The sequence below is a fragment of the Pseudophaeobacter sp. C1-32P7 genome (assembly GCF_041008775.1).
GTDB classification, from domain to species: domain Bacteria; phylum Pseudomonadota; class Alphaproteobacteria; order Rhodobacterales; family Rhodobacteraceae; genus Phycobacter; species Phycobacter gallaeciensis_A.
Map to the genome: position 1 here is coordinate 169,733 of NZ_JAXGFR010000007.1, position 56,598 is coordinate 226,330.

The 56,598-nt window shown below is 63.7% G+C and carries 55 protein-coding genes (2 of these 55 only partly in view); 20 read left to right on the top strand and 35 right to left on the bottom strand.

Features of this window, described 5'->3' with window-relative positions; translation table 11 throughout:
• The 5 genes from SM763_RS12225 to SM763_RS12245 form a co-directional block, all read right to left on the bottom strand.
• A protein-coding gene (locus tag SM763_RS12225) for a formate dehydrogenase subunit alpha (protein WP_065272592.1) crosses the window boundary here: on the bottom strand, window positions 1-393 show its start. The gene continues 2,502 nt to the left of window position 1, outside the view; the window shows 393 of its 2,895 coding nt (coding positions 1-393); it begins with the start codon at window positions 391-393; the stop codon falls past the left edge of the window.
• A 115-nt stretch (window positions 394-508) separates the two neighbouring features.
• Window positions 509-700 (bottom strand): twin-arginine translocation pathway signal protein, encoded by a 192-nt coding sequence (locus SM763_RS12230; RefSeq protein WP_065273715.1) that lies wholly within the window; start codon window positions 698-700, stop codon window positions 509-511.
• Window positions 701-759: 59 nt separating this feature from the next.
• Window positions 760-1,401, bottom strand: a complete 642-nt coding sequence (locus SM763_RS12235; RefSeq protein WP_065272591.1) for a TorD/DmsD family molecular chaperone — start codon at window positions 1,399-1,401, stop codon at window positions 760-762.
• Complete coding sequence (locus SM763_RS12240; RefSeq protein WP_274827657.1) at window positions 1,398-2,087, bottom strand: DUF3306 domain-containing protein; 690 nt, start codon at window positions 2,085-2,087, stop codon at window positions 1,398-1,400. The genes SM763_RS12235 and SM763_RS12240 overlap by 4 nt, the downstream gene beginning before the upstream one ends.
• The gene (locus SM763_RS12245; RefSeq protein WP_065273714.1) at window positions 2,084-2,623 is read right to left on the bottom strand and encodes a DUF3305 domain-containing protein; all 540 of its coding nucleotides are present in this window, start codon (window positions 2,621-2,623) and stop codon (window positions 2,084-2,086) included. Before SM763_RS12245 ends, SM763_RS12240 begins: the two co-directional genes overlap by 4 nt.
• A 374-nt stretch (window positions 2,624-2,997) precedes the next feature.
• Here SM763_RS12245 and SM763_RS12250 point away from each other — a divergent pair, with 374 nt between their 5' ends.
• The gene (locus tag SM763_RS12250; RefSeq protein WP_274837586.1) at window positions 2,998-4,944 is read left to right on the top strand and encodes a 4Fe-4S binding protein; all 1,947 of its coding nucleotides are present in this window, start codon (window positions 2,998-3,000) and stop codon (window positions 4,942-4,944) included.
• Here SM763_RS12250 and SM763_RS12255 read toward each other — a convergent pair.
• Window positions 4,938-5,822: a hypothetical protein gene (locus SM763_RS12255; protein ID WP_274834572.1), complete on the bottom strand. Its 885-nt coding sequence runs from the start codon at window positions 5,820-5,822 to the stop codon at window positions 4,938-4,940. The two genes, SM763_RS12250 and SM763_RS12255, sit on opposite strands and share 7 nt — an antisense overlap.
• Window positions 5,823-5,905: 83 nt before the next feature.
• Here SM763_RS12255 and apbC point away from each other — a divergent pair, with 83 nt between their 5' ends.
• Genes apbC through SM763_RS12270 form a run of 3 tightly spaced genes read left to right on the top strand, consistent with a single transcriptional unit; the run spans window position 5,906 to window position 8,165 of the window.
• Window positions 5,906-6,973: an iron-sulfur cluster carrier protein ApbC gene (apbC, locus tag SM763_RS12260; RefSeq protein WP_065272588.1), complete on the top strand. Its 1,068-nt coding sequence runs from the start codon at window positions 5,906-5,908 to the stop codon at window positions 6,971-6,973.
• On the top strand, window positions 6,970-7,686 hold the full coding sequence (locus tag SM763_RS12265) for a biotin/lipoate--protein ligase family protein (protein WP_368998703.1): 717 nt from the start codon (window positions 6,970-6,972) through the stop codon (window positions 7,684-7,686). The genes apbC and SM763_RS12265 overlap by 4 nt, the downstream gene beginning before the upstream one ends.
• Window positions 7,686-8,165, top strand: coding sequence for a DUF6505 family protein (locus SM763_RS12270; protein ID WP_065272586.1), 480 nt, complete (start codon window positions 7,686-7,688; stop codon window positions 8,163-8,165). The genes SM763_RS12265 and SM763_RS12270 overlap by 1 nt, the downstream gene beginning before the upstream one ends.
• A 92-nt stretch (window positions 8,166-8,257) precedes the next feature.
• Here the strand turns inward: SM763_RS12270 and SM763_RS12275 are convergent, their stop codons facing one another.
• Entirely contained in the window at window positions 8,258-8,722 is a 465-nt protein-coding gene (locus SM763_RS12275; protein ID WP_274827652.1) for an MAPEG family protein, read from the bottom strand.
• Between the two features lie 106 nt (window positions 8,723-8,828).
• Between SM763_RS12275 and SM763_RS12280 the strand changes: the two genes are divergently transcribed.
• Window positions 8,829-9,413, top strand: coding sequence for a TetR/AcrR family transcriptional regulator (locus SM763_RS12280; RefSeq protein ID WP_368998704.1), 585 nt, complete (start codon window positions 8,829-8,831; stop codon window positions 9,411-9,413).
• Window positions 9,414-9,591: 178 nt separating this feature from the next.
• Here SM763_RS12280 and SM763_RS12285 read toward each other — a convergent pair whose 3' ends face one another.
• From SM763_RS12285 to phnC, 5 genes are all read right to left on the bottom strand, one after another.
• Window positions 9,592-10,206 carry an LbetaH domain-containing protein gene (locus tag SM763_RS12285; RefSeq protein WP_368998705.1) on the bottom strand — a complete coding sequence of 205 codons (615 nt, stop codon included), beginning with the start codon at window positions 10,204-10,206 and terminating at the stop codon, window positions 9,592-9,594.
• 32 nt (window positions 10,207-10,238) lie between these two features.
• Entirely contained in the window at window positions 10,239-11,636 is a 1,398-nt protein-coding gene (gene phnE, locus SM763_RS12290) for a phosphonate ABC transporter, permease protein PhnE (RefSeq protein ID WP_368998706.1), read from the bottom strand.
• Entirely contained in the window at window positions 11,633-12,514 is an 882-nt protein-coding gene (gene phnE / locus SM763_RS12295; protein WP_368998707.1) for a phosphonate ABC transporter, permease protein PhnE, read from the bottom strand. Before phnE (SM763_RS12295) ends, phnE (SM763_RS12290) begins: the two co-directional genes overlap by 4 nt.
• Window positions 12,515-12,641: 127 nt before the next feature.
• On the bottom strand, window positions 12,642-13,544 hold the full coding sequence (phnD, locus tag SM763_RS12300) for a phosphonate ABC transporter substrate-binding protein (protein WP_368998708.1): 903 nt from the start codon (window positions 13,542-13,544) through the stop codon (window positions 12,642-12,644).
• 68 nt (window positions 13,545-13,612) lie between these two features.
• Window positions 13,613-14,437, bottom strand: coding sequence for a phosphonate ABC transporter ATP-binding protein (phnC, locus tag SM763_RS12305; protein ID WP_368998709.1), 825 nt, complete (start codon window positions 14,435-14,437; stop codon window positions 13,613-13,615).
• A 265-nt stretch (window positions 14,438-14,702) separates the two neighbouring features.
• Between phnC and rpe the strand changes: the two genes are divergently transcribed.
• Window positions 14,703-15,392 carry a ribulose-phosphate 3-epimerase gene (gene rpe, locus SM763_RS12310; protein ID WP_368998710.1) on the top strand — a complete coding sequence of 230 codons (690 nt, stop codon included), beginning with the start codon at window positions 14,703-14,705 and terminating at the stop codon, window positions 15,390-15,392.
• 271 nt (window positions 15,393-15,663) lie between these two features.
• Here rpe and SM763_RS12315 read toward each other — a convergent pair whose 3' ends face one another.
• The 12 genes from SM763_RS12315 to SM763_RS12370 form a co-directional block, all read right to left on the bottom strand.
• Window positions 15,664-17,163 carry a class I adenylate-forming enzyme family protein gene (locus tag SM763_RS12315; protein ID WP_368998711.1) on the bottom strand — a complete coding sequence of 500 codons (1,500 nt, stop codon included), beginning with the start codon at window positions 17,161-17,163 and terminating at the stop codon, window positions 15,664-15,666.
• Between the two features lie 64 nt (window positions 17,164-17,227).
• Window positions 17,228-18,007: an oxepin-CoA hydrolase, alternative type gene (locus SM763_RS12320; RefSeq protein WP_368998712.1), complete on the bottom strand. Its 780-nt coding sequence runs from the start codon at window positions 18,005-18,007 to the stop codon at window positions 17,228-17,230.
• Window positions 18,004-18,426, bottom strand: coding sequence for a PaaI family thioesterase (locus tag SM763_RS12325; protein ID WP_368998713.1), 423 nt, complete (start codon window positions 18,424-18,426; stop codon window positions 18,004-18,006). The genes SM763_RS12320 and SM763_RS12325 overlap by 4 nt, the downstream gene beginning before the upstream one ends.
• A complete protein-coding gene (locus SM763_RS12330; RefSeq protein WP_274831384.1) occupies window positions 18,407-19,540 on the bottom strand; it encodes an acyl-CoA dehydrogenase family protein in 1,134 nt (377 codons plus the stop codon). The genes SM763_RS12325 and SM763_RS12330 overlap by 20 nt, the downstream gene beginning before the upstream one ends.
• Window positions 19,537-20,736 (bottom strand): acyl-CoA dehydrogenase family protein, encoded by a 1,200-nt coding sequence (locus SM763_RS12335; protein ID WP_065272576.1) that lies wholly within the window; start codon window positions 20,734-20,736, stop codon window positions 19,537-19,539. Before SM763_RS12335 ends, SM763_RS12330 begins: the two co-directional genes overlap by 4 nt.
• Window positions 20,737-20,836: 100 nt before the next feature.
• Window positions 20,837-22,012: an acetyl-CoA C-acyltransferase gene (locus SM763_RS12340; protein WP_065272575.1), complete on the bottom strand. Its 1,176-nt coding sequence runs from the start codon at window positions 22,010-22,012 to the stop codon at window positions 20,837-20,839.
• A gap of 1 nt (window position 22,013) precedes the next feature.
• Window positions 22,014-24,107: a 3-hydroxyacyl-CoA dehydrogenase NAD-binding domain-containing protein gene (locus SM763_RS12345; protein WP_368998714.1), complete on the bottom strand. Its 2,094-nt coding sequence runs from the start codon at window positions 24,105-24,107 to the stop codon at window positions 22,014-22,016.
• Between the two features lie 397 nt (window positions 24,108-24,504).
• Window positions 24,505-25,737, bottom strand: a complete 1,233-nt coding sequence (locus tag SM763_RS12350; RefSeq protein WP_368998715.1) for a Tm-1-like ATP-binding domain-containing protein — start codon at window positions 25,735-25,737, stop codon at window positions 24,505-24,507.
• 17 nt (window positions 25,738-25,754) lie between these two features.
• Complete coding sequence (locus tag SM763_RS12355; RefSeq protein WP_368998748.1) at window positions 25,755-27,197, bottom strand: aldehyde dehydrogenase family protein; 1,443 nt, start codon at window positions 27,195-27,197, stop codon at window positions 25,755-25,757.
• Window positions 27,104-28,723 (bottom strand): tripartite tricarboxylate transporter permease, encoded by a 1,620-nt coding sequence (locus SM763_RS12360; RefSeq protein WP_368998716.1) that lies wholly within the window; start codon window positions 28,721-28,723, stop codon window positions 27,104-27,106. Before SM763_RS12360 ends, SM763_RS12355 begins: the two co-directional genes overlap by 94 nt.
• Before the next feature lie 24 nt (window positions 28,724-28,747).
• Window positions 28,748-29,278 carry a tripartite tricarboxylate transporter TctB family protein gene (locus SM763_RS12365; protein ID WP_368998717.1) on the bottom strand — a complete coding sequence of 177 codons (531 nt, stop codon included), beginning with the start codon at window positions 29,276-29,278 and terminating at the stop codon, window positions 28,748-28,750.
• Window positions 29,279-29,351: 73 nt separating this feature from the next.
• Window positions 29,352-30,296: a tripartite tricarboxylate transporter substrate binding protein gene (locus SM763_RS12370; protein WP_347508647.1), complete on the bottom strand. Its 945-nt coding sequence runs from the start codon at window positions 30,294-30,296 to the stop codon at window positions 29,352-29,354.
• A gap of 181 nt (window positions 30,297-30,477) precedes the next feature.
• Between SM763_RS12370 and SM763_RS12375 the strand changes: the two genes are divergently transcribed.
• A complete protein-coding gene (locus tag SM763_RS12375) occupies window positions 30,478-31,257 on the top strand; it encodes an IclR family transcriptional regulator (RefSeq protein WP_274827636.1) in 780 nt (259 codons plus the stop codon).
• 76 nt (window positions 31,258-31,333) lie between these two features.
• Window positions 31,334-32,689: an aspartate aminotransferase family protein gene (locus SM763_RS12380; protein WP_368998718.1), complete on the top strand. Its 1,356-nt coding sequence runs from the start codon at window positions 31,334-31,336 to the stop codon at window positions 32,687-32,689.
• A 173-nt stretch (window positions 32,690-32,862) separates the two neighbouring features.
• On the opposite strand, the gene SM763_RS12385 is transcribed toward SM763_RS12380, so the two are convergent.
• The 4 genes from SM763_RS12385 to SM763_RS12400 form a co-directional block, all read right to left on the bottom strand.
• The gene (locus SM763_RS12385; RefSeq protein ID WP_368998719.1) at window positions 32,863-33,597 is read right to left on the bottom strand and encodes an FkbM family methyltransferase; all 735 of its coding nucleotides are present in this window, start codon (window positions 33,595-33,597) and stop codon (window positions 32,863-32,865) included.
• A gap of 130 nt (window positions 33,598-33,727) precedes the next feature.
• Window positions 33,728-34,045: a 2Fe-2S iron-sulfur cluster-binding protein gene (locus tag SM763_RS12390; protein ID WP_347508644.1), complete on the bottom strand. Its 318-nt coding sequence runs from the start codon at window positions 34,043-34,045 to the stop codon at window positions 33,728-33,730.
• A gap of 30 nt (window positions 34,046-34,075) precedes the next feature.
• Complete coding sequence (locus tag SM763_RS12395) at window positions 34,076-35,365, bottom strand: type I glutamate--ammonia ligase (protein WP_347508643.1); 1,290 nt, start codon at window positions 35,363-35,365, stop codon at window positions 34,076-34,078.
• A 179-nt stretch (window positions 35,366-35,544) separates the two neighbouring features.
• Entirely contained in the window at window positions 35,545-36,804 is a 1,260-nt protein-coding gene (locus SM763_RS12400) for a cytochrome P450 (protein WP_368947259.1), read from the bottom strand.
• Between the two features lie 97 nt (window positions 36,805-36,901).
• Between SM763_RS12400 and SM763_RS12405 the strand changes: the two genes are divergently transcribed.
• A complete protein-coding gene (locus tag SM763_RS12405) occupies window positions 36,902-37,591 on the top strand; it encodes a type 1 glutamine amidotransferase (RefSeq protein ID WP_368998720.1) in 690 nt (229 codons plus the stop codon).
• A gap of 6 nt (window positions 37,592-37,597) precedes the next feature.
• On the opposite strand, the gene SM763_RS12410 is transcribed toward SM763_RS12405, so the two are convergent.
• The 3 genes from SM763_RS12410 to SM763_RS12420 form a co-directional block, all read right to left on the bottom strand.
• Entirely contained in the window at window positions 37,598-38,248 is a 651-nt protein-coding gene (locus tag SM763_RS12410) for a GntR family transcriptional regulator (RefSeq protein WP_368998721.1), read from the bottom strand.
• 95 nt (window positions 38,249-38,343) lie between these two features.
• The gene (locus SM763_RS12415) at window positions 38,344-38,658 is read right to left on the bottom strand and encodes a DUF2834 domain-containing protein (RefSeq protein ID WP_368998722.1); all 315 of its coding nucleotides are present in this window, start codon (window positions 38,656-38,658) and stop codon (window positions 38,344-38,346) included.
• A 200-nt stretch (window positions 38,659-38,858) separates the two neighbouring features.
• Window positions 38,859-40,499 carry a sulfatase-like hydrolase/transferase gene (locus tag SM763_RS12420; RefSeq protein WP_065272560.1) on the bottom strand — a complete coding sequence of 547 codons (1,641 nt, stop codon included), beginning with the start codon at window positions 40,497-40,499 and terminating at the stop codon, window positions 38,859-38,861.
• Between the two features lie 215 nt (window positions 40,500-40,714).
• Between SM763_RS12420 and SM763_RS12425 the strand changes: the two genes are divergently transcribed.
• Entirely contained in the window at window positions 40,715-41,251 is a 537-nt protein-coding gene (locus tag SM763_RS12425) for a GNAT family N-acetyltransferase (protein WP_368998723.1), read from the top strand.
• A gap of 18 nt (window positions 41,252-41,269) precedes the next feature.
• Here SM763_RS12425 and SM763_RS12430 read toward each other — a convergent pair whose 3' ends face one another.
• From SM763_RS12430 to SM763_RS12445, 4 genes are all read right to left on the bottom strand, one after another.
• Window positions 41,270-42,412, bottom strand: coding sequence for a nitronate monooxygenase (locus SM763_RS12430; RefSeq protein ID WP_368998724.1), 1,143 nt, complete (start codon window positions 42,410-42,412; stop codon window positions 41,270-41,272).
• Window positions 42,409-44,379 carry an acetyl/propionyl/methylcrotonyl-CoA carboxylase subunit alpha gene (locus tag SM763_RS12435; protein ID WP_368998725.1) on the bottom strand — a complete coding sequence of 657 codons (1,971 nt, stop codon included), beginning with the start codon at window positions 44,377-44,379 and terminating at the stop codon, window positions 42,409-42,411. Before SM763_RS12435 ends, SM763_RS12430 begins: the two co-directional genes overlap by 4 nt.
• 14 nt (window positions 44,380-44,393) lie before the next feature.
• Window positions 44,394-46,010: an acyl-CoA carboxylase subunit beta gene (locus SM763_RS12440; RefSeq protein WP_368998726.1), complete on the bottom strand. Its 1,617-nt coding sequence runs from the start codon at window positions 46,008-46,010 to the stop codon at window positions 44,394-44,396.
• Between the two features lie 129 nt (window positions 46,011-46,139).
• Window positions 46,140-47,930: an acyclic terpene utilization AtuA family protein gene (locus SM763_RS12445; RefSeq protein ID WP_368998727.1), complete on the bottom strand. Its 1,791-nt coding sequence runs from the start codon at window positions 47,928-47,930 to the stop codon at window positions 46,140-46,142.
• Between the two features lie 298 nt (window positions 47,931-48,228).
• Here SM763_RS12445 and pcaF point away from each other — a divergent pair, with 298 nt between their 5' ends.
• The 10 genes from pcaF to SM763_RS12495 form a co-directional block, all read left to right on the top strand.
• Complete coding sequence (pcaF, locus tag SM763_RS12450; RefSeq protein WP_065272555.1) at window positions 48,229-49,431, top strand: 3-oxoadipyl-CoA thiolase; 1,203 nt, start codon at window positions 48,229-48,231, stop codon at window positions 49,429-49,431.
• A 22-nt stretch (window positions 49,432-49,453) separates the two neighbouring features.
• Window positions 49,454-50,431, top strand: a complete 978-nt coding sequence (gene paaA, locus SM763_RS12455; protein WP_065272554.1) for a 1,2-phenylacetyl-CoA epoxidase subunit PaaA — start codon at window positions 49,454-49,456, stop codon at window positions 50,429-50,431.
• An 81-nt stretch (window positions 50,432-50,512) separates the two neighbouring features.
• Entirely contained in the window at window positions 50,513-50,797 is a 285-nt protein-coding gene (paaB, locus tag SM763_RS12460) for a 1,2-phenylacetyl-CoA epoxidase subunit PaaB (RefSeq protein WP_065272553.1), read from the top strand.
• Entirely contained in the window at window positions 50,797-51,558 is a 762-nt protein-coding gene (paaC, locus tag SM763_RS12465) for a 1,2-phenylacetyl-CoA epoxidase subunit PaaC (RefSeq protein ID WP_065272552.1), read from the top strand. The genes paaB and paaC overlap by 1 nt, the downstream gene beginning before the upstream one ends.
• Before the next feature lie 125 nt (window positions 51,559-51,683).
• Window positions 51,684-52,157 (top strand): 1,2-phenylacetyl-CoA epoxidase subunit PaaD, encoded by a 474-nt coding sequence (paaD, locus tag SM763_RS12470; RefSeq protein WP_065273708.1) that lies wholly within the window; start codon window positions 51,684-51,686, stop codon window positions 52,155-52,157.
• Between the two features lie 10 nt (window positions 52,158-52,167).
• The gene (gene paaE / locus SM763_RS12475; RefSeq protein ID WP_065272551.1) at window positions 52,168-53,241 is read left to right on the top strand and encodes a 1,2-phenylacetyl-CoA epoxidase subunit PaaE; all 1,074 of its coding nucleotides are present in this window, start codon (window positions 52,168-52,170) and stop codon (window positions 53,239-53,241) included.
• A gap of 80 nt (window positions 53,242-53,321) precedes the next feature.
• Window positions 53,322-54,083 carry a Phenylacetic acid catabolic protein gene (locus SM763_RS12480; protein ID WP_368998728.1) on the top strand — a complete coding sequence of 254 codons (762 nt, stop codon included), beginning with the start codon at window positions 53,322-53,324 and terminating at the stop codon, window positions 54,081-54,083.
• Between the two features lie 376 nt (window positions 54,084-54,459).
• Window positions 54,460-55,323, top strand: coding sequence for a branched-chain amino acid aminotransferase (locus SM763_RS12485; RefSeq protein WP_368998729.1), 864 nt, complete (start codon window positions 54,460-54,462; stop codon window positions 55,321-55,323).
• The gene (locus SM763_RS12490) at window positions 55,316-56,386 is read left to right on the top strand and encodes an AbrB family transcriptional regulator (RefSeq protein WP_368998730.1); all 1,071 of its coding nucleotides are present in this window, start codon (window positions 55,316-55,318) and stop codon (window positions 56,384-56,386) included. The genes SM763_RS12485 and SM763_RS12490 overlap by 8 nt, the downstream gene beginning before the upstream one ends.
• A 21-nt stretch (window positions 56,387-56,407) precedes the next feature.
• Window positions 56,408-56,598, top strand: partial view of a universal stress protein gene (locus SM763_RS12495; protein WP_065272547.1) — the 5' portion only. Its footprint extends 265 nt past the window's final position; only the first 191 of its 456 coding nucleotides appear in the window; the start codon lies at window positions 56,408-56,410; its stop codon lies off the right edge, out of view.

Consider the following 56,598-nt stretch of genomic DNA (forward strand, 5'->3'; position numbering starts at 1 on the left):
CTCTTTCTTCATCGGGTACTTGAGACGACGCTCGCCATGGGCGTGCTCGCGCACCGATGCACCCTTGGCGCAATGGGCGCCGAGGTTGAACGGGCTGTCCCAGCCGGGTTCCTGCCCGACCCAGACACCGTTCTGAACCTCTGCCACGACGGTACAGCCGACCGAGCAGTGGGTGCAGACGGATTTTACGGTTTCAACAGCGCCCGCCGCAGCGGTGGCCGCATTGGCCTGGGTCACCGACCCGCCGGTGGCGCTGATGGCAGCCAGGCCGCCGATGGCCAAGCCGGAGCCGCGCAAAAAGGCGCGGCGGTCGACGGATGTTTCCGCGACGTTGGACAGGATACTGGTCCGCTGGGGGCGTCTCGCAACCCCGTTGGTCTTTTTCCTAAGCATTTAGAACCTCCCTTGCTTGCTTCCTCCTCAGAAAGCGCGCTGGGTTAACGAAAAACCTCTGGCGGTCGGGCGTCACGCAACCAGTTGCCGTCGGTCATGGGATGCATGCGGCGCGTTAGAACCGGACGCTTTCGTAATAGGCGCGGGTATGCGCGGTATCCTGCATCGTCTCCTTTGCAAGATCAGGTGCGGCGGCCTCGGCCTCGCCCCCGGTCGTCGCAACCGCCACCGCTGCCAGCGGCGCCGTGGTTGCGGCGATCTTCAGAAAGTCGCGGCGGCTCGATGCTGCCTCTGCTTTCTTGGTCATGTGAGTCTCTCCTCCTTGGTGATCGCTCACGGTTGTGGGGCGGACCTTGCCGCCCCGGCTCATGCGGATTTCTCCGCGCTCATCCGGAACCCTTCGGCCTCGATCTCCATGAACACCCGGCCGACAGCGCCGACCGAGGCATAGAGAACCGAGTTCTTTGCCTTCTCGAGATCCGAAAAGAAGTGACCGGCCCAGGGGCCGATATGGGTGTTGAAGAAGGTCTTCTGATCGGCCAGCGAGGCAGGTTCGCCAAAGCGGCCCGCGATCAACGCCCCCATCATTTCCATCAGCGAGGCGATATTGTCTTCGGGCTCATAGACGTTCTGCGCCCGGGTCATGCCCCGCGCCGCCATGTCCCGGCGCAGCTGCGCCAGCGGTTTTTCATTCAGGAACCCGGTCAGGTAGTAGCTGGCATAGGGCAGCAACTCACCCCGGCCGAGGCCGATGAACAGCTTGTTGAACTCTCGCTCCACCGCGGGCGGCTTCGACAGTTTGGCGATCTTGGCCAGCGCGTTGATCGCCACGCCCAGATCGGTGTCATCCCCCTGCAGACCAGCGGTCTGCCCCAGCAGGAACTCATCCGGCGGCGACGCCAGGATGAGACCCAGGAAATTATACAGATCCGCGCGCAGGCGGTCCTCTTCGCTTACCAACGGCGCTGCGGCATCAGCGGTGGCTGTCATGTCTTGCTCCTTGTTCATGCCGTGCCCCGGATTTGGCTCTGGCTTCCATCAAAGGAAAAGCGCATCCGGCGCGGCATCATGTTCCCGGGGGCAGTATCACCGGAATCCCCGCTCGGGTCAGCCTCGGTCTGCTGCTCTTGCCGGGTGGCGTTCCAGTCGTCGGCGGTCTGTGCAGGCCCGGCAGCGACGACCTCAGAGGTCTCTGCGGCGATGTCTGTGCCCTGCTCTTCGCTTTCTGCGCCCTCTTCGGGTGCGCCTTCGGCGGGTGCAGCGGCGACTGCCGCTTCGGCCTCGGCCTTTTCTGCTGCCTGACGGGCCAGTTCCTCGACGTGTTTGGTCATGCCCTTGCCCACCTGATAGGCGGTCTGCATGCCCTCCACGACCATGGCGCTGTCGGTGAAATCCTCACCGTAATCGACCAGCCCGTCGATATTGGCCAGCACCGGGTTCAGACGCCACAGGCGGCGCAGGGCGCGGGTGCGAATGCGGGCCGGAACCACGTCACGCAGGAAGACCTTGAAATCGTCGCCTTCCTCCAGCGTGTCGGGATCGGGCAATTCCAGCTCAGCCAGTATCTCGGCGTCGCTCTTTTCCTCCAGCGCCGCGTCGCGTTCTGCTGCCTCAACAGCAGCCTCTGCGCGGGCTTCGGCTGCGGCTTCGGCCTCTACGGCGGCCTTGCGGCGGGACCAGAAATCGCGGCTCATTGCAGGCGCCCCTTCTTGACCAGGGCGGGCGAGCGGTACACGTCGGTCAGCTGCGCGATGCGCGGATCGCCAATGCCATCCTCGGCCTCCCCCACGGTGCGCTTGTCACGGCGGCGTTTCTTGAATTCCTCTTCCTTGAAATGCGCCAGCGCGAATTCCCGCACCCAGGCCACAAGACCAGAGGGCATCGGCACCTTCTCCACAAGTTCCTCGCCGCTGTCGGCATAGTCCTGCGCCTCGTAAGGAGAGGCGGTGACCAGCGTCATTTCCAGCGGGCGGTCGGCATCATCGCTTTCACGCATCACAACGTAGACACAGGGCGGTTCGGCGGTCAGCCCGTGCATATAGGCTTCGGCATCGGCGCGGTGCAGTTCCAGCGGCAGTGTCGCGGCGTGGAATTCGCTGGCGCCGTCTTCCTCGCGCAGCAATTGCCAGTCTGCGGACCGGGCTGCGGGCAAGACGCCTGCCACCTTCCAAGACCATCGTGCCCAGCGGGTCACCCCCGGGGTCCGGCGAAGTACGATGCCAAGCGGCATCACGTCGGTCTTGTCCAAACTACGGCTCACTGGTTGCGCACCCTACATCTCCCTGCGTCGGACAAGTGTGCCGCAAGGTCACGCCTTCGTGAAAGCCTGCTCTGCGCCCCATCTGCAAATTTCCCGCAACCCGGACAAATTGGGGCAGACGCAGGGGGGCAGAGTTCCGCCTTGGTCGAATTGTCTATGTCGACAAAAATAATCGGAATACCGCTGTACACAAAACCACGCGAATCACCCCGGTATTTTGCGCCCCATCCGGGGCCTGCTGCGGGGTGCAAACCGGTTTACGTGGCTTCAGAATCATGCCTAATCTGTGGCCCGGATGGCGGTTATCCGCCCGTCACGCCAGCCCTGATGCAAGCGAGGAAAGAATGGCCAAGCAGTTGATTCTATGCGATTGTTCCGGATCCCAGGAGATCGATTCGGAGCGACTTTCCGACGTCACGGGATTGTCATGTTCAAAGATGCATTCGGCCCTTTGCACCAGCCAGACCGACAGCGCTGCCGCTGCAATCGGTGCCGGAGACGCGGTCATTTGCTGCACTCAGGAACAGCGCCTTTTCGAGGAGATCGCGGGCGAAATCGGTGCCCCCTCTCCGGCCTTCCTTGACCTCAGGGACAGGGCCGGATGGACCGCTGATGAGGGCGATTTGCTACCCAAAATGTCCGCCCTCGTGGCCGAGGCGGCGCTAGATACCTCGGCGGCTAAGACCGTCGATGTGGTGTCCGAGGGCCTGTGCCTGATCGTCGGTTCGGGCGATGTGGCGCTGGCCGCCGCCAAACGGTTGCAGGACAGTCTGGCCGTGACGGTGCTGCTGACAGGTGAAGACGAACCGCCGATGAGCCGCGACTTCGACGTGGTGCGGGGACAGCTGCGGCAGGCCTCTGGCGCGCTTGGCCAGTTTCAGGTCACCATCGACGCCTTGCAGCAGCTCGACACCACCGGCCGCAGCTGGAGCTGGACAGCCCCCCGCGATGGTGGTCACTCGGAATGCGATATCATTCTGGACCTGACCGGCGGCACGCCGCTGTTCCCGGCCCATGAAAAACGCGAAGGATACCTGCGCGCCGACCCCAAGGGCGTGCAGGCGGTGGCCGATGCGGTGCTGGAGGCCAGCCAACTGGTCGGCACCTTCGAAAAACCGCTCTACGTGCGCAGCGAACCGCTGCTCTGCGCCCATTCACGTGCCAGCCAGACCGGCTGCACCAATTGTCTTGATGTCTGCCCTACCGGCGCCATCAGCCCCAATGGCGATCACGTCAGCATCGACCCGATGATCTGCGCCGGCTGCGGCGCCTGTGCCTCGCTTTGTCCCTCTGGCTCGATCACCTATGACGCGCCGCCCACCGATACGCTGATGCGCCGCATTCAGGTGCTGGCAAAGGCCTATCTCGATGCCGGGGGCAGCGCCCCGCGCCTCTTGGTGGTGAACGAACACGGCGCCGAGATGATCCGCCTTGCGGCCCGGTTCGGTCGCGGGCTGCCTGCCGATGTGCTGCCGCTGGAGTTGGAAGCGATGAATACCTTTGGTCATGCCGAAATCCTCGCGGCACTGGCCGCCGGATTTGCCCATGTGTCGCTGCTGATGTCGCCCAAGGTGGACCGCGCAGTGCAGGAGCGTGAGCTGACCCTGGCCCAGGCCATCGCGGGCGACAAGGCCACGCTGCTGGACCTGAACGACCCTGACGCGCTGAGCGATGCGCTGTTTGGCGCCGAAGTGCCCGCGCCGATAAATGAGCCGTTGCGCCCCATGGGCACCCGCCGCCAGATCACCCGTCAGGCCGCTCGCGCGCTGGCGCCTGAGGCCGACATGCTGCCCCTGCCGGATGATGCGCCCTATGGCGCGGTGCTGGTCGATACCGACAGCTGCACCCTGTGCCTGTCCTGCGTCTCCCTTTGCCCCTCCGGCGCGCTGGGGGACAATCCCGACCTGCCACAGCTGCGGTTCCAAGAGGACGCCTGCCTGCAATGCGGCCTCTGCGCCAATGTCTGCCCTGAACAGGCGATCAGCTATGAACCGCGCCTGAACCTCCAGCCCGAAGCGCTAAGCCAGGTGGTGGTGCACGAAGAGGAACCTTTTGCCTGCGTCGAGTGCGGCACGCTGTTCGGGGTGAAATCCACCATCGAACGGATCACCGAAAAACTGGCCGGAAAACACGCGATGTTCGCCACCTCGGATGCGGCACGGATGATCCAGATGTGCGACGATTGCCGGGTCAACGCGCAGTTCCATCAGGAAAACAATCCCTTCGAAGGCAAGGAACGCCCGCGCGTGCGCACCACGGCGGATTACCTCAGCAAGCGACGCGATCACTGATGTTGCAAGGGAGCTCCCAGATCTGCCGGGGTGAGGCTGGACACATAGGCCAGGATCGCCTCCAGCTCGTCCAGCGTCATTGCCACGGGCACGATAGGAGACGGGCGGTCCGCGGGGAAGGGCTCGGTCACATCGGCGACCTGGGTGAAGGAGGGGTGCGGGTTCAGCGCATAAAAGGCCTGGAACCTGTAGTCCCAATCCGGCAGCGCCCGCAGCACGAAAAAGGACGGCGTCGATCCGATATCGGTCATGCGCATGTCCTCGGCCACCGCGTGGCAACGCCCGCATTTGCTGCGCGACAGGTTCTGTCCTTTCATCGCGTCGCCTTCGAAGACGATTTCTTCCTCCACCTCGGCGGTGATCTGCGGCAGGGTGAACATCTGCACCCCATCCGGCGCATAGGCGGTGATCGTGCGCGCGCCCACGTCCGAGCCGAGCCAGTCGACAAACCGCGCCGTGCCCGGATGGGCGCCATCCAGCACCTGCATGTGCCAGAGCGCGGCCGCATCCTGAAACACCGGCGTTCCCTTGGGCACGTCGGAAAACGCGGCCTCGGCAGCTGCGCCGGGCGTGACGAGTTCGATACGCACCTGCGTTTTCAGGGAAAACCGCGGCAGCAGATGTTTCAGAAATCCGGTTTCGACCAGCGCCTGCGGCACCGCCAGCCGGACCAACCGATCCTCGGCCTGAACAGGACTGCCGACCGTCAGCAGCCAGAGCACAAGCACCGGGATCAACGCAGCCCGGCCCGCCGCCGCAGTCCTGATCCAGTGCAGCAATGCAGGCACTCCTGCAAAACTGAGCGCTGCACGCACCCCGGTAAAATTGAGCGCTGCACGCTCTGGCCGGATCGGATAGAGAAAAGACAAACGGACCATTCGAAATGCTAGGGATCAACCTACATTTCAGTCAAGTGTTCCGTACACAGACGCAAACGAACCCACCAAAGGAGTAGACCGGCGTGTCCCTCACCCGTGAAACTGTCCTCGAGGCACTGAAGACCATCACCGACCCCGTCAGCGGCAGCGATATCGTCGCCGCCGGCATCGTGCGGGCTCTGAATATCGAAGACGGCGCCGTGCGTTTCGTGCTGGAAGTCGATCCGGCCCGCGCCGAGGCCTACGCCCCCGTGCGCGACGCGGCAGAGGCCAAGGTCACCGCCCTTGCCGGGGTCGAGAAGGTCTCGGCCCTGCTGACCGCCCATTCCACAAAGGCGCCGCCGCCGGATCTGAAACCGAAGAAAGCCGCCCAGCCGCAGGGACCGCAGAAGATCCCTGGCGTGGATCGCATCATCGCGGTCGCTTCGGGCAAGGGCGGCGTTGGCAAATCCACCGTCTCGGCGAACCTCGCCTGCGCGCTAGCTGCCGAAGGCCGCCGTGTCGGTCTGCTGGATGCGGATGTCTATGGCCCCTCGCAGCCGCGCATGCTGGGCGTGTCCGGCCGTCCCGCCAGCCCCGATGGCAAGACCATCCTGCCGATGCGCAACCACGGCGTCACCATGATGTCCATCGGCCTGATGACAAACGAGGATCAGGCTGTGGTCTGGCGCGGTCCGATGCTGATGGGCGCGCTGCAGCAGATGATGATGCAGGTGCAATGGGGCGCGCTGGATGTGCTGATCGTGGACCTGCCGCCGGGCACCGGCGATGTGCAGATGACCCTTGCGCAGAAGGCCCATGTGGATGGCGCCATCGTGGTCTCCACCCCGCAGGACGTTGCGCTGATCGACGCGCGCAAGGGCATCGACATGTTCAAACAGCTGCACGTGCCGATCGTCGGGCTGATCGAAAACATGTCCACCCATATCTGCTCCAACTGCGGCCATGAGGAACATATTTTTGGCCATGGGGGCGTCGCCGCCGAAGCCAAGAAGCTGAACGTGCCGCTTTTGGCCGAAATCCCGCTGCATCTGGACGTGCGCCTTGCCGCTGATGGCGGCGCGCCGGTGGTGGTCAGCAAACCTGACAGCCCGCAGGCCAAGGCATTCCAGGAGGTGGCACTCGGTCTTATCCAACGGGGCGCCGCATGAGCGAGGCCACCCCTGCCCTGTCCTTTCCGCCGCTGATGTCCGGCGAGGCGGTGACCGGCCCTGAGGACCCGTTCGAGACCGCCTGCAAACAGGCGGTCCTGGGCTGTGATGCCGGCTTGGTGGTTTATAATCTGGCGCATGACACCCTGCGCGCGGCACTGGTCTTTGCCCCCGAAGTGCCGCTCGCGCGCGCCATGGCGATGCTGCCCACCTGCGGCGTCGGTTTTCAAAACGCGCTTGGCGCCCTGGCCCCGCCCGAGGTCGCGGTGCATCTGGAATGGGGCGGCGCGATCCGCATCAACGGCGCCCGCTGCGGCCGCCTGCGCGCCGCCGCCAGCACCAGCGATCCGGCGGCAGAGCCCGACTGGCTGGTGATCGGGCTGGAGCTGCCGCTCTGGCCCAAAGACGAGGATGGCGGTGCCGCGCCCGAGGACACCGCGCTTTATGCCGAAGGCTGCGCCGATGTGGAGGCGCCTGCGCTGGTCGAAAGCTGGGCCCGCCACTGCTTGCACTGGATCACCCGCTGGGAAGAGGACGGCTCCAAACCGCTGCACGAAGAATGGCGTGGCCTCGCCCATGGTATCGGCGAAGAGACCCGGCAGAATGACCTCAGCGGCACCTTCCTTGGCATTGACGAGGATTTCGGCATGCTGCTGCGCGACGGCGACACCACCCATCTGATCCCCCTGACAACGCTTCTGGAGACCCCGTGATGCAACTGGCCCGCGCCATCCATTTCGACGAGAGCGATCAAAACGTCTTTGCCAGCCCGGCCCGCACCGGCGAATGGTGCATCTCGGGCGGTTTTGAATTTTCCAACTGGGGCGAGGCGGATCTGACCGGCAAGCAGCGTCAGGCCTTTTCCAATGGCTGGATGGGGCTGGAAACCGGCGGGCGGGTGACCTTCGTCGCGGTGACCAAGATCGAAGAGGCCGAGTTGGAAACCCTGACCGACCTTCTGGCGCATCATTTTGTCAGCTACTACGGCGCGCCGGATGTGGCCGCCGCCCGCCCCGTGGCGGCCGAGGAGATCGCCCACATGGCCGACCTCTGCGCCGATCACGCGCCCAACACCCTGCTGACGGTGATGCGAGAGCTGACCGATGCGGGCGTGCGCGAAAGCTACCGGATGATCGAGGCGCAATCGGCAGGCCTTGAGCAATTCGCCATCCACGGTGATATCGAGGGCTGAGGCGAAGCACTCCCGCCCGTCGCCGGATCATGGGTATGATCCGCTCCCGTTGGGCCGGGCGCCGCTGACGCGGCGCGGGTGAACGCGTGTGCCTACGTGATCGCAACCCAGAGCACATGGCACGCCATGTAAATGACGATTAGGGACCCGACGGTGTAGAATGTCGCCCGGATTTCATGGGATTGCTTCGTCGTGTAGGCCCAGAAGTGCGCCAGCCGCGCCGCAACAAAACCATACATCAGGACATGCGCCAGCCAGACAGAAGGGCCGATTGCCACAAACAGAAGGCCTGCCGCCCAGAAGGCCGGTATGTTTTCCAGGTCATTCCGGTGCATCCGACGGGATCGGTCAACGTATTCATTGACGTCCAGTTGCGACGGATCGGGAGCTGTATTGAGGAGCCCTTTTTGAAGGTCTTCGGGACTCGCCCAGCCCGCCCTGACTTTCATCATTCGGTGAACTGTCATCCAACCCTGGGCCATAACCTTGAGCACCAGGAGCGCAGCGGCAATCACATAGGTGACGAAGACCGGATTTTCCAAAGTGAGTGCGGTCATCTTTCGGCTCCCCATGTGGCGCCTTTGGTTGGCAAAGGTTCTCACCCTTCCTTACCATTGGTAAACAAAGTATCTTACCATTGGTAAGCAGTCAAGGATCGTGTCGATGCCGCACAAGAATACAAGTGATCAGATTTTGGAAACCGCTCGCGACCTGTTGGCATCCGAAGGTCTGGCGGCGGTATCGTTCGATGCGATAGCCCGTCGTCTGGGGTGCACGAAACAAGCGGTGCTCTACTGGTATCCAAGCAAGCATAACCTGCTCGCCGCGATGTTTCTTCCGTGGCTTGAGGCTGAAGCGGAGACCGCAATACAGTCGGTGTCCGGGACCACGAGGCGCGATGAGGCCGTCGAGGCATTTGTCAGAGCCATCGCCGGATTTCATTTTGAGGACCTCGAGCGATTTCGGATGATGTACCTGTTGCCGCAGACCCTCAAGCAAAGCGCCAAAGCCTCTCACGGTGCTGCGCTGCTAGACAGGATTCACCCTGTGACCGATAGGATGTATGGCGCCCTTGCGGATAGGCTGGACGGCAATGCAAAAGACGTGCGTCAGGAAGCCTTGGCAATACACTCGGCGGTACTGGGATTGCTGCTCATGTTCGGGCTTGCCGACAGCGTGAGAGACCCTTTGAAACACAACGCATCCGAGATGGTCAGCGCGTTGATCGCATCTCTTCGATCCACATGAAAAACGGTGCCGTATGCATCGTGATCTCCGCCGTGCTCAAACCCGCCCAACACACTCTGCAAACGTCTACAACGCCCCCCCAATCCCCCCGCGCCGCGCCAGCGGCGCCGGGCCCAACCGGGACGGCCCTTCTCACAGAAGGGCCAGACACGGGCGGGAGCACCCCGCCCATCTAAACTCAAGCGTATTTTTCTAGGAACTCTTCCGCCTTCAGCGCGCGGAAGTCCGGCAGCGCGGCCCTCAGGGTGGCATTGTCCCAGTCCCACCATGCAAGCTCAATCATCGCCTCGGCCACCGCTTCGGGGTAGCGACGGCGGATCAGGCGGGCGGTGTTGCCGCCGACAATGGTGTAGGGCGCGACGTCCTTGGTGACGACCGAACCTGACGCCACGACCGCGCCATGGCCGATGGTCACCTCGGGCTTGATCATCGCCCCGTGGCCGATCCAGGTGTCGTGACCGATATGGACCATGCGGCTGGCGCGATGGGCGAACCAGCCGGCGTCCGCCTCCGCATCATCCCAGTAATCGGCTGAGCGGTAGAGGAAGTGATGCAATGACGCCTTCTCCATCGGGTGATCCGTCGCCCCGATGCGGGTGAAGCTGGCGATATTGGCGAACTTCCCCACCTCAGCATTGGCGATATCGCAGGTGCGGTCACAATAGCTGTAATCGCCAAAGCGGCTGTTCGCGATGCGGCTGCCTGCGCCGATCTCCACATAGGCACCGAAGTGGCTGCCGGTGATCTGGCAATCGGGATGGATGAAGGGCTGATCTGCCTGAAGGCGGGCCATGGTCTGTTTTCCTGTTCCGATCTCTTGCATACTCAGGGCAGCACGAAGGGCATGTTCTTCTTCTCGCCCTTCTTCGCCTTGTCCCGGCGCGGCTTGCCGGGATCGCCCTGGATCAGGCGGCGGCGCAACATGCCCGAGAACCAGTCCATCAGCATCACCATCACGATGATCAGCACGATGTAATAGGCCACCTCTTCCCAGTCCTTCTGGGTGATGATCGCCTGGGTCAGCAACAGACCGATACCGCCGCCGGTGATGGCGCCGATGATCGTGGCGCTGCGAGTGTTGGATTCAAGAAAGTAGAGCAGCTGCGACAGCAGAACCGGGGTCACCTGCGGGATTACCCCGAACCGATAGCGCTGCACCGGTTTGGCACCGGTCGAGGCCACGCCTTCGATCTGCTTTTCATCGACATTCTCCAGCGCCTCCGAAAAGATCTTGCCGAAGGTGCCGGTATCGGTCACCAGGATCGCCAGGGCACCGGTCAGAGGGCCAGGTCCGAATGCGCGCGCCAGAACCACGGTCCAGATCAGGCTGTCCACCCCGCGCACGAAATCGAACAGGCGGCGGGTGGCAAAGCGCAGGGTGCGGATCGGCATAAAGTTGCGGGTCGCAAGGAAGGCCAGTGGCAGCGCCACGATGCCCGCACCGATGGTGCCGAGGAAGGCCATAAGCAGCGTTTCCCCAATGGCCCAGGCCACATCCTGATGGCGCCACATCTTGTTGGTCCAGAAATCGTTGAAGATCGCACCTGCCTCACCCGAGGCCGCCCGCCCCAACAGCGCAGAGGCGCTCATCCCGTGATAGGGGCTGTCGAGGGTGAAGAAGAACAGCTCCCAGCCGGTGAAATAGCGGAACACTTCAGAGCGGTTGCGGGTCACCGTCAGACGGCCTGCGTCGGTCTTGATCGCCAGACGGTTCTTCGAGGAGCTGATCCAGTCCGGTACATCGCCCGCGGGAAACTCGGCCTGCACACCGGCGCTTCGGCTGGGGGTGGCGCGCACGGTGCCGTAGCCGGGAATGTCATATTCCACAGTTTCAGGTCCAAAGCGCACGGTATGGCCGTTTTCCAGATCGATCACCGTGATTTCGCCAAGGCTCACCCATTCCGGCGCCTCGCCTTCGGGATAGCTGCCCTTACGCTCACCTTCGATAGCGACCGAGACAGAGGCATCGCGGTTGTCGCGGGTTACATGTGTCTTGTAGCTGTAGCTGTCGCTGACCAGCGTGCGGGCGTTTTCAAGACTGGCACGCTCCCACAGGCCCGGCACGTCGAAGGCGAAAAAGACGTAGGCCATATAGACCAGCACCACCAGCGGCACGGCAAAGGCCATCAGCTCCTTGGTGCGGAACAGCCCCGCCATCTCCTGCTTCAGCGCGGCGGCGTCACGGCGCGCGCCTGCACCCGGGTTCACATCCAGAGTCGTCATTGTTTGGCTCCATTGATCAGCCGGTCACGCAGCTTGCCAGAGATCTGATCGACCACGACGATGGTGACGAACAGGAGGATAAAGATGGCTGCGGCCTCGTCGTAGCGGCCCTTGCCCCAGGACATGGCGTTCTTCAGCTCGTAGCCGATGCCGCCCGCGCCGACGAAGCCGAGGATCGCCGAGGCACGAATGTTGATTTCAAACCGCAGCAGCGCATAGCTGACATAGTTCGGCCCCACCTGCGGGATGACGCCAAGCCACATGCGCTGTGCCCAGGTGGCCCCGACCGAGGACAGGCCTTCGACCGGCTTCAGCGAGGCGTTTTCGTTCACCTCGGAAAACAGCTTGCCCAATGCCCCCGCCGTGTGGATGGCAATGGCGATCATGGCAGGCACCGGGCCACCACCCAAAAGGAAGATCAGCACCAGCGCGATGACGATTTCCGGGATCGCCCGGCAGATATCCATCACCCGGCGAAAGACCGGGATCAGCGATGGCCAGAGCGCCATGCCGCGTGTCGCCAAGAGCGACAGAAGCGTGCCGAAGATGGCACCGATCAGGGTAGAGGCCGCCGCGATATTCAGCGTCTCGAGCAGCGCCGGGAAAAAATGCACCACCTGGCCGGGCAGCTCTGTCACCTTCTCGGCAGCTTCGCTCAGCACCTCGGCCGGGTAGTCGAAAATTCGGGTAAACCCATCAGAAAAGGACCCGGCATTGCGGTCATCTGCGGTGCGGAACCCGGCCACCATCATGGCAACAAAGACGATCAGGAGGATCGTCCCGTAAAGACGCTTGCGCCGGGTGAGGTCGACATATTCGGCGCGGATGGCCTCGGTCGAGGAGGCACCGGAAGGCGGGGCCGCTGTCAGATCTGCCATGGGGTTTCCTGGGGATATATTGGTGTTCGGATGGGCCTCTGATCGCAGGGACGCCCCTGCAAGGGCGCGCGTCAGAGGAATACGGGGCCCGGCACAAAGACCGGACCTCGCCGCGTTGGTCCTAAAATCAGTTGGACTTCAATTTGCGTGCTTCGATGATCACTTCGTAGGCATCGTGGGTGATCGGCATGAAGCCTTTGGCTTCACCCGCGGCCACACCGTAGAAGCAATCTGCATCCATGGATTTGAGGCTTGCCATCAGGCCGGTCATCTTGACCTTGACGTTTTCAGGCAGGTCCTTGCGCAGAACAACGGGGCCTTCCGGGATCGGCTTGGACTGCCAGATTTTGACCAGGTCGTTCATGTCGACGAGACCGGCATCAACCGCCTTGCGCAGGGCGCCGGAGTTGTAGCCGTCTTCCCAGTTGCCCAGGCCGTCGGCCCAGGTCACACCGGCATCGATGTCGCCGTTGTTGACCGCAACGATGGTCTGCTCGTGACCGCCGGTGAACTTCACTTCACCAAAGTAGTCGCCCGAGGTCATGCTGGCGCCGGTTGCCTGCGGGATCTCGATCGAGGGGATCAGGAAGCCGGAGGTGGAGTTCGGGTCACCAAAACCGAAGATCTTGCCTTTGACGTCTTCCAGCGCGGTGATGCCGCTGTCCTTGCGGGCAAAACCAACCGAGTAGTAGCCGTAGCCACCATCGTTGTTCACTTTCACCAGGATCGGCTCAACCGCTTCGGGGTCGGACAGGAAGGTCTTGGCATAGCCAGAGGCGCCCAGCCAGGCCATGTCGATGGTGCCGCCCAACAGACCCTGGATCACGCCGTTATAATCAGCGGGGGCGAACAGCTTGGTTTCGACGCCCAGCAGATCTTCGGTCTTGGCGCGCAGGCACTCGTTGTTGTTCATGCGGTCCTGGGCGTTTTCACCGCCAAGGATGCCGATACGGAATTCCTGAATGTCCTCGGCCATGACCGGTGTGGTCAGGGCAGTTGTCATCAGGGCGGCAGCAATCAGTTTTTTCATCTCTAGGTCACTCCGGTTTGGTTTGGGCCCAAAGCCTCGTGCTTTGGGATGATGAAAGAGGGTGAAGATCAGAGCGCGGCGGCCTCGGCCTCTCGGATGGGGCTTTCGGTACGCGTCAGCGTTTCGATCTCGGTGGATGTCGCGGCTTCAGAGAAGTCGGCGCCGGCGCCGTAGATCTCGCGGGCAACGCCGGTGGTCAGTTGCTCGGGCAGCCCGTCAAAGACGATGCGCCCGTCGCGCATCCCCACCACCCGGTCGCAATAGCGGCGCGCGGTATCCAGCGTATGCAGATTGGCGATGACGGTGCGCCCGTCTTCTTCGTGGATGCGGCGCAGCGCCTCCATCACGGTCTGGGCATTCATCGGATCGAGTGAGGCAATGGGTTCATCCGCCAGGATGATCTTCGGGTCCTGCATCAGGGCGCGGGCGATGGCGACGCGCTGTTGCTGCCCGCCCGACAAGGCCTCGGCCCGCTTGGCCGCGTGTTCGGCAATGCCCAGACGGTCCAGAATGTCGATCGCCCGGTGGATGTCTTCCATCGGATATAGGTTGAACATGGTCGCCAGCGCCGAGCGGCGGTTGAGCGTGCCATGCAGCACGTTCGACACCACATCCATGCGCGGCACCAGGTTGAACTGCTGAAAGATCATCGCGCAGTCCGACTGCCAGGCGCGCTTCTCACGCCCTTTCAGCCGGGTCACATCGCGCCCTTCGAACAGGATCTGCCCTTCACTGGCATCGCCCAAACGGTTGATCATGCGCAGCAGGGTCGATTTTCCCGCGCCGGAGCGGCCGATAATGCCGATCATGCAGGGCTTGTCGATGTCGAGAGTCGCGGTATCCACCGCGGTCTTGTCGCCAAAGCGTTTGGTGAGTTTTTCTATGCGCAGCACAATCGGCCCCCGTTCGTTTCCGGGACTGCCTAACGGTGCTCCTCAAATCATTTGTGTAATCGCGGTGAATTATTTGTAACGCGGACCGCCCAGCAGCGCCAAAACCGTCATGCCTGCGTCACAGAACGCACCGGGGGTCACGGGCCACAGGGCAACGGGGGGAAATAGCGGGCAAGGACAAACTGCCCTCTGTAAACCGCGCCCACACCGGTCTATATGCGCAGAAGACCCTCCACCAGCGCCCCAGTATGCAGGAACCCCTCCCATGTCCTTTGACCGCAGTGTTAAGATCGCCCCCTCCATCCTCTCCGCCGATTTCGCCAACTTCGGGCAGGAAATTCAGGCCATCGAGGCCGAAGGCGCAGACTGGGTGCATGTGGATGTGATGGATGGCCATTTCGTCCCGAACCTCACTTTTGGCCCGGCAGCGGTCAAAGCCTTCCGCCCGCATGTGAAAACGGTGATGGATGTGCATTTGATGATCGCGCCGGTGGATCCCTATATCGACGCCTATGCCGATGCGGGCGCCGATGTTCTGACCGCCCATGTCGAGGCAGGCCCGCATATTCACCGCACTCTGCAAGCCATTCGCGCGGCAGGCATGAAGGCAGGCGTTGCACTCAATCCCGCCACCCCGGCCGAGGCTGTGGCGCATCTTCTCGACCTCACCGACCTGATCTGCGTGATGACGGTAAATCCGGGCTTTGGGGGGCAGAAATTCATCGACATGACCGGCAAGATCGCAACCCTGCGCCAGATGATCGGCGACCGGCCCGTGCATATTGAAATCGACGGCGGTGTTGATCCCAGCACCGCACCGCTGGTGACCAAGGCCGGCGCCGATGTGCTGGTGGCCGGCTCCGCGGTCTTCCGCGGCGGCTCGGTCGATAACCCGGGCGTCTATGGCGACAATATCCGCGCCATCCGCGCCGCCGCCGAAGGCACCTGGACCTGAGGGAACCTCCCCTCCCGCCGCCGTCTCCACCGGAGACGGCATCTTAGGGAGAGCGGCGGGTCAAGGGCTGCGCCTGCAGCCGCGCCACAGGCGCGGTTTACCCTTGAGGCGGCGCTGTCCCGGCCCAACACTGGACGTCGCGCTTTCAGGGCAGACCTGCCCCTGAAACGCCTCTCAGCAGATTTTTCCCTGCGCCGCGCAGCGGCGCCACGCCCAACCCCGCACAAGGCCTGCCCCGCAGGCCGCCCGTCTGGGGACGGGAGCGCCCCGTTCACGCCTCTTCCAGACGGTCCGCAAAAGTCTCCAGCAATTTGTGCTTCAGGATCTTGCCCGTCGGGGCCGCAGGCAAGGCTTCGACCGGGACGATCAGCGCCGGACATTTGTATCCGGCCAGCTGACCGCGCACGAAAGCCATCATTTCTGCCGGATCCGGCGCCTCCCCCGGCACCACCTGCACAAAGGCCAGAACCTCTTCATCGCTGCTGACCCTACGCCCGACCACAGCGGATTGCACCACCTGCGGATGGGCATTCAGCGCCGCCTCCACCTCGGGCGGGAAGACATTGAAACCACCGTGGATGATCAACTCCTTCGAGCGTCCCTCGATATGCAGGAACCCGCGGGCGTCCAGACGGCCCATGTCACCGGTGTGCATCCAGCCTTCTGCGTCCAGAACCTTGGCGGTTTCCTCGGGGTTGCGATAATAGCCCAGCATGATGTTCGGCCCACGCGCCAGAACCTCCCCCAGCCCATCACCGCCGCCCGGAACGCTCTCATCTATCCGCACCTCGACTCCGGGCATCGGCGGGCCGGTGGAAATGTCAGGATCCCCCAGCTGGCTGTTCTTGGTGGCGCAGACCCCGGCAGTGGTCTCGGTCATTCCATAGCCATTCTGCAGGGCCACCCCGTAAAACCCTTCGGCCTTGCGCTTCCATTCGGGATCCAGCGGCGCCGCCCCGGAGGAAACGTACTGCAAGACCTCGCTGCCAAGCCGTTCCAGCCCCTGTTCCTTGGCGTATTGCATCACCAGCGCGTGCATCTGCGGCACCGCCGCCAGACGCGTTACGCCCCGGCGCAGCGCCTCATAGAGTTTCGCCGCCGAGAAACGCGCCTCCAGCCAGACCTCGGCCCCGGACAGGATCGCCGCCGTCATCACCGAAGCAAGGCCAAAGACATGGGTCATCGGCAGAACACCATAGATCACATCGCCCGGCGCCATATCGCGCAGCTCGGCCGAAGATTTGCCGCCAAACAGAAGGTTCGCATGGGTCAGCATCACCCCTTTTGGCGCGCCGGTGGTGCCAGTGGTGTAAAGCAGAACCGCCACCTCCTCCGGTGCATCGGGGTTTGAGGCATAGGGGCAGGCCAGATGCAGAGCGCCAAAGGCGCCACTGATCTCGCGTGCCTCAATCCGCGCGGCATGGGCTTCGGCCTCGGGGGAAATTGCGGAGGTGCATAGCACCGCCGCCGGGCGCGCGTGGGACAGGATCCGGTCCACTTCCCCCGCGCTCATCCTTGCATTGACCGGCACGGCTATGGCCCCGATCCGCGAGGCGCCAAGCATCGCCGCCACCGCCGCGCAGCAGTTTTCCGACAAGACCATGACCCGGTCACGCGGCTGCACGCCAACCTTCCGCAGATGCTCGGCCACCGCCTCTACGGCTGTCGAAAGCTCGGCATAGCTCCAGGCCGTACCGCCACTGTCGGAAAAGGCCGCAGCCTCCGGCCGCTCGGCCACCTGCGCGGCCAGTAAATCATGCCATCGTTCCATTGCCCTCTCCTCCCAAATCCGGCGCCGGTTATGTCGTGGGTGCAGGCCCTGTGCGGGCCGGACCCTAGCCGCTGAACTGCGGCGCGCGTTTTTCCAGGAAGGCCGCGATGCCCTCGCCTGCCTCCTCGCCGCCAGCCGCACGGGCCATGGCGGCGCATTCGGCATCAAGCTGTGCAGTTTCTGCCGCCTCATAGGCGCTGGAAACCAGATGCCTGATGGTGCCCTGCGCCGCGCGCGGGCCCTGGGCCAGCGCATCGGCAAGGCTGTGCGCCGCGCCAAGAACGCGCTGCGGCGCCACCACCTGATTGACCGCGCCGAGCGCAGCCATCTGTCCGGCTGTCACCGGCCGACCCAAAAGGCACATTTCCATCGCCAGCGGACGCGGCAGCATCCGCGCCAGCGAGGCCGTCAGCCCGCCATCGGGCACCAGTCCCGCCTTGACGTAGGCGGCGGTGAATTTCGCCCCATAAGAGGCCACGATCAGATCCGCTGCCAGCGCCAGCGACAGACCGGCCCCGGCCGCGCCGCCTTCGACGGCGGCGATCACCGGCACCGAGCAGTCCCGGATCCCGCGCATCAGATCATGCAGGTTGTTGACCTTGGCGCGGCGCTCGTCCTCGCTGAGGCCGCGACGTTCGATCAGCACGTTGAGATCGCCGCCCGCGCAGAAAAACCCACCTTCCGAGGTCAGCAGCACAGCACGTATGCGCGGCTCCTGCGCCAGATCCAGCGCCGCCTGAATGGCGTCGTAAAGATCCTGCGACAGGGCGCCCCGGCGATCCGGGTTCATATTCACGACAACCGCGCGGTCGCCAAGATCGTCCATCCGTGCACGTCGGGTCATTTCCGTATCCTCTTGAAAATTCCGTTTGCCGTGGCCAGCAGGCGGCCGGTGTCATCAAACAGCTCGCCATAGACATAGGCGATGCTTTTGCCGCCCCCCGTAGGCCGGGCGCGGGCCGCAATGGCCCCGGTTCGCGTCGACCCCACATAGGAGAGGTTCAGCGAAACGGTGACCAGGTCCGCGTTTCCGTCCGGATCGAAGAACTGCATTGCAGTATTGCCGCAGACCACATCCAAAACCGTGGCCACCATGCCGCCATGGACGATGCCATGGCGGTTCATATGCCGGGGCTCCAGCTCCAGCGTCACGGTGCAGGAGCCATCCCGGGTATCGACCTCGGTCCGGTAGCCAACCATCTGCTGGCAACCGGGTTCCTCGATCAGGCGGACCTCGCCGGTATCACGCGGCGCTGAGGTCAAGAAAACGCTCCAGCTGCGTGTCCGCATCACCAAAGCGGTGCTCCGCCATGACGATCCGTTTGGCGATATGGGCCAGTTCGTATTCCTGCGTCATGGCGATACCGCCGTGCAGCTGGATCGAATCCTCGGCCACCAGACGACCTGCACGGCCAATCAGGTTGCGCGCCGCCGCCACGTTGAGATCGCGCATCCGCGCGTCGCCTTCCAGATGGCCGGCCGCGTTGATCACGGCCGAGCGCGCCTGCTCGATCTCGATCAGCAGATCCGCCACCCGGTGCTGCAGCGCCTGGAAGGAGCCGATCGGGCGACCAAATTGGCTGCGGGTCAGCAGGTACTGACGGGTAAGCTCGGTCGCGGTTTCCATCGCGCCCAGGGTTTCGGCAGCCAGCGCCACCTCGGCGCGGGCAAAGACCCCGGCCATGGCAGACCATGCGGCGCCAGCATCGCCCAGACGGGCAGAGGCAGGCAGGCGCAGGTTATCCAGCTCGACCTCGGCAGCGCGACCGCCAGCCAGCAGCGCATAGCCGCGCAGCGACAGGCCCTCGGCATCGCGGGGCACCAGGAACAACGAGATCCCATCGGTCGCATCCGCTGCGCCGCTTTCGCGCGCAGAGATCACCAGGTGATCGGCAGCCTCGGCGTTGACGACAACAGCCTTGCGCCCGTTCAGAACGATCTGATCACCCTCGGCCTGAGCCGTGGTTTCCACGCGCGACAGCTCATAGCGGCTGTTCGGCTCGCCGTGCGCAAAGGCCAGCTGTACGGCGCCGCCGATCACCTCTTCAACGAGAGCCTTCTGATCGTCATTGCCCAGTGCTGCGATCAGACCACCGCCCAGCAGTGCGGTGTCCAGCAGCGGCTCAACGACGCCGGCGCGGCCCAGTTCCTCGAAAACGGTGGAGATATCGAAACCGGCGCCGCCAAACCCGCCGTCCTCCTCGGAAAACAGCGCGCCGATGACACCCAGTTCGGCCAGCTGGCCCCAGATATCGGCGGAAAATCCGGTCTCGCTTTCCAGGATGTCGTTGCGCACGGATGTCGTATAGCGGTCCGACAGGAAGCGACGCAGGCTGTCCTGCAGCATCTGCCGCTCTTCGGTCAGGTCGAAGTTCATGCCCGGCCTCCCATTTTCACTTTTGCGATGATGTTCTTCTGGATTTCGTTGGAACCGCCAAAGATCGACAGTTTGCGGTTGTTGAAATACTGCGCGGCAACGGCAGCCGTGCCTTCGGGGCCGACCGGCGGTTCATTGCCGCCCTCCACCGCTTCGGAGGCAAAGGGCATCGCGTAAACGCCCGCGGCACGGCGCGCCATATCGTTGATTTCCTGACGGATTTCGGTGCCCTTCACCTTCAGCATCGAGCTTTCGACGCCCGGCGCCTGACCGGAGGCCGCCGCCGAGATGATGCGCAGGTTGGTGGTAGACATGGCCATCAGATCGATCTCCGCCTGCGCCATGCGGGCCGCGAAATAGGGGTTTTCGATCAGCGGGCGGCCCTTGTGCATCTGCACCCGCGCCAGACGTTTCACCGCATCCAGACCGGCCTGGCTGAAGCCGACACCGGCGATATTGGTACGTTCATGGGTCAGGAGGTACTTGGCGTAGGTCCAGCCCTTGTTTTCCTCGCCCACCAGGTTTTCCACCGGCACTTTCACATCGGTGAACCAGACTTCGTTCACCTCGTGGGTGCCGTCCAGCAGGATGATCGGGCGCACTTCGATGCCCGGCGTGTCCATATCGATCAGAAGGAAGGAAATGCCTTCCTGCTGCTTGGCATCTGGGTCGGTGCGCACCAGGCAGAAGATCCAGTTGGCGTGCTGGCCCAGCGTGGTCCAGGTCTTCTGGCCGTTGACGATATAGTGGTCGCCTTCGCGCACGGCCTTGGTTTTCAGGCTGGCAAGGTCAGACCCTGCGCCCGGTTCGGAATAGCCCTGGCACCACCAGTGTTCGCCGCTCAGGATCTTGGGCAGGTAGTAATCCTGCTGTTCCTTGGATCCGAATTTCTGCAACACCGGCGCCAGCATGGTCAGGCCAAAGGGCACGATGCGCGGCGCATGGGCACGGCAGCATTCCTCTTCGAAGATATGGCGCTGCACGGCATTCCATTCGCAGCCGCCAAATTCGCGCGGCCAATTCGGCGCCAGCCAGCCCTGTTCGTTCAGGATGGCATGCCAGCGTTCGTGGCCTTCCTTGCCGAGGCTGCGTCCCTCGCGGACCGCATCCGACATTTCCTTGGGCAGTTTCTCGTCCAGAAAACGCTGCACCTCCTCGCGGAAGGCCTGTTCTTCGGGGGTGTAACTCAGATCCATTTCATTCTCCTCATGGCCCTTTGGCACGATCCAACCGGGCCGGGCGACATCCGGCGGGCGATGACTGCCCTCCGGGTGCCGCGTGGTCTTTGATTGCGGTTCAGTAGATTTCGAACAGGCCCGCTGCGCCCATGCCGCCGCCGACACACATGGTGACGACGCCCAGCTTGGCGCCCCGGCGCTTGCCTTCGCGCAGGATGTGGCCGGTCATACGGGCGCCGGTCATGCCAAAGGGATGGCCGATGGCGATCGAGCCGCCGTTGACGTTGCATTTCTCGTCATCGATGCCCAAACGGTCCCGGCAGTAGAGCGCCTGGCTCGCGAAGGCTTCGTTCAGCTCCCAAATATCGATGTCATCCACCGTCAGCCCGTGGCGCTCCAGCAGGCGCGGCACGGCAAAGACCGGGCCGATGCCCATCTCGTCCGGCTCGCAGCCTGCAACGCAGAAGCCTTTGAAGGCGCCCATAGCCTCAAGCCCACGCTTCTCGGCCTCCTTGGCTTCCATCAGCACCACGGCAGCGGCGCCATCGGACAATTGGCTGGCGTTGCCTGCGGTGATGAAGTTGCCGTCGCCGCGCACCGGCGCCAGACCAGCGAGACCGTCGAGCGTGGTCGAGGGACGGTTGCATTCGTCGCGGTCCACCACGACGTCCTTCATCGAGATCTCGCCGGTTTCCTTGTCCTTCACCGCCATGGTGGTGGAGACGGGAATGATCTCATCCTTGAACAGGCCCGCTTCCTGCGCTGCAGCGATACGCTGCTGGCTGCGCAGACCATAGGCGTCCTGATCCTCACGGCTGATGCCGTAACGCTCCGCGACAATATCTGCGGTTTCGATCATGGTCATATAGACGGCAGGCTTGTGCTCTTTCAGCCAGGCTTCCTGCACGGGGCGCAGTTTCGGCTGCACCATCGAGATGCTTTCCACCCCGCCTGCCACCATCGGGCCTGCGCCTTCGCAGATGATCTGCTGCGCCGCCAAGGCGATGGTCTGCAGACCGGAGGAGCAGAAGCGGTTCACGGTCATGCCCGATGCGGTGACCGGCAGCCCGGCGCGCAGGGCGATCTGGCGGGCGATATTGGCGCCGGTTTCCCCTTCGGGAGCGCCGCAGCCCATGATGCAATCCTCGATCTCGGCGCCTTCGATCCCGGCGCGGGCCATCGCGGCCTCGACCGCGGCACCGCCCATGGTGGCGCCGTGGGTCATGTTGAAGGATCCCCTAAAGGATTTGGCCAGCCCGGTGCGGGCGGCAGAGACGATAACGACTTCTTTCATATCAGCTGTTTTCCTTGTTCAGATCGTCGAATGTGCACCCCTCGGCAACCAACTGCTCCAGCAGCGGCGCGGGCTGCCAGAAATAATCGTCTTCCTCGGCGTAGGATTTGATGTTCGCCAGAAGCGTATCCAGCCCCTGCATGTCGGCCCATTTCAGCGGCCCGCCACGATAGCGCGGGAAGCCGTAGCCGAAGAGCAGCGTCATATCGACGTCCAGCGGACGGCGCGCGATACCTTCGCCCACCACCTTGGCGGCCTCATTGACCATGGCCGCCATGTAGCGGGTCACGATCTCCTCATCGGTGAACTCTTTCGGGGTGATGCCCTTCTCGGCACGCTCGGCCTCGATCAACTCGGTCACCTCGGGGTTCGGGGTGCCGCCGCGCTTGCCTGCCTCGTAGACGTAATAGCCCTTGCCGGTCTTCTGGCCAAAGTTGCCCGCCTCACAGATCTTGTCCATGTAGCTGCTGTCACGCTCGCGCGGGTCCATGCCCTCGGCGCGCTTGCGCTTGCGCACGGCCCAACCGATGTCGAGCCCCGCCAGATCCGCCACCGCGAAGGGTCCCATCGCGAAACCGAAATCGGTCAGCGCCTTGTCAATCTGGTACGGAGAGGCACCGTCCAGCACCATGTGATCGGCCGCCTTGCGATAGGTCGCCAGGATCCTGTTGCCGATGAAACCATCGCAGACACCTGCGCGGACCGAGATTTTCTTGAGCCGCTTGCCCAGTTCGAAACCCGTGGCAACCACATCCAGCGCCGTCTTGTCGGCAACGACGATCTCCAAGAGCTTCATCACATGCGCCGGAGAGAAGAAGTGCAGCCCGATCACATCCTCGGGGCGCGAGGTGCTGGCGGCGATTTCGTTCACATCCAGGTAGGAGGTGTTGGAGGCCAGGATCGCGCCTTTCTTGCAAACCGCGTCCAGCTTGCCAAAGACCTCTTTCTTAACACCCATTTCTTCGAAGACGGCCTCGATCACCAGATCGACATCGCTCAGCGCGTCGTAATCGGTGGCGAGCGTCAGCGCCTCACCGGTCAGGTGGTCGAATTTCTTCTGGCTGATCTTGCCGCGCTTCAGCGCGCCCTGAAGGTTGCCCGAAATGCGGCCCTTGGCGGCTTCGGCGGCCTCGGCGGTCATCTCCAGCATCACGACAGGCAGACCGGCCAGCAGCGCTGCCGTGGCGATGCCTGCCCCCATGGTGCCGCCACCGATAACGCCGAGGCTGTTCAGCGCGCGCGGTTCAACGCCTTTCAGTTCCGGCAGCTTGCTGACTGCGCGTTCCGAGAAGAAGGCGTGGATCATGCCCTGCCGCTGATCGGTGCTCATCAGTTCCATGAAGAGTTCCCGCTCGCGCTTCATGCCCTCGTCAAAGGGCAGTTCGCAGCAGGCCTGAATGCCGCGGATCGCAACCGCAGGCGCCAGCAGGCCGCGGCCCTTTTTCAGCACAGAGTCATAAAGCGCATCGAAATCGACCGCCTCAGGCGCGGGCATTTCGCTGATGGCGCGGCGCGGGGCGCCCTGATCCAGCAGCTCCTGCGCATAGGCAAGACCGATCTCGCGTGGCTCGCCTTCTTCGACGCGGTCCAGAATACCCAGTTCCACCGCTTCCTTGGCCCCGACCTGACGGCCCGAGGTGATCACGTCAACCGAGGCGTCAATACCAATGAGGCGCGGCAGACGCTGGGTGCCACCGGCGCCCGGCATCACGCCGATCAGAACTTCCGGCAGACCGATACGCGCGGAAGGAACCGCAATGCGATAATGCGAGCCAAGCGCGATTTCCAGCCCGCCGCCCAGCGCGGTGCCATGCAGCGCCGAAATCACCAAGAGCGGCGACGATTCGATGCGGGTGCAGACATCGGGCAGAAACGGCCCCTGCGGCGGCTTGCCGAATTCGCGGATATCGGCGCCGGCGAAATAGGTGCGGCCGTCACCGTAGATCAGCACCGCCTTGGCGCCTTCCGATTCGGCCCGCTCGATCCCGTCCACCAGGCCCTGGCGCACGTCCAGGCCCAGCGCATTTACCGGCGGGTTCTGCGCCTTGAGGACCGCAATATCCCCAACGCGTTCATATCCAATGGCATCCGTCATCCGTATTTTCCTCTCCTTGGCGGGGCTGCGGGCCTCTGGCCTTTTGCACACGCCCCCTGTTCCTGTCGGGATCTAGCCACGCCCTCCTCCGCGCGCCAAGGCCGGTCTTTGCCGCCCTTGCCAGAACCCGGCGTCATCTGCGGAGCCGCAGAATTCAGGCCAGCGGTCTGACTGTCAACCCATATTCCACTATGTGGAACATTGTTCCACTAATTCGACAGCACACTAGGCCGCGTCCCTTCGCCTGGCAAGTAATATCATTGCGCGCAGGAAGTATTTTCGGCAGCAAAACACCGAACACCTATTCTATTCCCCCTAACGCGCAACAAGGGCGCCCACTGTCGCGGGCGCCCTGTATCGCTTTCAAGATTTGGTGATCCGGCAGGCGCGCAGACGTCTATCCTTGCGGAATCAGTCCCTCAGCCACCCATCCGTCGAAGATCTCAAGCGCCTTCTCAGCGAAGGCTGCGTCGTTGATATGGCAGTCCAGCGCGTGCAATGTCGCATTGCCCGGGCAGGCGGCGCGCATTTCATCGCAAAAGGCCGACAACCCCTCAGCATCGTGCAGATCGCCGCCGGGGCGGTCCCATTCGTTGCAGCCCTGCTCGGGCAGCAGCACCGCAACCGGGGCGGAGGCACCTTGCAGCTTGTCACTGATGGTACGGGCGACGAGGCGGCGCTCGTCGGCGTCCAGAACCGCCGAGGTCAGCAGCCGGTTGTGGGCATGGCTGGGCCGCCCCTGTAGCTGCGGCGGGGTCTCTTGCCAGCCGACAAAATCCACCAGATCATAACAGCCCGGCGCCACCAGCTGCGGGGTGCCCGAAGCGCCCGCATTGGTCATCCGGTCCGCGCCTGCCGACAGACCGCCGAACAGGTGGTTGGTCACCTCCTGCGGGGCGAAATCCATCACCGCGGCAAAGGCGCCTTCGCTGGCGAGGCTTTCAAACGCCCGCCCGCCCATGCCAGTGGCGTGGAAGACGGCCACCTCATAGCCGCGGTCCTCCAGCGCCGGTTTCAGCGTCACCATATAGCGCAGCACCGTCTTGCCAAAGGAAGTCATGCCGATCAGCGGGCGTTCGCGTTTCGGCGGCTCCACCGCACGGGCCGCGCCCAGAACCGCGCCCGCCGCCTGGCTCAGCGAAGCCTTGCAGACCGAGTTCAGACCATAAAGCCCCCCGGCCCAGAGGATCATCTGGACATCGGCCGGGATACGCTCCGGCGGCATCAAGGGTGAAAAGGACACGGTGGAGACGATATATTTCGGCACCCCCAGCGGCAGCGCCGCGCAAAGGTCCAGCGCCAGATCGGTGCCCATGGTGCCGCCCAGCACGATCACCCCGTCGATGGAACCGGCACGATAGAGCTCTAGCGCCTTGGCTGCCGATCCTTTCGCCATGATCTGCATGGCGGTGTTTTCATCGCCGCTGTCGATGGCGGCCTGGATTGAACTGCCGCCTGCCTCGGCCACCTGATGCTTGCTGATGTCGGTGGGCTGGCTCGGATCCCCCAAGACGCTGACATCCATGGTCAGGACGCCGCCGCCCTGCCCCCGGATCACATCCGCCAGGTAGGCCAGCTCGGCATCCTTGGTGTCATAGGTCCCGGCGATCAGAATGGTTTTATCGGGCATCTTGTCATTGCCTCCGGTTAAAGCTGGATCCAGGCGGTTTTCAGATCGACGTATTTGTCGAGCGCGTGCAGCGATTTGTCGTGGCCATTGCCGGACTGCCCGACCCCGCCCAGCGGCACCGTATTATCTGCGCCGCCATAGGTGTTCACATGGACCACCCCCGCGCGGATGCCCGCGACCATGCGATGGGCACGGGACAGGTTGGCGGTCCAGACCCCGGCGGCAAGGCCGAAATCGGTGCCATTCGCCAGCGTCAGCGCCTGTTCCTCGGTTTCGAACTTGGTCACTGACAGTACCGGTCCGAAGACCTCGCGCTGGAACAGGGCATGGTCCCGTGCAACGTGGGTCACGATGGTGGGCGCCATATAGGTGCCGCCGCTCTCCTGCAGGATCCGGTTGCCGCCGGTCACCACCTGACCACCCTCGGCGCGGGCCATATCCATGAAAGACAGATTGCGCCGCAGCTGGTCCTCGGAATTGACCGCACCGATGTGATTGCCCAGATCCAGCGGATCGCCCACCCGCAGCGCCTCGGCCTCGTTGATCAGCATGGCGACGAATTCATCATGCACCGAGGCTTCGACCAGAAGGCGTGAACCAGCCACGCAGACCTGCCCTGAATTGCGGAAGATTCCCGCCGCCGAAACCTTGGCCGCGTGACGCAGATCGGGGGCATCGGCAAAGACGATATTGGGGGATTTACCGCCCAGCTCCAGATAGCAGCGTTTGAGGTTGGAGCGCGCCGAGGCCTCCAGCAGTTTGCGCCCGGTGCCGCCCGATCCGGTAAAGGCCAGCACATCGACGCCCATGGATTCGGCCAGCGCCGCGCCGGTTTCCGCGCCCGCGCCGGTGACCACGTTCAGCACCCCATCCGGCAGGCCGCATTCGGCGCAGATCTCGGCCAGACGCAACAGCGACAGCGAGGCGGTCTCGGCGGGTTTCAAGACCACCGAATTGCCCATTGCCAGTGCAGGCGCCAGTTTCCAGGCGCCGATCATCAGCGGGAAATTCCACGGCACGATGGCGCCGACAACGCCCACTGGCGCGCGCTGCACCAGCCCCAGCACATCGGGGGCGGTGGGAGCAACCTCTCCCGCGACCTTGTCCAACGCCTCGGCGTAATAACGGAAGGTGCCCGCCGCCGATCCCGGCTCGGCCTTCAGCGCCATGCCCATTTCGGTGCCATTGTCGCGCACGCCAAGAACCGCAAGCGACAATGCCTCCGTCTCGATCCGATCAGCGATCTTGTGCAGCACCTTCTTGCGGGCAGCAGGCGCCAGACGTGACCAGCGGCCATCCTCAAACGCGGCGCGGGCAGCAGCCACCGCACGCTCCACATCCGCCGCTGACGCGCCTTCGAGTGTGGTCAGAACAGATCCGTCAATCGGCGAAGTAACTTCGCATGGCGTGCCCGAACCTGCTTGCCACGATCCTTCAAGAAAGAGTTTTTGCGGCGCCACATCAGCCCGCCGAAGTTCGTTGATGAGGTTTTGGTCTGCCATTCGGCCTCCTTCAGCTCCTTGCGGTCGCGCAGAATGCGCACAGTATGCATCACAAGGACCAATACGATGATGGAAAACAGGATGAACGCCACCGGGCGGTCGATGAAATCAAAGGGGGTTTTGACCCGCGCCATGGCCGCGCGCAACTTCACCTCCATGATGCCGCCCAGAACCATGCCAAGGATGATCGGCACCGCAGGCAGCGACAGGCGTTTCAACACATAGCCCACCAGACCAAATGCCGCCGCCATCACGCAGTCAGTGGCAGAGTTGCGCAAGGAATAGACCCCGACAAAGCTGAGCGTCAGGATACAGACCCCAAGGAAGCGATTGGGGATCTTCACCACCTGAATAAGACTGCGGGTCGCAAACAGCAGGAAGATCAGCACCAGCACGTTGAGGATCAAGAGCGCCAGATAGAGCGCCACCACAAAATCCATGTCGTTCTGGAACAGCCCCGGCCCCGGAACCACGTTATGGACGTAAAAGACGCTCAGCATCATCGCCGTCAGCGCCTCACCCGGAATACCCAGCGCCAAGAGCGGCACCATGGCGGCGGCGGGCACGGCGTTATTGGCGGTCTCGGCGGCGATCAGCCCTTCGGACGATCCGCGCCCGAAGTCCTGCGGCCGTTTGGAAGTCTTCTGCGCATAGGTGTAGGACATGAACTGCGCAGTGAATTCGCCGACGCCGGGGATCATCCCCATCAGGACGCCAAACCCGGCTGAGACTGACGCCACACGGGGATGGCGCGACAGCTCTCGCAGGCCCTGGAACATGCCGCCGCGCAGGCGTGTCAGACGGATTTTCTCGTCCTCATCCGTCAGCAGCACAAAAGCCTGAGAGATCGCAAACAGCCCAAGAACCACGACGATCAGGTTGATGCCACCGCCCAGGAAATCCTGCCCGAAGGTGTATCGCTGGGTGTATTTCACCGGCTCCATGCCGATGGTGTTGAGGAAAATGCCAAAGCAAGCGAGCGCCCCTGCGATTAGCGCCTGCCCGCGATGGGCCACCACCACCAGCAAGAGGCCCAGCAGCGCGGCGAGGAAGATCTCGCGACTGCCGAACATGGGTGCCACCTTGGCCAGCACCGGCGCAAAAAGGATCAGACAGATGACCGAGAAAACGCCGCCAAAGAAACTGGCGGAATAGGCAAGGCTGAGCGCGCGTCGCGGCTCTCCCCGCGCGGTCATCGGGTAGCCGTCATAGGTGGTCAGCGCGTTGACCGCCGTGCCGGGTGTGTTGATCAGGATCGCCGGGATCGCGCCACCGTACATGGAGGAGCCGTAGATGCCGAGCAGCACGGTCAGCCCCACGATGGGATCCATCGAGAATGTCGCGGGCAGCAGGATGGCAATCGCAACCGCCGGACCGACGCCGGGGATGGCACCGATCAGCACGCCGCCCACCGACCCGGCCAGCAGCGCCAGCGCCACGTCCCAGCGCATCAGGATCTCGATTGCAGAAAGAATAAGGTCCATCGGGGATCCCGTTAAACTGAAGGCTTAGAGGTAGAGGATGGCAAAACTGCGCAGGGACCCCGGCAGATATTCATAGAGCAGCGCGCCGGGGATCCTCACCGATAGCAGCCCCTTGAACACCAGCACCACGGCAAGGGCGAAACCAGCGCTGGTCCACAGCATCAGGCGACTGCGATAGCCCATGCGCCAGGTCAGCAGCGGAACAAAGACCAGCGTCACCGGCAGATAGCCCACAAGCGGCACCAGCAGCACGTAGCCCATGAACCAGGCGACGTACTCCACCGCCTGCCCCCAACGCCGGGCCTCGTTCAGGTCGAAACGCGTCGTGCGCCGCCAGGGCAGCCGGTAGAGATGCAAGCCCCCCATCAGAACCATGCCGCCCAGGGCCACGCCGGGCCAGAACCGGGGCTGGGCAAAGAGTTTGGTCTTTTTCACCCAAGCGGTCTGATCACCAATCAGCACCAGCAGCAGCACGGAGAGCCCAAGAAACCCAAGGGCAAAAACCAGCTGTCCGCGCCGGGGTCCGGGGAAACGGCGTTCGCGTTCTGTCGTCATGGAGGGGAACTTCTGTCGCGCAGGAAACAAGGGTCCGGGGCGCCCGCGAGGCGCCCCGATCCGGGAGGATGGCTTATTCGAGGATCGAACCGATCCGCGCCATTGTGTCGATGTCAGCGGCCACACGGGCGGCGCTGTCCTCGGCGTTCTGCCAGTAGATCAGCGCGCCGGTTTCCTTGGCCACGTTCTGGGCGCGTTCGCTCATCACGGTTTTCTCGGCCACCGCGATGATCTTGTCGCGCACGTCCTGCGGTGTGTCCTTGGTCACGAAGAGACCATTCCACAGCGCGATGTTGAGGCTGTCGTCCAGCTCGCCGATCGCAGGCGCATCGGGCACCAGCGGAATGCGTTCATCGGTGATCGAGACCAGCACCTTCACGTCATCAAGGCAGGGCAGGATCAGCTGCAGCGTGGTGTTGATCACATCCGCATCGCCCGAGGCCAGGGTGTTGCAATCCAGCGCGTCAAAGGCCGCGTCAGAGCCCCATTCGAAACCGGCGTTCTTGGCAAAGGCCTTGGTCACTTGTGTCGGGGTCAGCACGTCGCCGAAATGGCCCAGCGCCACGTCGTTTTCCTTGGCGTATGCGGCAAGTTCCTCCATCGAGGAATAGGGCGCATCGCCCGAGGTTGCGATGACAAAGGGATAGGTCAGGAAGATGCCCAGCGGGTCGAACTTGGCCGGGGTCAGCGGCGGGATGTCGATCTGGTGGCCAACAACCGGCACGCCGATCACGAAGGAGCCGATGGTGTAACCATCAGCGGGCGCATTGGCGACCTCGATCGCACCGGGGAAGGGTCCACCACCGCCACCGGGCTTGTTCACCACCGCCGCCGCAACGCCGTATTCGTTCTGGAAATCCTCGGCGATCATCCGGGTCAGCACGTCTTCCAGATCGCCCGGAGGCCAAGGCACGATGAAGTTCACCGGCTTTTCCGGATACTCGGCCTGCGCAGAGGCGGCGCTGAGGCCAAGGGCGGTGGCCGCCGCTGCGCCTTTGACGATGGTGGTCAGTTTCATTGCAAGTCTCCCGGTTGCTGTCAGTTGGACTCTGTTGGGTCATGGTGGCTCATTATTCGAACCGTTGGTTTGAATTTAGATTGACAGCCTCCCCGGTTATCTGTCAACAAATTTGAAAGGCAGAGGCAGAAATTCCTGGACTTTGCCTGATCACACAGCACTTACGGGATCGCCGAACCACATGGGTACAGTCTCCAAAGCCTTGTCATTGCTGACATATTTCAATCATGGCCGCACCGAGATCGGCCTCAGCGATCTCACGCGCCTGTCAGGCATGAACAAGGCGACTGTTTATCGGCTGATGGGTGAAATGCAGGAATCAGGCTTTGTCGAACAGGCCGATGGCGACCGGTCCTACCGGCTGGGTCCGCAGGTCCTGCGCCTCGCCGCCCTACGCGAAGCCGCGGTTCCGATCCTGTCCGTCTCGCGCCGGGTGCTGAAGGATCTGAGCGAGGAAACCGGGGAAACCACCCATCTGTCGCTGGTGCAGGGCACCCAGCTCAACTCGCTCAGCCACGCCTACTCGCCGCGCCACGCGGCCCGGGTGATGATGGAGGATGCCGAGGTTCTGACCTATCACGGCACCGCCTCCGGCCTGGCCGTGCTGGCCTATGCCGATCCCGAGTTCGTCGATGCGGTTCTGTCCGGGCCGCTGCACAGCCACACCGCCGCCACCGTCACCGATCCAGAGGCGATCCGCCGCCAGCTGGAAGAGGTCCGCCGCAGCGGCATGGCACAATCCGTCGGCGGCTTCGAAGCCGAAGTACATTCCCATGCGGTGCCGGTCTTTGGCGCCGACCGTCAGGTGATCGGCGCCCTTGCCGTGGCCGCGCCGGTGTCCCGCATGACGCCAGAACAAGCCGTTCTGATCCCCGCCGCCCTGCACCGCGCCGGTCAGACCCTGACCCATCGTATCGGCGGCGCCGCCCCGGCCGACTACCCCCAAGAGGCCGCCGCATGATGCCGCATATGATCCCGTTTTTCCGCCTTTCCCCCACCGGCGCCGCCGGATGGCCCCGCAATCAGGAGCTCGTTCCATGAAAGATTCCAATTTCCTCAAAGAACATAACGCCAAATCGCTCTGGCATCCGATGGCGCATCCGGCCGACAGCCTTGCCAATCCCCCCACCATCGTGACCGGCGCCCGGGGCGTTTCGATCACCGATGTTGACGGGCACGAGGTCGTGGATGCGGTCGGGGGCCTCTGGAACGTGAACCTCGGGTTCTCCTGCCAGCCGGTGAAGGATGCCATCGCCGCGCAGCTGGATGTCCTGCCCTATTATTCCACCTTCCGGGGCACCACCAATGATCAGGTGATCCAACTGGCCGAAGAGCTGAAGGATTTCTTTGCCCCCGACGGCCTAAGCCGCGCGTTCTTCACCTCGGGCGGCTCGGATTCGGTGGAAACCGCCCTGCGGCTGGCGCGCCAGTACCACAAGATCCGCGGTCAGGAGGGGCGCACCAAGTTCCTCAGCCTCAAGAAGGGCTATCACGGCACCCATATGGGCGGCGCCTCGGTCAACGGGAACGCCAATTTCCGCACCCAGTACGAACCGCTTCTACCCGGCTGCCACCATATTCCGGCGCCCCATACCTATCGCAACCCCTTCAATGAGAGTGATCCTGAGCGTCTGGCCCAGCTCTGCCTGCAGGCGCTGGAGGAGGAGATCGCCTTTCAGGGCGCAGGCACCATCGCCGCCTTCATCATGGAGCCAATCCTGGGCGCCGGCGGGGTGATCCCGCCGCATGAAAGCTTCATGCCCGGCGTGCGGCAGATCTGCTCGAAACACGGGATTCTATTGATCGCGGATGAGGTGATCACCGCATTTGGCCGCACGGGATCCTGGACCGGATCGCGTCACTGGGGGGTGCAGCCCGACCTGATGTGCACCGCCAAGGCGATCACCAATGGGTATTTCCCCTTTGGCGCGGTGATGATCGCCGATGCGGTGGCCGAGGTCTTTGAGAGCGACGAGAGCGGCAAGGCGGCCATTGGCCACGGCTACACCTACTCCGGCCACCCGGTGGGGGCGGCGGCGGCGCTCGCCTGCCTTGCGGAAACCAAGCGTCTGAACGTGCCGGAAAACGCCGCAGCGCGCGGCGCGGAACTGCACGAGGGTCTTCTGGCGCTGAAGGACAAATACGGGCTCATCGGTGATGTGCGTGGTGGCCACGGGCTGATGTGCGCGCTGGAACTGGTTGGCGATCACGTCAGCAAGACCCCGATCGACAAGAAGACCATCGGCATGGTGCAGGAGGTTGCCTATCAATCGGGCGCCATGGTGCGGGTCTCTGGCCCAAATATCATCCTGTCGCCGCCGCTGGTGCTGGAGGCCGCCGATGTCAGCACCATCCTTTCGGCCCTTGATGCGGGCCTTGCTGCCGCCAGCTGATCTGCGCTCTGCTCTGCATTCGTGCGCGGGCGCCTGTGCCGGGCCAATGGCCCGGCACAGGCCACCAGATACCATGGCGGGCCCGAAGCCTTCGCTTCGGGCCCGCATCTCTCGGTGGCGCCGCTGACGCGGCGCGGCACCGGGCTACAGCCAGCACACTTTATTTCGAGAGTTCAGGTGGTTTCCGCTACAGAGGCCCCATCGCCCTCGACCTTTGCCTCCATCCGCAGACAGGTCCAGACGATGCGGGTCGACTTCTCCGCGATGCGGGTAAATCCGGCATCCCGCAGCACATTCTTGCATTCCCGCATGCCGCCGATGCCATAGGCCTCGGGGTGAAATTCCAGCACCACGCCCCGGAAACCCGACAGATCCATGTGGCGCAGCAATTCCAGCTCGCCTCCCTCAATATCCATGATCAGAACATTGGGTTTCAGCTCGGCGCAAACCTCTGCAAAGGACCGCGTCGGCACCCGGACCAGGTCCGACGGGCGTCCCTCCGGGTTCAGCAGGGAAGAGCCGAGGTAGCTGCTGCGCACATGGAATTCCATCGCCTCCGGCGCATCGGGCGCCGTCACCAGCACTTCGTTTCGCACCTCGATCCGTTCTTCCAGCCCGTTCATCGCATAAAGCGCGCGAACCACCGGGATCAGCTGCGGGTTGGCCTCGAACGATAGAATACGCTCTGCCCCACTGTGGCGCGCCATCACGCCACCGACGACACCGATCCCGGCGCCGATTTCCAGCACCCGGTCGCCCTTTTCGATCACATGCAGCGCACCGGCAATCTCCTGCCCCTCATAGCGGGCCGCGTTGATCCGGGCGATGCGCTTTTCATTGAGGAAGCGTGATTGCGGTACCAGAACGCCAAGACAATTGGCCGCCACGACATCGGGCTGCAATTCCAAATCGTCTGCCCTCTGCCCTGTCTCCGCCACGCGCTTGCCCTCGTCCCGTTGTTGGTCTGGCGCAGCCTGCGCAGCGCCCGGACCAAAAACAAGAGCAGCCGCGCCGGGCACCGCTGTTTCGCCGGGCGCGTTACTCTTCGGGCACGATCAGCACCAGCCCGTCCAGATCTGGATGCGCCTCGATCTGGCAGCTGAGGCGGGAGCTGTCGCGCCGTTCCTCGGCCATATCCAGCATCGCGTCCTCGAAATCCTCGGGCGCACCGCATTTGTCGGACCAGGCCGGATCCACATAGACATGGCAGGTGGCGCAGCTGAGTGTGCCGCCGCATTCACCGATGATCCCCGGCACATCATGAGCCAGTGCGGCCTGCATCAGGTTCTGCCCGTTTTCCGCTGCGCCGGTGATCTCTGTGCCATCCGGCAGTTTCCAGGTCACTTTCACTGTCATCTCTCCCCCACTCGGTCCCGCCTGCCGCAGTCAGACAAAATGCACATAGAAATCGCGCATCCCGTCGCCTTCCAGATCGCGGGTCTTGCGCACTTCCTTACGTTTCATGAAGACGTGGTTTGCCACCAGTTCCTCCCCGACTGCCTTTGCCAGAACCGTGTCGCGCTCCAGATCCGTCACCGCGCCTTTCAGGTCGATCGCCGTACCCTCGCGCGCATCGGTGCGGTCAAAACCGTCGCCGGTTTCCATCGGCGGCAGGGAGTAACCCTTCTCGACCCCCAGAAGGGAGGCCTGCAGCACCGCCGCCACCGCCGTGTAGGGATTGGCCGAGGCATCGGCCATCCGGTGTTCCAGCCGCGCCTTGGCGCCGCCTTCGGAGCTGATCCTTGTGGTGACGTTGCGGTGATCGCCGCCCCAGTTCTGCCAGTAACCCGAAAGGCTCCCCGGCTGCAGCCGCATGTAACTGTTTGCGGTCGGTGCAATCAGACCGGCCAACCCCTTGTGGTGGTGCAGCACACCAGCAAGGCAGCCGCGCGCCAGATCGTTCATGTGCTCGGGCCCGCCACGCGGGCCTGAGGACAGCGCATTGCCGCCCGCCTCGTCCACGAAGGAATAATTGATATGCATGCCCGATCCGCCCGCCTCGGCGATGGGTTTGGGCATGAAGGTCAGCACGATGCCGTATTCCAGCGCGATCTCCCGCGCCATCAGGCGGAATAGCACGATATCGTCCACTGCCTTCACCGCATCATCAAAGGTCAGCGTATATTCGAACTGGGGGCTGTCGAATTCAGCGGTGATCATATCCAGGCTAAAGCCCATCTCATCCGCCATCGCCCAGATCCGGTCGTTGAACCGCAAGGGGTCAGCAAAAGGGCCGGTGCCATAGACCACGCCACCTGGCGCATCGTATGGCATCAGACGGCCGTTCTCATCGGCCTGCAGGGCAAAGGCTTCAAGCTCGATCCCCACCTTGGGCTGCAGCCCCTTGGCGGACCAGGCCGCCACCGCCCGTTTCAGCGCCCCACGCGGGCAAAGGGAGAGTGGCTCCCCCGCATCGTCGTAGAGGTCACCCAGCACCACCTTGGTCGAGGCATGCCAGCTGTCGCGGATATCATCGTGCAGCCATTTCAGCTCCATATCGGGCAGGCCCTGTTTCACCATGGAGCCGGGCGCATCCAGCAGGTCCTTGTCGTAATGGGTGCCAAAGACCGAGCGGCAGAACCGCGTGGCATCGTCACCGATCTTAGAATTGGGGAGGTATTTTCCCCGCATGATGCTGAGGTGATCGCAGAACATCGCGCGCAGGCGGGTCTTCATAGCTCAAGGTCCTTCCTGTTGGACGGGCTGCGGCATCTTTTGCGTGCCGTTATGCCCATATCATTTCACCCAACCACCAGAGGACAGCCGCCGACCTCGGGTGGGTGCGTAAGCGCCCTCCCGTGCGGGAGGTCGGGCGCTGTCCGGGCCTTTGCCCCGGACCAAAGGTTTATCCCAGCCTATGCCGCCTTAACCCGCACCGGCAATTCCTTGATGCCGCCGACAAAGTTGGAGCGCAGGAATTTATGCGGCCCCGCCGCCTCGATATGCGAAATCCGCTTGGCCAGTTCCTGAAACAGCACCGTGACCTCCAGCCGGGCCAACCACATGCCAAGACAGACATGCGGGCCGAACTGCCCAAAGGACACATGCCGGTTGGGGCTGCGCATCAGGTCGACGCGGAAGGGATCACCGAAATAGCTTTCGTCCCGGTTGGCCGAGATGAACCAGTAGAGCACCTTGTCGCCTGCGCGGATCGTCTTGCCGTGCATCTCAACGTCGCGGGTCGCGGTGCGGCGGAAGTAGAGCGCGGGCGTGGCCCAGCGAATGATCTCATCCGCCGCCGTCTCCCACACCGCGCCGCCAGCCTGCATCTGCGCGAGCAGTTCGGGCTGATGACACATGGCCTGAATACCCGCGGCAATCGAATAACGCGTAGTATCGTTGCCCGCTGCAACAAGCAGGCAGAAGAAATTGCGGAACTCGGTCTCGGTGATGGTCGATCCATCCTTGGCCGGCTCCAGGATCAGGTTCAAAACGCCAGAGGTGTCGCCCTTCTTCGCCTTCGCCTCCATCAACTCCTTGGCATAGACATAAAGCTCTGCCCCGGCGGGGGAGTTGAAGGGCATCATGCGGAATTCATCCGTGTCCATCTTGTCGAGCACATGCGTGGTGAAATCCGGGTCCGTATTGGCAATCAGCGCATCACCCTTTTCCACCAGCCAAGGCAGGTCTTCCTCCGGCAGGCCCACGACGCGCCCCAGCATCCGCATCGGCAATTGCCGGGCAATTTCCTTGGTGGCGTCAAATGTGCCCTTCGCCAGCGCCTGATCCAGGATCTCGGCACAGAGCGTGCGAATATCCTCTTCGTATTGCGCCATGGTGGTCTTGGAGAAGGCCTTGATCAGCTTCATGCGCACCTTGGAATGCTCCGGCGGATCAGTCTCCTGAAAGGTGCGGCGGGCGAGATATTCCTCGTAGGACTGATCCTCCATCCGGATACCGCGCGCCGAGGAAAACACCTCGGTGTTCTTGTTCATCGCGGTGATGTCTTCATAGCGGGTGACGGACCAGTAGTTTTCACCGCCCGCATAGTCCGTCCAGTGCAGGGGATCGTCGCGGCGCAGCCGGGCAAAGGTGTTGTGCGGCGCGCCATTGGCAAAGGTGTCGTGGCTGCTGAGATCGGCAAAGCCGTCGTCCTGCGGTGTCCAGATCGTCATGAGGGGCTTCCCGAATGGTTGCTTTGTGTATATTATTAGACCCCATAAATATGTAAACGAAAATCTTGCGAGGCATATCATGCACTTGGCCATTCTGATGACCAACACGGACGAGAGCGACTTTGCCGCGCACCACCCCAAGGATGGAGAAAAGTTCACGGACCTCATCCATATGGCCCGCCCCGGCTGGGACGTTTCGGTCTTTTCGGTAAAGGACGGTGTCTTCCCCAAGGACATCGCGGATTTTGACGGCGCGATGATCACCGGCAGCCCGGCCTCGGTCCGCGATGATCTGCCCTGGATCGCACCGCTGATGGATCTGATCCGGGACATGAACGCCCGCAAACAGCCGCTGTTCGGCGCCTGTTTTGGCCATCAGGCCGTGGCACTTGCCCTTGGCGGCAGCCTTGGCGGCAACCCCTGCGGCTGGGTGCAGGGGCTAACGTTCAACGCCTTGCAGGACACCCCGCCCTGGGCGCGGGAGCTGCCGGATCCCCTGCGCCTTTATGGGTCTCACAAGGAATGCGTCTGCGCCATGCCGCAGGGCGCGGTGCGGACAGCCACCAGCAACGGCATGATCGCGGGGTTCACCATCGGCCGCCACATCTGGACCACCCAGCATCACCCGGAAATGAGCCATGGCTTCATCACCGCCCTGACCGAGGAAATGAAGGGCATGTTGCCGGAAGATGTGCATGCGCAGGCTGTGGCAAGCCTTGCGGAGACCTCCGATCAGGCCCGCTTCGCCGAGGCGCTGGCGCGGTTCTTCGAGCAGGGCATCGGCTGACGTAGCTCAGCCCAGCGCCGCCAAGAGATCCATCACCGTCACCTGGTCGAACTGCACATGGGCAGCCATCTCGGCCTCGGCCCCGGCGCTGTCATGGGCCTGGATCAGCCCCGCCAGCCTGCGGTGATCCTTGGCCGATTGCGCGATGGAGCCGGGATAGCGATAGCGCGCCCGGTAATAGGCCATCAATTTGCGCGCGTTCGTCTTGATCATCTCCACAAGGAAGGGATTACCCGAGCCAAGCGCGATCACCTCGTGAAAGCGCAGGTTTAGCTGATAGTAACCATCGGGATCGCCGTCGCCCTTCTCGGCCGCGTGCGCCTCGCAGGCAGAGACAATACGCTCCAGTTCCGCGGCTTGAGCCTTGGTCATGCGGCGCGCGGCAAGGCCCGCGGCCTGTCCTTCCAGCTTGGCGTGCACTTCGAGGATGGCGAGGAATTCCTCCAGCGTCGGTTTGAACAGCACCGCGCCCTTCCTCGGCAGACGGCGGATCAGCCCGGCGGTTTCCAGCTGGATCAGCACCTCCCGCACTGGCGTGCGCGAGACATTGTGGCGGGCCACAAGACCGGCTTCGTCCAGCACATCGCCCGGGCTCAGCCGCCCTGCGTCGATATCGCTGAGGATCGCATTGAGTAGCTGCTCGCTCTGCCCGGCCATGCCTGTTCCGTTCTCCCGCCTCTTTGGCTTTTGACGCAGGATAGGGTGCCCCCCGGCCAGAGGCAACGGCGCCCGGCCCCGGCAGGCTGACAAGATCAGGCGGCGCCCATCCGCCCTTCGCGCATCCAGAGATACAGCGGCAGCGCAAGGGATAGCCCGACGGTGCAGCCTGCAGGTAGGACCAACCACCAGCGGCGCAGGCCCAGATCGCGGGCGTCCCGCCAGCTCCAGACCCAGAACACCAGCATCGACAGCAGAACATCCGCAGAGAACCCTGCCGCCGCGCGATTGGCAAACAGCCCACGCAGAAAGGCCGGGATATCAATCCCGTTGAGGGCAAAGAAGGAGCCGAAGAACAGCCAAGGCACCAACGTGCCGATGATGGCTGAAACGGCATAGAATGTGCGCATGTGATTTCTCCTCACGAAGGGAGCGCAGGCTCCCGCGCCCGCAGGACAACCGGCGGGGCCGGGTCGTCCCTGGCGGCCTTGGGCATGGCACCGTGCTTTGCACGGTGCAGCGCCGCGCCCTGCGCGGCGCCCGGCCCAACGGGCCTGCGTCCTTTTTCAAAAGGACCCGGCCGGGCGGGAGCCTCCCCGTATTGCCTGCCCTATTCTGACGGAACAGCGCCCCTGTATTTCGCCGTCAGCTCGGGCGCCAGCTCATCCGGTTCATAGACGCCCAGCAGGATGCCCTTGCGCGGCGCCTTGCCACGGCGTGCGGCAATCTGTTCATCCGACAGGGTGATGCGCTGGGACATGCGCAGCCCCCAGGCCAGCAACCGGTCATACATCAGGTCGATCACCTCGGCATGCTCGGCGCTGGCGCCCAGATCCACCAGCTCGTCCGGGTCGGTTTCCAGATCGAACAGCATCGGGCGCAGGCCGCCCTCGGCATGCATGAACTTCCAGCGCCGGTCCACCACCATGAACAGCCGCGCATCCTTTGGCGCCAGCCCCAGCGTCTCGCAGATCGGGTTGGTGGCGTAATCGAATTCGGCCACCGCATGATCGCGCCACTCGGTTTCCTCCCCGCGCAGTAGCGGCATGAGTGAGCGCCCCTCCAGGATATGCGGCGCCGGAGCGCCGCCTGCGACCTCAAGGAAGGTGGGCAACAGGTCGATCGCCTCCACCAGCTCATCACAGGTAGTGCCCCGGGTGACATCGGCCTCGGCGCGCGGATCGTAGATGATCAGCGGCACCTTGATCGACGGTTCGTGAAACAGGTTCTTCTCGCCCATCCAGTGATCGCCCAGATAATCGCCATGGTCCGAGGTCACCACGATCATCGTGTCCTTCATCCGCCCGGTCTCTTCTAGCCAGGCGAACAGCCGACCCATCTGGTCGTCGGCCTGCTTGATCAGCCCCATGTAGGCGGGGATCACCCGCTCGCGCACTTCATCACGCGAGAATGTCTTGCCGATACGGTTGTTCATCATGCCGCCAAAGACCGGATGCGGATCTTCCCGCTCCGCTTCCGAACGCACCGCAGGCAGCACGTGTTCGGGGCCGTACATGTCGTGATAGGGCGCCGGGACAATATAGGGCCAATGCGGCTTGATATAGCTCAGGTGCGCGCACCAGGGCTGATCGCCCTTCGCCTCGGCCTGAGTGATAAACTCCATCGCCTGGGTGGTCAGCCAGGGGGTTTCGCTGTCCTCCTCGGCGATATTGGCAGGCTTGTCGGCATTGACCATGAACCAGCCCGAGGCAACGTCATTACCCTCGACCCCGGCATTGGCAAAGTCGTTCCATGGGTTTTCGCCAGGATAGCCCTTGGATTTCAGGTATTCGTTATACGGGCTGCGCTTGGCATCGTAGAACCCGTCCGGCCCCTCGGCCCAAAGCCCATCGTCGCGGATGAATGGATCAAAGCCGCATTCGCTCTGCCGTACCCCGATCACACTGTCGGGCGCCAGCCCCAGACGCTCCATCCCGTCGGCATCGGCCACCATATGGGTCTTGCCGATCAAATGGCAGCCCATCCCGGCACGGCGCAGGTGATCACCCATGGTCCATTCCCCAACCCGCAGGGGGTAGCCGTTGAACTGCACCCCGTGGCTGGAAGGATAGCGCCCGGTATAGCTGGACATCCGCGACGAGCCGCAAGTCGGCGACTGCACATAGGCGCGGGTAAAGCGCACGCCCTTTGCTGCCAGCGCATCGATATGCGGCGTCTGCAGATGAGGGTGCCCCGCACAGCTGAGGTAATCGAACCTCAGCTGGTCAAACATGATGTAGAGAATATTCATCGGCGCTCCCCTCCCGTTGCTCCGCGATTTGTCCGCAAACTATTAAACAGGTGAAGCAAGAAGGCCAGCCGCAAAAGCCTAAGATCAGCGCGCCCGGCCTGTTGCCGCCGCGCCGCCACCGCAGCGCGAAATACAGGCGCGCCATTTCCACCGCGGCCGGGATGTGATCCCTGTTGCGGCGCAACGGATGCGCAGACAGAAACCGGAAAGACCCCATGACCACCGAGCCCAAAACCGAACGCCCCTTACAGCTGCGCCCGGCAAAAACCACCGATTGCGCCGCGCTGGCGGCGCTGTCAATCGAGGTCTGGACCGGCACCTACCTGCGCGAAGGCGTCAATGACACCTTTGCCGCCTTTGTGCTGGAGGCCTTTACCCCCGCCCATTTCGCCGCGCTACTTCAGGACCCGGGTGAGACGCTGATCGTGTCGCAGAACCGGGTCGGGATCGATGGTTATATCCGGATCACCGAAGATCGCCCCTCCCCCGCAGGCGGCACAAAAACCGAGATCACAACCCTTTACGTGCAGCCGCGCCACCACGGGCGAGGCATCGGACAGGCGCTGTTGCGGGCTGGACTGGACCATTGCCGCGCCAAGGGATTGGGCGCGCCGTGGCTCTCCACGAACTCCGAAAACACTCCCGCCATCGGGTTTTATCACCGTCACGGATTTGCCTCGGTTGGCGAAACCGTCTTTGAGATCGACGGCACCGGCTATCCCAACACGGTGCTGCACTACACCGGCGATTGACCGCTCCGGCCCTTTGCCTCACCCTTCCAGCGCCGCTTGCAGCCGCTCATAGCCACGCAGGAAATCCTCCTTGAAGGCCTGCACCACCGCGCCCGCCGACATGGCCTGCGTCATCAGACCAACGCCCTGCCCGACCCAATAGGTGGCCAGCTCCTGCGCGCCTGCATCGCCTGTCTGGCTCAGCTGGTCGATCCGCGCCAGCGCCGGTTCCGACACCAGCGTCTGCAAGGGCATCGGCAGCGGTTTGGGCGCGCCTTTCCCCTCCCAGGCCTCGGTCCAGCCGCTGACCAGCTGGCGCGAGGGCTTGCCGGTGCGCGACCGCGCCCGCACCGTATCGGCGCTGCTGGCCGCCAGCATCTTTTCCTTCACCACCGGGTTAGTCTCAGCCTCGGCGGTGGTCAGCCAGACCGAGCCGCACCAGGCCCCCGCCGCCCCCATCGCCATGGCCCCTGCCATCTGCGCGCCGCTGGCAATGCCGCCCGCCGCTAGCACGGGCACATCAGCGCCCATATCGGCGATGGACTGCACTACCTCGGGCACCAGCACCATGGTGGAAATCTCGCCCGTATGCCCGCCAGCCTCTCCGCCTGCGGCGACGATGATATCCACCCCGGCAGCGACCTGCACCCGGGCGTGCTGTGCCGTGCCAACCAGCGCCGCCACGGCAACCCCATGCGCCTTGCCCATCTCCAGCATATCGGCAGGCGGCACGCCCAGCGCATTGGCAATCAGCGCGATGGGGTGGCGAAAGGCGACCTCCAGACTGCGTCGTGCCCCGTCCGCACTGATATTGTCGCGAAAGACCAACAGCTCCTGCCGCCGCGCGTCCAGATCACCGGGATCAAGGCCCTTGTCGCGCAGCACCGAGGCGGCAAATGCCTTATGCCCCTCGGGCACCATGGCAAGGATCTGCTCGTCCGGAATGTCCTGCCCCTTGGCTTCGAACGTGTTCGGGACGATCAGATCGACGCCATAGGGCCGCCCGCCGACGTGATCATCGATCCAGCTCAGTTCTTCTTCCAGCTGCTCGGGGCTCATCATCGCTGCGCCGAAAACGCCCATACCGCCCGCATTGGTGACGGCGGCCACCACATCGCGGCAATGGGAAAAGGCAAAGAGCGGAAATTCGATGCCAAGCCGTTTGCAAAGATCCGAGTTCATGCCGCACCGCCCTCCACGTCGATGGAAACCAATAGATCACCTGCCTTGACCTGCGTGCCTGCGGCGACCGGAACCTCGGTCACCACGCCTGCAGCAGCGGCAAGGATTTCATGCTGCATCTTCATCGCCTCCAGCACCGCGAGGCGGCTGCCCGGTGCAACATTGTCCCCCACCACGACGCAGACCTCCAAGAGCGCGCCATGCATCGGCGCGGTGATCTGGCCATCAGCCTCTCCTGCTGCCGCGCTGGCCCCGGCGCGGATGCGCGTGACCTCGAAAATGCGCGCGCCCGTCGCCAGGAAAAGACAATCGCCCTCCATATGAGTGTGCCGCAGATCCGCGCGGGTGCCATCCACGCACAGCGCGCTGTCCAGCCCGGTCACTTGATGCGACCACTCCCCCCCTGCGACGGTCAAGACACCGCCCGTCTCGCTGAGCCTCAGATCATGGACCGCCTCATCGGCAGCGATCTTCAGCCGCGCTTGCAAAGCCCCTTGGGCCGACCAGCCAAGAAGTTCGGGCGCCACACCGCTGGCCCGCGCCGCCGCGGCCTGATCGGCGCGGTAGATCAGCGCCGCCGCCAGGGCGATCTCCGCCGATCCGAACAGTGTGGTCAGATCCTCAGGCAGATGATCTGTAATGAAACCGGTCGTCGCTTTGCCTGCGGCGAATTCCGGATGGCTCAGCACCCTGAGCAGGAAGTCGCGGTTACTGGCGGGGCCGAAGAGGGCGAGATCCTTCAGGGCGCCGATCAGCCGTTCCAACGCCTCGGCCCGGCTGGCCCCATGGGCGATCAGTTTCGCCAGCATCGGGTCGTAATATGGAGAGACCTCCTGCCCGCTTGCAATCCCCGCATCGACGCGGATGCCCGTGCCAACCGGGGGCTGCCAGAGGGCAATGCGCCCGGCCTGCGGCAGGAAATCCTGCGCGGGGTTTTCGGCGTAAAGGCGCACCTCGATGGCATGGCCTGTCAGGGTTACATCCTCTTGCGCCACCCCAAGGGGCTGCCCCGCCGCCACGCGGATCTGCAGCGCCACCAGATCCAGACCGGTGACCATTTCGGTGACCGGGTGCTCCACCTGCAGACGCGTGTTCATCTCAAGGAAGTAGAAGGCACCGCTGTCGTCCAGCAGGAACTCCACCGTGCCGGCGCCGACATAGCCAATGGCGCGGGCGGCCTCCACGGCGGCGGCGCCCATGCGGGCGCGCAGATCCGCATCAAGCGCCGGGCTTGGCGCTTCCTCCACCACCTTTTGATGGCGGCGCTGCACGGAACAATCGCGTTCGCCCAGATGGATCGTGTTGCCATTCCTGTCGGCAAAGACCTGTATTTCCACATGGCGCGGGCGGATCACCGCTTTTTCCAGGATCACCTCGTCTGATCCGAAGGCGGACAAAGCCTCGCTTTGCGCCAGCCCCAATGCACCTGCGAACTCCGCAGGCGCCTCAACCAGACGCATGCCGCGCCCGCCGCCACCTGCTGCTGCCTTGATCATCACCGGATAGCCGATGCGGTCTGCCTCTGCCGCCAAGACATCCGCCGACTGATCCTCGCCCTCGTATCCCGGCACACAAGGCACCTCCGCCGCGATCATCCGCCGTTTGGCGGCAGCCTTGTTGCCCATCAGTGCAATCGCCTCGGCGCCGGGGCCGATGAAAATCAGCCCCGCATCCATGCAGGCGCTTGCGAATTCGGCGCTTTCCGACAGGAAGCCATAGCCCGGATGCACCGCATCCGCACCCGCCTCCCGCGCTGCCGCGATCAGTTTTTCCGCCGACAGGTAACTGGCGCCCACAGGCCCCGCGCCAATGCAAATGGCGCGGTCGGCAAAAGCCACATGCGGGCTGGCAGCGTCCGCTTCGGAGTGGACCGCGATGCAGGTGATGCCCATGGCGCGGGCGGTTTTCATAATCCGCAGGGCAATCTCGCCCCGGTTGGCCACAAGGAGTGATGTGATCTGTGTCATGTCCATCTCCCCCGTCATGCCCGCGCCACGCCAAAGGCGTTGGGCCGCAGATCGCGCGCGCGCCCTTCGGCGCAAGTGGCAAGGCAAAAGCCGATCACCCGGCGGGTGTCGCGCGGGTCGATCATTCCCATGTCGAGCATGTGCCCCGAGGTGTAAAACGCATCCGATTGCCGGTCGAAATGCGCGGTGATCTTGGCCCGCTGGGCGGCAAGTCGTTCCTCATCCACCGGGAAGCCCTTGCGCGCGGCGGTGCGGCGGGCGACCTGCTCCATGGTCAGGGCAGCCTGTTCCCCGCCCATCACGCCGGTCATCGCGTTGGGCCAGGTGAACAGGAAGTCGGCGCCAAAGGCATGGCCGCACATGCCATAGTTCCCGGCCCCGAAACTTGCCCCCACATAGAGCGAGATCTTGGGCACCCGCAGATTGGTGACCGCCTGGATCATCTTGGAGCCATGCTTGATCATGCCGCCGCGCTCATACTCGGTGCCCACCATGTAGCCGGTGGTGTTGTTCAGAAAGACAACCGGCGTGCCCGCCTGATCCATCGCCTGCAGGAAATGCGTCGCCTTGGTGGCGCCGTCCGGGTCGATGGGTCCGTTGTTGGCGAGGATCCCAACGGGCTGCCCCATGATGCGCGCCTGCAGACACAGGGTTGCAGGCCCGTAGCCCGGTTTGAAATCCAAAAGGCGCGAGCCATCCACGATCCGCGCCGCGACCTCGCGCATGTCGTAGGGTTTGCGGTAATCGACCGGCACAACGCCCGCCAGCTCATCGGGGTCGTATTGCGGCGCGTCATAGTCTGGAACCTGCGCAGCCCCCGAAGGCCAGCCCAGCCCCGCCACCACCTCGCGGGCAATCTCGATCCCGTGGGCGTCATCCTCGGCGAGGTATTCCACCAGCCCGGTCACCTCGGCGTGCATCTCGGCACCGCCAAGGTCGGCGTCCTTGGCGACCTCTCCGGTGGCGGCCTGCACCAGCGCGGCACCCGCCAGCATCGCCATGCCGTTGCCCTTGACCCCGATCACATAGTCCGACAGTCCCGGCTGATACGCGCCCCCGGCGGTCGATGCGCCATGCAGCACCGTGATCACCGGGATCCCCGCCGCCGAGAGCCGCGCCAGCCCCGCGAACATGCCGCCGCCATGGGCCCAGAGTTCCACCGTGTAGCGCATCAGATCGGCGCCCGCGCTTTCGACCAGATGGATAAAAGGCAGCTTCTGCCGATGCGCGATCTCAAGCGCGCCCAGCGCCTTGTCCACCGATTTTCCGGTCATCGCCCCTGCATTGATCCCCGCGTCATCGGCAAAGACCATGCAGCGCACGCCCGAGACATAGCCGATCCCGGTGATGATCGAGGCACCGGGGATCGATGTCTCGGGATCCGGGTCATCCACGAGGTATGAGGCCATGTTGTAGAGTTCGACAAAGGGCATGCCGGGATCCAAGAGCGCCGAGACCCGTTCGCGCGGAGACAGCTGGCCGCGCTTGTCAAAGACCGGGCGGCGCTCATCGGATTTCGCCGCCGCGCGGGCCTCCAATGCGCGCATCCGATCCACCAGCGCCAGCATTTCTGCGCGGTTGGTCTGATAGGCATCGCTGGCCGGGCTGATCCGGCTTTGAAAGACTGTCATGTCACGGCTCCCTGTATCATCTTGCCTTGTCCCGCCCGGCCAACAGGCCGGGCAGCGCCCGTCCGCCCCCATGGGCGGGCGCTTCGCTTCCGCCCGCGGACGAGCTCTGCCCTTCTGGCTGACACCTCGTTATTCATCCCACCCCCTCAGCAGATCCGCATCCACCGGCACCGGGGCGGCCAGCAGCAGCTGGGCGTATCCCTTGGCCTGCGGGTCATTGCGCAGGGAGGAGGTGCCGCCCCCGCCCAGCGCGCCATGCAGCAGGATGTTCATCGACGCACTCCCCGGCAGGTAGAACCGCTCAATCCGGCCTTTGGTGAAATGACCAAAGACGCGGGTCAGGTGGTCCGCGTCCAGCGCGGACCAGATCCAGGGCATGAAGTCTGGGCGACGGGCAAGGATGCCGATATTGGCGATGTCACCCTTGTCACCGCTGCGCCCATAGGCCAGGCGCACGAGCGGCACCTCGACTACCCTATTCGCTGCCGGCGCAACCGGCAGCGCAGGGCGCGTGGGCGGATCGGCGGGCTGCGGTTCAGCAGTCGGGATCTCGACCTCTCCCGCCCCGTCGCGCAGCGTCACCGGCACCTGATCCTTGGGCGTGAGGTAGGAAAACAGCGCCAGCACCGGGCTGGGCCGGGGCCGCGTGCCTGCAAATCCCGAAAGGCCCGGCGGGGTGGCAAGGCCCAGACCTGTTGCCTCTTTCATGAACAGCCCCACGGCGCGGGCATCGACGTGGCGCACGGCGATCTTGGCGGCGACCTCGCGCGCAGGTGGGCTTTGGCGCATCGCGCCGAACTGGCTTTCGGCGCCGATCAGCTCCACGCTGACATCGGTGAAATCGGGCGCGTTCATGCGGGTCAAAGCCGCCCGAGTTCGCGCCAGCGCCGCATCGGCAAAGGCCTGGGCCTTTTCCTCGGCCTCCAGCCCGTAGAAGGTGAAAATATGCCCGGCGCGATAGCCATCGGCATGGGTGAGGCAGGTCTTGTAGTCGCCGGGGACGCCGCGCCCCTTGGCCCCCGCCACATGCACCCGGTTCGGAGCGGTCTCTGTCAGTGTCACATTCGAGAAGTCACAGATCACATCCGGCAGCACGTAGGATTGCGGATCGCCGATCTCATAGAGCATCTGCTCGCCCACCGTGCCGCGCGAGACCAGCCCGCCGGTGCCTTCGGGTTTGGTCACATCAAAGGAGCCATCGGGGCAGACTTCGGCGATGGGATAGCCAATGCGGTCCAGCCCCTGCACCACATCGCGCCAATCGGTGAAATTCCCACCCGTGGCCTGCGGTCCGCATTCCAGGATATGCCCTGCCAGTGACCCGCCTGCGAGCTGGTGCAGATCCTGCGGCGCCCAGCCGAATTGATGAATGCAGGCGCCAAGGGTGACGGCGCTGTCGACGCAGCGGCCGGTGATGACGATATCCGCGTCCCGGTCCAGCGCGGCAGCGATGGGAAAGGCGCCAAGATAAGCGTTGATGCTGGCGATCTTGTCCTTGGGCGGGAAAGGCGCGCCCGAGAACATCTCGACCGGGCCTGTTGCGGCGATCTCTTCAGCCTGCCCGGTCAGATCGTCGCCTTCGATGATGGCCACTTTCAGCGACAACCCCTGCCGGGCGATTTCCTCGCGCAGGGCTGCAGCACAGGCGCCGGGGTTCACCCCACCCGCGTTGGAGATGATCCGCACACCCTGCGCCGCGATCTGGGACAGGTTGGGCGCCATGGCGCCGCTGACGAAATCCGTGGCGTAGCCTGCGCCCGGATCCTTGGCGCGCGCGCGGGCCAGGATCGCCATGGTGATCTCGGCCAGGTAGTCATAGACGATGAAATCCAGCCCGCCCGCTGCCAGCAGCTGCGGTGTGGCCAGCGCAGCATCACCCCAGAAGCCGCTGGCGCCGCCGATGCGCAGAATATCCGCCATGTCCTCTCCCCCGTGACGCAATGCGCCTGTTTCAGGCCTAGCAAAGCTGTCGCGATGTCCTCCGCACCACAACAGACCGATCGTTCTGTTTCAGCCTGCCTGAAAGCGCAGGCAGGCCGCAACAGAAAATCCGCGCCGTTGGAAAAGGACGTTAAGTCATTCAGATTTCGACAATGTGTTACAGATTTTCCAACTATCTACTTTTTGCGTTACATTTTGCTTGCCGCGAATCGCTGCTTTAATGTACACCGACTACACGGTCGGCTAATTTTTGAGCCAAACAGGAGACGCGAACCCCATGGATGCATTCATCTGCGATGCCACCCGGACCCCCATTGGCCGCTACGGCGGCGCCCTCAGCCAGGTCCGCACCGACGATCTGGCCGCTGCCCCGATTGCCGCGCTGGTCGCGCGCAACCCGGACGTGGACTGGGCCAGCATTGACGATGTGATCTTTGGCGATGCCAACCAGGCCGGGGAAAGCAACCGCAACGTGGCCCGCATGGCGGCCCTGCTGGCAGGTCTGCCGGTGGATGTGCCCGGCACCACCATCAACCGCCTATGCGCATCCGGCATGGACGCGGTGGGCATGGCCAGCCGTGGCATCCGCGCCGGAGACTATGACATGGCCATCGCAGGCGGCGTCGAAAGCATGAGCCGCGCGCCCTTCGTGATGCCCAAGGCAACCAGCGCCTTTACCCGCGCCAACGCGGTTTACGACACCACCATCGGCTGGCGCTTCGTGAACAAGAAGATGCACGAGATGTACGGCACCGACTCGATGCCGCAGACCGCTGATAACGTTGCAGAAGATTATGATATCTCGCGCGAGGATCAGGACGCATTTGCCGCCCGCAGCCAGGCCCGCTGGGCCAGCGCACATGAGGCAGGCGTCTTTGCCGAAGAGATCACCCCGGTGACCATTCCGCAGCGCAAGGGCGATGCCCTGGTCGTGGACACCGACGAACACCCCCGCCCTGGCACCGGCGCCGACAAGCTGGCGAAGCTGAAGGGCGTCAACGGCCCGGACAAGAGCGTGACCGCAGGCAATGCCTCGGGCGTCAACGACGGCGCCGCCGCCATCCTGATGGCGAATGAGGCAGCCGCGGCCAAGAACGGCCTGAAACCGATGGCCCGCATCGTCGGCATGGCCGCCGCCGGGGTCGAACCCCGCGTGATGGGCATCGGCCCGGTCCCCGCGACGCAAAAGGTTCTGGCCCGCACCGGCCTCACCATCGACCAGATGGACGTGATCGAACTCAATGAGGCCTTTGCCTCGCAGGGGCTTGCGACCCTTCGCGCCCTTGGCGTGGCGGACGATGCGCCCCATGTTAATCCCAATGGCGGTGCTATCGCCATCGGCCATCCGCTTGGCATGTCCGGCGCCCGGCTGGTGCTGACCGCCGCCTATCAACTGCAACGTACTGGCGGGCGCTACGCGCTGTGCACCATGTGCGTTGGTGTCGGACAGGGCACCGCCCTAATCCTTGAACGTGTGTAATCAGTAAGGGAGGAAACGCGCTATGTATGCTCAGATGGTGAAATCCGAGGCCACGCAAGACGACCCCGAAAAACTCGCCGCCTTTCAGGCGCGGATCGACCGGGGCGAAAAGATCGAGCCCAAGGACTGGATGCCCGAGGGTTACCGCAAGACGCTGATCCGCCAGATCGGCCAGCACGCCCACTCGGAAATCGTCGGCCAGCTGCCCGAAGGCAACTGGATCACCCGTGCCCCGACGCTGGAGCGCAAGGCGATCCTGCTGGCCAAGGTGCAGGACGAGGCGGGCCATGGTCTGTATCTCTACTGCGCGGCAGAAACGCTGGGCGTCTCCCGTGACGAGCTGACGGAAATGCTGCTGGATGGCCGCATGAAGTATTCCTCGATCTTCAACTACCCGACGCTGAACTGGGCCGATATCGGCGCAGTAGGCTGGCTGGTGGATGGCGCTGCGATCATGAACCAGGTGCCGCTGCAACGGACCTCGTTCGGCCCTTACAGCCGCGCCATGATCCGGGTCTGCAAGGAAGAGAGCTTTCACCAGCGCCAGGGCTATGACGCCATCCGAAAGATGGCCGAAGGTACGCCTGAGCAGAAGAAGATGGCGCAGGACGCGCTGAACCGTCTGTGGTTCCCGTCGCTGATGATGTTCGGTCCCTCGGACAAGGATTCGGTGCACTCGGCGCAATCGATGGCCTGGAAGATCAAGATGAACACCAATGACGAACTGCGTCAGAAGTTCGTCGACCAGACCGTGCCGCAGATCGAATTCCTGGGTCTTGAGCTGCCCGATCCCGGCATCAAGTGGAACGAGGAACGCGGTCACTATGACTACACCGATCCCGACTGGTCGGAGTTCTTCGACGTGATCCAGGGCAACGGCCCCTGCAATACCGACCGTCTGGCCGCGCGCAATGACGCCTGGAAAGACGGCGAATGGGTCCGTGACGGCCTGCTGGCCCACGCCCAGAAGAAGGCCGCGCGCAAACACGCCGCCGAATAACCGACCCAAGCCTTATCTGCCCCCTGCCCGGTCCATGATCGACCTGCGGCAGGGTGGCCCCTCAGCCAGGAGGAACACCCCATGAAACATGAATGGCCCCTTTGGGAAGTCTTTATCCGCGGTCAGCATGGCATGAGCCACCGCCACGTCGGATCGCTGCACGCGCCGGACGCCGAAATGGCGATCAAGAACGCCCGCGACGTCTACACCCGCCGCAACGAAGGCGTGTCGATCTGGGTGGTCGAGGCGAACAATATCGCCGCCTCCTCGCCCGGCGACAAAGGCCCGCTGTACGAGCCGTCGGAATCCAAGGTCTACCGCCACCCGACCTTCTTTGACATCCCCGAAGAAGTGGGGGCGATGTGATGACCCGCGAGGAAGCCTTTACTCAGTTCCTTTTGCGGATGGGTGACAACACCCTGATTCTGGGCCACCGCGTCAGCGAATGGTGTGGCCACGCGCCGGTTCTGGAAGAGGATATCGCGCTGGCCAATACCGCGCTCGACCTCATCGGTCAGACCCAGATGTGGCTTGGCCTTGCGGGCGAAGTGCAGGGGGAAGGCAAATCGGCAGATGATCTCGCCTTCCTGCGCGACGTCTGGGATTTCCGCAATGTGTTGCTGGTCGAAGTGCCGAACGGCGACTTTGGCCGCACCCTGATGCGCCAGTGCCTGTTCGATGCCTGGCACTCGATCCAGCTGGGTCACCTGATGAAATCCAGCGACGAACGGGTTGCCGCGATTGCCGCCAAGGCCAGCAAGGAAGTCGCCTATCACCTGGAACGCTCGGCCGATACGGTCGTGGGTTTGGGCGATGGCACCGAGGAAAGCCACCGCCGCATGCAGGAAGCGCTGGATTATCTCTGGCCCTATGTGGGCGAGATGTTCCAGTCCGACGATGTGGACGCGGAGATGGTCAAGGCGGGTATCGCGCCAGACCCGGCCAGCCTGCGGGATGATTTCGATGCGTTGATCGGCCGGATCATGGGCGAGGCGACGCTGACCATTCCGGACAGTTCCTTTGGTCACAAGGGTGGGCGCACCGGCAAGATGCACACCGAGCATCTGGGGCACCTGCTGACCCATATGCAGTGGCTGCAGCGCGCCTATCCCGGCGCCAAGTGGTAACACGCACCAGGGGCAAATGCTCCCGTGGTTGGGGCTGAGGCCCCGGCCATCGCGGCGGACGGGCCCTGCCCGACCATTCGGGCTGCCAGGCGAGAACATCCGGTCCAGAACATGAGGACATCCACATGAGCCAAACAGTAGACAAGCCAAGCGTGGAGCAGATCTGGGAATGGCTGGACGCCGTGCCCGATCCGGAAATCCCGGTGATCTCTCTGGTCGATCTCGGCATCATCCGCGGTGTCGCCTGGGATGGCGATACGCTGGAGGTGGCCGTCACCCCGACCTATTCGGGCTGCCCTGCGACGGCGGTGATCAACATGGATATCGAAACCGCCCTGCGCGATCACGGGGTCGAGGACATCCGCCTCAAAACCCAGATCGCCCCGCCCTGGACCACCGACTGGCTGTCGGAAAAAGGCCGCGCCAAGCTGGAGGAATACGGCATCGCGCCGCCGCAGGCGGCAGGCGGCCCGGAAAAATGCCCCCATTGCGGCAGCAAGAACGTCACCCGTGTGAGCCAGTTCGGCTCCACCCCGTGCAAGGCACACTGGCGCTGTCAGGACTGCCTCGAACCCTTTGATTATTTCAAGTGCATCTGAGGAGACCTCCATGGCGCGCTTTCACGATCTAGAAGTCACCGATGTCCGCAAGACGATCCGCGATGCGGTTGTTGTCTCCCTGAAGCCCGCCAATGGCGCGGCGGCGGAGTTCGATTTCACCCAAGGCCAGTACCTGACCTTCCGCCGCGATTTCGACGGCGAGGAGCTGCGACGCAGCTACTCGATCTGCGCGGGCAAGGAGGACGGCATCCTGCAGGTCGGCATCAAGCGCGTCGATGGCGGCGCCTTTTCGACTTGGGCCAATACCGACCTGAAACCCGGTGACACCCTACAGGCGATGGCGCCGATGGGCACCTTCTTCACGCCGCTCGATGCTGGCGCCGAAAAATCCTACCTCGGCTTTGCCGGCGGATCCGGCATCACCCCGGTACTGTCGATCCTGAAGACCACCCTGGCAGCCGAGCCAAATTCGACCTTCACGCTGGTTTACGCCAACAAGGGCGTCAACACGATCATGTTCCGCGAGGAGCTGGAGGACCTGAAGAACCTCTACATGGGGCGCTTCAACGTCATCCATATTCTGGAAAGCGATGCGCAGGAGATCGACCTCTTCACCGGTCTGGTGACCGAGGAGAAATGCGCCCAGCTGTTCGAGCACTGGATTGATATCGACAACGTCGACACCGCCTTTATCTGCGGGCCGGAACCGATGATGCTGGGCATCGCCGCAGCGCTGCGCACGGCAGGCCTGAAGGACGATCAGATCAAGTTCGAGCTCTTCGCCAGCGCCCAGCCCGGCCGGGCCAAGCGCAAGGCAAGCGCCGCCGATGCGGCCAGCAACGCCAACCAGACCTCTGCCGCGATCACCCTTGATGGCGCCACCCAGACCATCGAGATGGGCAAGGACACCACCATCCTGGATGCGGCGCTGGAGAACGCCATGGACGCACCCTACGCCTGCAAGGCCGGGGTCTGCTCCACCTGCCGCTGCAAGGTGCTGGAAGGCGAGGTGGAAATGGTCACCAATCACGCGCTCGAAGATTACGAGGTCGAAAAGGGCTACGTCTTGTCCTGCCAGGCCTATCCTGTCACCGATAGGGTGGTCGTGGATTACGATCAGTAATGCATTTCATGGCGCGCCCTTCCGGGCGCGTCTGTGTTTAAGGGCCCGTTTCACAGGGCCGAATTCAGGGAGGATCAGATATGGCCGAGGACATGAGCCTCAGCAGCTATCTTGCGCAGGGCGGCAAGCTCACCAATCCATCCAACGTGCCGCCGCGCTATCGTGCGGAACTCTTGAAACTGATGGCGACCTTTGTCGACAGCGAGCTCGCCGGGGCCGCGGGCTTTGCCGATATCATCAACGAAGGTCCCGGCATCAAGGCCCGCATCGCCGCCGCCAAGATCGTGCTGGAGAAATCCGACAATGCCGACAAGGTGCTGCGGATCATGGGGGAATTCGGCGCCGATACCGAGGCCTACGCCGATCACCACCCCTGGACCGCGCGGTTGACCCGCGATGCCGACATCGGCCAGAGCCGCAGCAAGCACGACATGCGCCTTGCGGTGTTCAACTACCCGCTGGAAGGCTGGCTTGACGCCGTGGTGATGAATCTTCTGATGGGCCGCGCTGTCACGGTGCAGCTTCGGGAGTTGTCGCAGGTCTCTTACCAGCCGCTGGCCGAGGCTTTCCGCAGCATCGCCCCGATCGAGCAGCGCCATGCGGAGCTGGCCGAAGAGGGGCTGACCCAGCTGGTAGAGAACGGCGAGACAGCGCAGGCGCAGGAAGCGGTGGACTACTGGTGGCCCCGCGTTGCCGCCTCTTTCGGCTCGCAAACCTCGGAGAAATTCGACGGGCTGCGCGCGATGGGCCTGCGCCATGACACCAATGCCGAGCTGCACGACCGCTGGGCCGCAGACGCGGGTGCGATCCTTGCGAAACTGGGCCTGACACCGGGCAACTGAGCCGCTCCGGTCCCCCCAATCCGGCGCAGGTCCCGACACAGGGTCCTGCGCGGTCTCCCCAAAAAGCGCCCATATAGTCAGGCGGGCAGGCAGGCGGGCACTCCCGCCCGGACGCTGCGCATCACGGATGCGCCTTGTCCCCTTGGGCCGGGCGCGCGCCGGGCGGCGCGCGCAAAGCGCCCGATCCTCGGTGTTTTCCCATTTGTTTCGCGTGCGAAACAGCTTGCCAGCTCCTTGTCCCGGCGCGCAGTGGCAACCCAACACCTCCACAGCCCCCACACACCCATGTGCAAAGAAGCGCCGACCGGGCACTGGACCTTGCCGGAAGAGCCTCCTAGTGTCCCGGGGACGCAAGACATTTTGAAAGGCCCCGATCATGGCAGCTGGCAGCACCATCCACACCTACTTCAACGGTCAGTGGCACGACGGGGACGTGCCAATCATGTCCGCCGCCGACCACGCGGCCTGGCTTGGCTCTTCGATCTTTGACGGGGCGCGGCTGTTTGACGGGGTGACGCCGGATCTGGATCTACACTGCGCCCGCACCAATGCCTCGGCCTCGGCGCTGATGATGAAGCCCACCGTCTCGGTCGAGGATATGGTGGAGATCACCCGCGAGGGGCTGAAACGCTTTGCCCCCGGCGCCGCGGTCTATATCCGCCCGATGTACTGGGCCACCGATGGCGATGCGACGATGATTGCGCCCGAGCCGGAGACCACCAAGTTCGCGCTCTGCCTGGAAGAGATCCCGATGGCCCCGGCGGATGCCAGCGCCACGCTGACCCGCACCCAGTACCGCCGTCCGGTGCTGGAAAACGCCGTAGTCAACGCCAAGGTCGGCTGCCTCTACCCCAACAACGCCCGCATGCTGCGCGAAGCCCGCGCCAAGGGCTTTGCCAACGCGCTGGTGCAGGATGCCATGGGCAACGTGGCCGAAACCGCCACCGCCAATATCTTTATGGTGCGCGATGGCGAGGTCTTTACCCCCATCGCCAACGGCACCTTCCTGGCCGGGATCACTCGCGCCCGCCATATCAAGAACCTGAAGGCAGACGGTGTCCCCGTGCATGAAACCGTGCTGAGCTTTAAGGACTTTGAGGAGGCCGACGAAGTCTTCATGTCCGGCAACATGAGCAAGGTCACCCCGGTCACCGCTTTCGACGACCGTCAGTATCAGATCGGCCCCATGGCCCGCCGCGTGCGCGAGATGTATTGGGACTGGGCTGCCACACATGGGTGAGTGGCGACAAAGCTTTCTGACCATCGCCGTCGGCGGGGTCGGAGCTTTGATCGCCTCCCTGATCCATATGCCGATGGCCCTGCTGGCCGGGCCTGCCATCGCCGTCAGCCTTGCCGGGCTCTGGGGCGCACCGATGGATATCGCGCCCCGGCTGCGGGATGCGGCGTTTCTGGTGATGGGGCTCAGCATCGGTTCGATGGTCAGCCCCGAAAGTTTTGCCGCCATGATGCGCTGGCCAGTGGCCTTTGGACTGCTGGCGGCCCTGACCATTGTCACGCCTTTCGCCGGGCGTAGCCTGGTGCCCCGCATCCTGCCGTTTGAGCGACACGAATCCTTTCTCGCCGCCGCGCCCGGACATCTGGGGCTGGTGATCGCGCTGGCGGACAGCCTGTCTCTGTCCCTGACGCGGCCGATGGTGCTGGCCTCAATCCGGCTGATGTCGCTGACCCTGCTGGTGCCGCTGGGGGCTACCCTTGCGGGGATGGAGATCGGCTTTGGCCTGCCGGGCAGCGCCGCCGTGACACCGCCGGGCTGGATCGCGATCCAGATCGCCATCGCCCTTGCTATCGCGCCGCTGCTGCGCCGGATCAAACTGCCCGCCCCGACGCTGATCGCCGGGATAACGGTCGCTGCGACGACCCATCTTGGCGGCTGGACTGCGGGCGGGTTGCCCGGCTGGGGGGCGCAGGGCGCGCTGATCCTGATGGGCAGCCTTATCGGGGGACGCTTTACCGGCATGAGCTGGCGCGAATTGCAGGGCAGCCTGCTGGCAGGCGGCGTGATCGTCCTTCTGACCTGCGGGCTGGCAGCGGTAGCGGCCCTGCCAGCGGCCTATCTGTCGGGGCTGCCCCTGTTGGATGTGCTCTTGGGATTTTCCCCCGGCGGGCTGGAAACCATGATCATCCTCGGCGCCGCGCTTGGCGCCGATCCTACCTTTGTCGCGGCGGCACATCTGTTCCGCCTGATGGTGCTGGCGGTGGTTCTGATGCTCTACGCAACCCGGGTTGCCAACAGCGCCGCACTGAAAAGCGATGGACAGGACGCGGCCCCTCGGGCAGATTGATCAGGATTGTGGAGGCTACAGATGCGCAAATTTCTGGTTGTGCTGGATGACAGCCGTGAATGCCTGAACGCCATGCGGTTCGCCGCGATGCGGGCGGCCCGCACCGGTGGCGGGGTGGCGATCCTGTCAGTGATCCCGCCCGATGAATTCAATCACTGGATCGGCGTGGGCGAGGTCATGCGCGAAGAGGCCCGCGAACGCATCCATGCCCA

Coding starts and splice junctions, on each gene's coding strand:
- SM763_RS12335 (WP_065272576.1), bottom strand. CDS start 20,736: ATGGATCTGAGTTACACCCCCGAAGAACAGGCCTTCCGCGAGGAGGTG.
- SM763_RS12415 (WP_368998722.1), bottom strand. CDS start 38,658: ATGCGCACATTCTATGCCGTTTCAGCCATCATCGGCACGTTGGTGCCT.
- SM763_RS12390 (WP_347508644.1), bottom strand. CDS start 34,045: ATGACAGTGAAAGTGACCTGGAAACTGCCGGATGGCACAGAGATCACC.
- SM763_RS12445 (WP_368998727.1), bottom strand. CDS start 47,930: ATGGCGGATATTCTGCGCATCGGCGGCGCCAGCGGCTTCTGGGGTGAT.
- SM763_RS12480 (WP_368998728.1), top strand. CDS start 53,322: ATGGCCGAGGACATGAGCCTCAGCAGCTATCTTGCGCAGGGCGGCAAG.
- SM763_RS12410 (WP_368998721.1), bottom strand. CDS start 38,248: ATGGCCGGGCAGAGCGAGCAGCTACTCAATGCGATCCTCAGCGATATC.
- SM763_RS12320 (WP_368998712.1), bottom strand. CDS start 18,007: ATGACCCGACGTGCACGGATGGACGATCTTGGCGACCGCGCGGTTGTC.
- SM763_RS12395 (WP_347508643.1), bottom strand. CDS start 35,365: ATGAAGACCCGCCTGCGCGCGATGTTCTGCGATCACCTCAGCATCATG.
- SM763_RS12250 (WP_274837586.1), top strand. CDS start 2,998: ATGGCCAAGCAGTTGATTCTATGCGATTGTTCCGGATCCCAGGAGATC.
- SM763_RS12280 (WP_368998704.1), top strand. CDS start 8,829: ATGCCGCACAAGAATACAAGTGATCAGATTTTGGAAACCGCTCGCGAC.
- SM763_RS12490 (WP_368998730.1), top strand. CDS start 55,316: ATGGGTGAGTGGCGACAAAGCTTTCTGACCATCGCCGTCGGCGGGGTC.
- SM763_RS12340 (WP_065272575.1), bottom strand. CDS start 22,012: ATGAAAGAAGTCGTTATCGTCTCTGCCGCCCGCACCGGGCTGGCCAAA.
- SM763_RS12400 (WP_368947259.1), bottom strand. CDS start 36,804: ATGACGATCTGGACACCGCAGGACGACGGCTTTGCCGATCTCAGCAGC.
- paaE (WP_065272551.1), top strand. CDS start 52,168: ATGGCGCGCTTTCACGATCTAGAAGTCACCGATGTCCGCAAGACGATC.
- SM763_RS12365 (WP_368998717.1), bottom strand. CDS start 29,278: ATGACGACAGAACGCGAACGCCGTTTCCCCGGACCCCGGCGCGGACAG.
- SM763_RS12360 (WP_368998716.1), bottom strand. CDS start 28,723: ATGGACCTTATTCTTTCTGCAATCGAGATCCTGATGCGCTGGGACGTG.
- SM763_RS12370 (WP_347508647.1), bottom strand. CDS start 30,296: ATGAAACTGACCACCATCGTCAAAGGCGCAGCGGCGGCCACCGCCCTT.
- paaB (WP_065272553.1), top strand. CDS start 50,513: ATGAAACATGAATGGCCCCTTTGGGAAGTCTTTATCCGCGGTCAGCAT.
- SM763_RS12425 (WP_368998723.1), top strand. CDS start 40,715: ATGACCACCGAGCCCAAAACCGAACGCCCCTTACAGCTGCGCCCGGCA.
- SM763_RS12440 (WP_368998726.1), bottom strand. CDS start 46,010: ATGACAGTCTTTCAAAGCCGGATCAGCCCGGCCAGCGATGCCTATCAG.
- SM763_RS12235 (WP_065272591.1), bottom strand. CDS start 1,401: ATGAACAAGGAGCAAGACATGACAGCCACCGCTGATGCCGCAGCGCCG.
- SM763_RS12405 (WP_368998720.1), top strand. CDS start 36,902: ATGACCAACACGGACGAGAGCGACTTTGCCGCGCACCACCCCAAGGAT.
- SM763_RS12380 (WP_368998718.1), top strand. CDS start 31,334: ATGAAAGATTCCAATTTCCTCAAAGAACATAACGCCAAATCGCTCTGG.
- SM763_RS12375 (WP_274827636.1), top strand. CDS start 30,478: ATGGGTACAGTCTCCAAAGCCTTGTCATTGCTGACATATTTCAATCAT.
- rpe (WP_368998710.1), top strand. CDS start 14,703: ATGTCCTTTGACCGCAGTGTTAAGATCGCCCCCTCCATCCTCTCCGCC.
- SM763_RS12345 (WP_368998714.1), bottom strand. CDS start 24,107: ATGACGGATGCCATTGGATATGAACGCGTTGGGGATATTGCGGTCCTC.
- phnE (WP_368998706.1), bottom strand. CDS start 11,636: ATGACGACTCTGGATGTGAACCCGGGTGCAGGCGCGCGCCGTGACGCC.
- SM763_RS12350 (WP_368998715.1), bottom strand. CDS start 25,737: ATGCCCGATAAAACCATTCTGATCGCCGGGACCTATGACACCAAGGAT.
- SM763_RS12435 (WP_368998725.1), bottom strand. CDS start 44,379: ATGACACAGATCACATCACTCCTTGTGGCCAACCGGGGCGAGATTGCC.
- paaD (WP_065273708.1), top strand. CDS start 51,684: ATGAGCCAAACAGTAGACAAGCCAAGCGTGGAGCAGATCTGGGAATGG.
- SM763_RS12420 (WP_065272560.1), bottom strand. CDS start 40,499: ATGAATATTCTCTACATCATGTTTGACCAGCTGAGGTTCGATTACCTC.
- SM763_RS12265 (WP_368998703.1), top strand. CDS start 6,970: ATGAGCGAGGCCACCCCTGCCCTGTCCTTTCCGCCGCTGATGTCCGGC.
- SM763_RS12270 (WP_065272586.1), top strand. CDS start 7,686: ATGCAACTGGCCCGCGCCATCCATTTCGACGAGAGCGATCAAAACGTC.
- paaA (WP_065272554.1), top strand. CDS start 49,454: ATGTATGCTCAGATGGTGAAATCCGAGGCCACGCAAGACGACCCCGAA.
- SM763_RS12330 (WP_274831384.1), bottom strand. CDS start 19,540: ATGAACTTCGACCTGACCGAAGAGCGGCAGATGCTGCAGGACAGCCTG.
- SM763_RS12315 (WP_368998711.1), bottom strand. CDS start 17,163: ATGGAACGATGGCATGATTTACTGGCCGCGCAGGTGGCCGAGCGGCCG.
- SM763_RS12485 (WP_368998729.1), top strand. CDS start 54,460: ATGGCAGCTGGCAGCACCATCCACACCTACTTCAACGGTCAGTGGCAC.
- SM763_RS12245 (WP_065273714.1), bottom strand. CDS start 2,623: ATGCCGCTTGGCATCGTACTTCGCCGGACCCCGGGGGTGACCCGCTGG.
- SM763_RS12285 (WP_368998705.1), bottom strand. CDS start 10,206: ATGGCCCGCCTTCAGGCAGATCAGCCCTTCATCCATCCCGATTGCCAG.
- SM763_RS12275 (WP_274827652.1), bottom strand. CDS start 8,722: ATGACCGCACTCACTTTGGAAAATCCGGTCTTCGTCACCTATGTGATT.
- phnD (WP_368998708.1), bottom strand. CDS start 13,544: ATGAAAAAACTGATTGCTGCCGCCCTGATGACAACTGCCCTGACCACA.
- pcaF (WP_065272555.1), top strand. CDS start 48,229: ATGGATGCATTCATCTGCGATGCCACCCGGACCCCCATTGGCCGCTAC.
- SM763_RS12255 (WP_274834572.1), bottom strand. CDS start 5,822: ATGGTCCGTTTGTCTTTTCTCTATCCGATCCGGCCAGAGCGTGCAGCG.
- SM763_RS12240 (WP_274827657.1), bottom strand. CDS start 2,087: ATGAGCCGCGATTTCTGGTCCCGCCGCAAGGCCGCCGTAGAGGCCGAA.
- paaC (WP_065272552.1), top strand. CDS start 50,797: ATGACCCGCGAGGAAGCCTTTACTCAGTTCCTTTTGCGGATGGGTGAC.
- phnE (WP_368998707.1), bottom strand. CDS start 12,514: ATGGCAGATCTGACAGCGGCCCCGCCTTCCGGTGCCTCCTCGACCGAG.
- SM763_RS12430 (WP_368998724.1), bottom strand. CDS start 42,412: ATGAACTCGGATCTTTGCAAACGGCTTGGCATCGAATTTCCGCTCTTT.
- SM763_RS12230 (WP_065273715.1), bottom strand. CDS start 700: ATGACCAAGAAAGCAGAGGCAGCATCGAGCCGCCGCGACTTTCTGAAG.